Below are 55,703 nucleotides of genomic sequence, written 5' to 3'. Positions count from 1 at the left end.
GTATGCATCCGGCGAGACGCGCCTTGTCGTGAGGTAGGGGCCTGCTCTTAAGAACGCTCTCGAGAGCACGCTTAGGAGCAGTGGATGCGGCAGATCACGGTGATGACCGGGCCGGAACGGCGGCGGCGCTGGAGCGACGAGGAACGGCTCCAGATTTTGGCAGAAGCCTTTGCGCCTGGGGCCAGCGTTTTGGCTGTGGCGCGTCGGCACGATATTTCCACGGCGCGCATTTACACGTGGCGCAACAAGCTGCGGCAGCCGCCCGCCCTGACGGAGTTCGCCGAGGCGGTGGTTGACGATGGCGAACAGCAGAATGCGCACCAGGCCGCAATGCCGGTGATCATCGTGGATCTGGGTGGCAAAGGGCGCGTGAGCATATCTGCGTCGGCACCAGCTGCCTTGGTGTCGGCAGCGCTCAAGGCCCTGCGATGATCCCAGCTGGCGCGCGGGTGTGGATTGCGATGGGCCACACAGATATGCGGCGCGGCATGCAGAGCTTGGCAGCAATGGTGCAGCAGAGCTTCTCGCGAGACCCATTTGCCGGCGATCTTTGGGTCTTTCGCGGGCGCAGCGGGGCGCTTGTGAAGATAATCTGGCACGACGGCCTCGGGATGTCGTTATATTCGAAGCGATTGGAACGAGGGAAGTTCATTTGGCCCGCCGCGAAGGACGGCGTGGTGTCGCTGACGAGCTCACAGCTGGCCTGCCTGCTCGACGGAGTGGACTGGCGGAACCCGCAATATAGCTGGCGCCCACAGAGCGCAGGATAGGCGCAGATTTTCTCGGCGGAGGCTGCATTTTCCGCTTCATCCGGGAGGTTTTCTATGATTCCATCCAAGTTGTGGACGCCGCCGTTTCGCCCCTGCCTGACGATATCGAAGCGCTCAAGGCGTTGGTACGGCTCAGTGCGCAGCGCGCCGATGAAGCCGAACAGCGGGCCACGAGCGCTGAAGCCGAACTGGCCAATGCCCGTGCCCGGGAGAGCGCCACCGAGGCGTTGATCTCGCACTACAAGTTGCAGATCGCCAAGCTCAGGCGCGAGCAGTACGGCCCCAGCGCCGAACGCACCCGCCGGCTTCTTGCGCAGATGGAGTTTGAGCTCGAAGATTTGGAGGCCGACGCCGCCGAAGATGATCTGGCCGCCGAGGCCGCCGCGACAAAGGCGACGAACGTCACCGCCTTTGAGCGCAAGAGGCCAGTTAAAAAACCGTTCCCCGTCCATTTGCCCCGCGACCGCGTCGTCGTTCCGGCGCCCTGTTCCTGTCCGGCCTGTGGCGGCATGCGCCTGTCGAAGCTGGGCGAGGATGTAACCGAGACGCTGGAGGTAATCCCGCGTGCCTGGAAGGTCATCCAGACCGTACGCGAGAAATTCTCCTGCCGTGACTGCGAGAAGATCACGCAGCCGCCCGCGCCATTCCATGTCGTGCCGCGTGGCTGGGCAGGGCCAAGCTTCCTCGCCATGCTGCTGTTCGAGAAGTATGGGCAGCACCAGCCGCTCAACCGCCAGGCGGAGCGCTTCGCTCGCGAAGGCGTGCCGCTGAGCGTCTCCACGCTTGCCGATCAGGTTGGTGCGGCGTCCTTCGCCTTGATGCCCATCTTTCGGCTGATCGAGGCCCATGTCTTTGCCGCCGAGCGCGTGCATGGCGACGATACCACCGTGCCGGTCATGGCCAAGGGCAAGACCGATACCGGTAGATTATGGGATTATGTCCGGGATGACCGCCCGTTCGGCGGCGCCGATCCGCCGGCGGTGGTTTTCTATTATTCGCGCGACCGGCGCGGGGAACATCCCCAGGCGCACCTCGCGTCCTGGTCCGGGATTCTGCAGGCTGATGCCTATGCGGGCTATTTTGAGCTGTACGCTCCCAACCGCCAGCCTGGTCTCATCCTGGAGGCAGGATGCTTTGCTCACGCGCGCAGGAAGTTCTTCGAACTTGCTGACGTCGAGGGCGCTGCGCGCAAGAAGAGCCGCGGCGAGCGGACTGGCCCGATCTATCCGATTGCGCTGGAGGCGGTGCAGAAGCTGGACGCCCTGTTCGACGTTGAGCGCGGTATCAACGGCAAGACACCAGCGGAGCGGCTTGCCGCCCGTCAGGAGTTGAGCGCGCCACTGATCGCCGAACTGCACGACTGGTTGAACGCCCAACTCGCCAAGCTGTCGCGTAACCATGATCTCGCCAAGGCTATCAACTATATGCTTCGGCGCTGGGACTCCTTCACCCGCTTCCTCGTCGATGGCAGGGTATGCCTCACGAACAACGCAGCGGAACGGGCGCTACGCTGTGTGCCACTCGGGCGGAAAGCATGGCTATTTTGCGGCTCCGATCGCGGCGGTCAGCGCGCCGCCATCATGTTTTCACTCATTCAAAGCTGTCGCCTCAACGACCTCGATCCCCAGGCTTGGCTCGCCGACGTCCTTGCCCGCATCGCCGGTCATCCGGCTAATCGGCTTGGCGATCTGCTCCCATGGAATTGGAAACCAACAGCGTTGAAGCTGGAGCCGTGATCTCATAGCATCACGGCATGGAATTTGACCCGCAACCCGAACTGATTGAATCCTCTCTCTGCCGGTCCATCGAACAGGCGGGCGTACGGCTGACCATCAACATCGTGCGGCTCGCCACCGAACGTGGCTGGTCCCTCGAGGTCGTCAACGAGCACGGCACCTCGACGGTCTGGGACAATCTATTCCCCACCGACCGCGATGCCGATGCTGCATTCCGCGATGTGCTCGCTCAAGAAGGCGTCGAGGCCTTCCTCGGCAAGTAAGATGCCAAATCCCCCAGCAAACCGTCAGTAGCCGCGGTCCTCACCGGATGCGTACGCCAGTCGCAGCGCCTTCCAGTTCGACCTTCACGGAAATGCTATAGCTCCGGTCGCCAGCGACATTGGTGAGAGGGGCGGTGTCTTCGGCGCCGCGGCCACGCGCTTGCAACCGCAGGCCGCCATCCCGGAATTCGACTCGCTCTGCCTCACCCCCGCCGGGCGCGTGAAAAGTCCAGCGCGACCCCAGGGAGGAACCGGACCGGAAATCATCCGACCGTTTCATGCAGTGCGGCCCCAAACGCCCGCCCCGGGGTTTGGCGAGGGGGCGACCAAGATCGCCACCCTGTGGCGAAGGCCAGCCATTATAGACTGGGGAAATTTTGAGAGGAACCAGCGGCAGATGGCCATGAACCGCTCTCGGCACACAGGTGTTCCAGACGGCGGCGCAGCCCTGCTTGGCGACCTGTTCTCCTGCGGACTTTGCGGACGGCGGATGTTCACGACCTATACCAACGACGGACGCAAGGCCCGCTATGTCTGCCACCAACTCGCCACCAGCTATGGGGAGGTGCTCTGCCAGTCGATTAGTGCCTGGCCAGTCGACAGGCTGACCTACAGGCTGATCCTTGAAGCCCTTTTGCCCGCTGCGATCGAAGTGAGCCTGCAGGCTGCCGAGGATATTGAGCTGGAGCGCCGACAACTCCATGGCCAATGGAAAATGCGGCTTGAACGTGCCGGATATGAAACCGCACTCGCGCGTCGCCGGTACGAGGCGATAGATCCCGATAACCGCCTGGTCGCCCGGACGCTGGAACGGAACTGGGAAGCGGCACTCGCGGCCGAGCAGTTGCTGGCAGACGAACAGCGGCGCGCTTTGGCGCAAGAGCCCGCCTGACCCCAGACGAATGCGATGTCATATGGCGGCTGGCACAAGATATCCCTGCGTTGTGGAGCAGCGCATCCACGACAGCGCGCGATCGCCAAACCATTGCGCGTACGATGCTCGTACGCGTCGAGGTCGTTGTCGTGGGTGAAATCGAGCGTGCCGGACTCGTTGGCCATTGGGTGGGTGGCACTGTGGCGAAACATGCGTTCTCCCGACCGGTCCGGCGGTTCAAGCAACTGGAGCACTTCGACAAGCTACTTGCCCGGATCATCGACCTAAGAAGCCACGGAGCTACCGCGCAGATTATCGCCGATGCGCTTAATACCGAGGGCTGGACGCCGCCCAAGAAGGATAGCTTCAACGCTCCCATGATTAACAGCCTGCTCCAGCGGCGTGGGCTTGGCACGAAACGCCCTATCTGGTCGAATAATATCCCCCGGCGACACAAGAGCGAGATGACCCTACAGGAATATGCTGATCGAACAGGGGCGCACTGTCTCCGCCGCGGCCGAATCAGAGGACGGTTGGCCAGTGGCGGAACCCAGCGCATCTGGCTCATCGATCTCCAAAACAGCTCAATAGGAATCTACACTGGAGAGTCATCATGAACACACGATCGAGAAGGCGTTCTTCAGGCTGAAAGCAATGCTGCCCAAAGCAGGCGAGCGAACCGTCAGCGGGGCCTGATCGGAAAGCTCGTCGATATCTTCCAGCCCGACGAATGCGCCAATTACTTCAAATCGCGCGGATATGAACCGGAATGAGTGGAAACCGCCCTAGACGACAGAATCGCCGTCAGCACGATAGTGCGCAACCAGAGGGCTCGCGCAGTGGATGTGGTCGCGCAATTCTACTTCCGCGACGTGACGGCCAGTATCGCCCAACCGATACGCAGGCTTGCGCGCTTTCAGAAATTCACACTCGCGCCGGGTGAGAGCAAGCGCGTCACCTTTGCCATCACGGCAAAGGATCTGGGCTTCGTCGGTCAGGACCTGCGCGCCAATAGTGAACCTGCGCTATTCTTCGCGTGGATTTCGCCGTCATCGACATCCGGCGAGAGCGTGGAATTCACTCTGCTCGGCGCTTGATTGGCAGCCGCTTATACGTGCTTAACCATGATATGGCAGGGAGCGCCGAAATACGGCGCTCCCAAACCAGCTTTTCAATCGCGCACCCCACGCCGCGCAGCACCGGCACGACAATCAGCAGTCCGCTTTCGATCCCCATATTACAGGGCGATCCTCTTCTTGTCGTGGTTGAACGAGGGAAATGGCAGATAGGAGATCCGCAGCTTCTGGCTGAGGGCCAGTTCATGAGAACCGCCCGGAAAACCACCCGGCAACGACACAAATATCGTAGCAGCGGCGCCGAAGGGCCAGCGCCGGTCGTAGGCGGTCTCCATCTCGTCCAGCGTCAGCGGACCCTTGCCCTCATCGAAACGCACTGCCTCACGCGGGAGCGCTTCGCCGTCTATAGAGACGACCAGTTCCTCGATCATCGACAGGCCAAGACCTCGATAATAGCCAAGTTTGGAGAGGAAGGAAAAGCCGGTCAGCGCATCCAGTGGACCGATATTCTGCACGGAATCGGCATCGATCAGATATTTGTCGAACATTAGTCATCATCCTTCGAGAAAAGCGAAATCGGCGACCAAACTCTGAGCGCTCGTGCTGAACGCATCAGAATATTTAGTCATGTCAGGCGTCGGCGGCTCCGAATGTCTGCTCGGCTTCTGTAATCAGCCTATCGAACATGACATGCTGGCGGCGAACCTGTTCGCGGCTATCGACTTCGCTGACGTCCTGAATCCACCGATTGCCTTCATATTCGCTGGATAGCGTGCCTTCCCAGCCGCACTTCACCAATTCCGGAATCACTTCGTCATAGGCGATCGCGGGATCTTTATAGTCTTCGGTCATCTCGTAGAATTTGGCCTGGATGTGCCGGAAATAGCGCGCATAGTCCCCGATCCGCTTGGGATTGGCGTAGGGAGCGTGTCGCAGGCTTTCCGCCATCGCGATCTCGGCCTTGTTGCCGCCCATTTTCACAGCAACTTCATAGATCGTATATTCGCACATGATCTTGGCTTCGTGCTGATCGACGATGAACTGCGTGATTTCGGGACGCGCGCCCTGCCGCTCGAACCGCGCGCGGAACACAGGCGGATAATGTTTCATGAAAATGCCCATGTCGGGCAGGATGCCCAGATGCCGGGTGTTCAGCCGATCGGCCTCGTCGATCGTGCGCAGGATCCACGCATGTTCCAGATGCCACGGCGCATGGACCTCGACCCCCATGTGGACGTCCAGCTCTTCGGCATAGGGTACGCATTTACCCAGAATATCCGGGCGCACAAAGACAAGAATACGCATATTCTTGATGCCGAGACGGTTGCACAGACGAAGATCGCGCACGATCGACGCGACCTGCTCATCGTCCGTCATCGGACGGTCCTTGCTAACCTTCGTGTCCAGGAACATGTCGTAGGCCGACAGATGGCAACCATGACGGGCGACCATGTCCTTCCAGCTTTCTACTTCCGCGTCGCTGATGTCCGGGAAGTTCGGCATGTTCTGCTCCGGCAGTATCTCGATGCCCTTGGCCCCGATCGACGAAGCGAAGGCGACACAATCCTCCACATTCATCTGACCCAGAAACATTTCTTCCTGGAAGCTGTAAAGGCTGACGCCCGGTTTGATCTTTGTCGTCATAAGAATTCCCCGATTGCATACGGCGCCGGCAGGATCATATCTATCGGGAAGCAGCCGCCCGGCTTTCATCCTCCCGTCATCATGTCGCGTTGCATGGGCAAGATGGCCAGCCCCTCTCCCCGTGCAATCCTCATTCGCCTCGATCTGTACGGAGTGAGGCCCGAGGCTTTTGACTTGATACAGCCGTTACGACAAAATTCGAACCAACTGTCAATCCGTCGCAGCGTTCTGATGCCGGGAAGATCACCTTCTGCGGCGACCGGAAAATCCTGTGATTTCGACAACAGCAGCCGCAATTCACACGACAGAGATTTTCATAAATAAATATTTATTTCAGTTACTTAACTTTCTACCCATGCAAAAATATGCCTTCGCAATCTGTAAAACGGGGTCGAAAATATGTTATGATTTGACAGGGGGATCGCGCATTTTTATAATGATAATTATAATTCTTTTACACTTGGCAGATGGCGATTATGTCGGGATAAGGAGTGTTGGGCCAAATCCGTTTTGTCCGACACAATAAGACAAACGGGCAATACCCGGATTAGGACTCGCCAGACCCAGCTTTGCGACAGCGGCATTGTTCTGGAATTACGCGGGCGAGCCGCAGGAGAGAATGACCTGGAGATGGTTTCGGCTAGGCCGGCGGAACCGCTTCTCCTTCTTGGACCGGACCCAGTTCCTGCGATCAGGGGCGCCTTGAGGAGAAGATTATGTTTCCGTCCGCCTGTATCGAATGGCTGTTCAAGGATGACGCCCCCGATTTCGCAGACCGCATCCGCGCCGCCAAGGCAGCCGGTCTTGAAGCAGTCGAGTTTCATCTATGGGATGACAAACCGATCGAAGACATCCGGGTTGCGCTGGAAGAAACTGGCGTGACATTGACCAGCTTTTGCGTAGGTCCACGCCGCAGTCTGGTCGATCCCGCGCAGCATGAGGAATTTCTTGCAGCCGTGAAGGCCACGCTGGAAACCGCCAAGCTGCTCGGTCGCCCGCCTCTGGTCATCGCGTCCGGCTTCACCCGGGAGGGCGTCAGCCTGGAGGAACAACGGGCCGAAGCGGTCAAGGCTCTGCGTCAGGCCGCCACGCTGGCGGAGGAAGCCGGGGTCGTGCTGGTTCTCGAACCGCTCAACACCATCGTGTCGCACCCCGGCATGTTCCTGTCGAGCACCACGCTGGCGCTCGACATCATCGAGGAAGTCGGCAGTCCCAATCTTCGCCTGCTCTATGACGTGTTCCATTCCAACGTGATGGACGAAGATATGGAGGCGGTGCTGAAAGGCCGCATCCATCTGGTCCAGCATGTCCAGTTCGCCGACAATCCGGGCCGCAATGAGCCGGGCACCGGCACCATCGACTGGTCACAGACCGTCTCGAAACTGCGCGCGCTCGGCTATGACGGCGCCATTGGCCTCGAATATCAGCCAACCATGCCAACGATCGAGTCTATCGCCAAGGTGCGCGCCGCAACAGGCCTCTAAACCCGAACGAATGAGAGGGCCGGCGGCAGACCGGCCCTCAACCTTATAAGGCCCACATAAACGGGCCAGCACATTGATGGTGAGGAACATGCGATGACGAGTGCCATAGCAAGTCATGCCATTCAGGACGGATCGACCATGATTTCGGCCCACGGCGACGATCTGCGCCCGTGGGAAAAGATCAGCTATGGGTTGGGCGATTTCGCTTGCGGCCTCAGCTGGAACGCGGTCGGCGCTTTCCTGCTTTATTTCTACACCAACGTCGCTCTGCTACCCGCTGCGGCGGTGGGGACATTGTTCCTGCTGTCCCGCCTGTTTGACGCAGGGATCGATCTGGGCGTGGGCCTGCTGGTCGACAGGACACGGACGCGCTGGGGCCGCACCCGCCCCTATTTCCTGTTCACCGCAATCCCCTTCTCCATATTGCTGGTGCTAACCTTCACCACCATCGACGCGTCGGCGGGAGCGAAGCTCGCCTATGCCTATATCACCTTCTCGCTGCTGGGCATTCTCTACAGCTTTCTGGCGGTGCCCTTTTCGGCGCTGATGCCGATGATGACCACCCATCATGGCAACCGGATGCAGTTGGGCAGTGCGCGCGCAATCGGCACGTCCATTTCGGTGATCCTGGCGACCGCCGCCACCATGCCGCTGGTCGGTCTGCTGGGCGGAGGCAGTGAACGACTCGGCTTCGCGCTGGTCGCTATAATCTTTGCGGGACTGACGCTCGCCGCGCTCCTCAACCTCTTCTTCAGCTGCAAAGAACGGCATCATGACGAATCGCCCCGCGGCGGCGCTATCTGGCCGCAGGTGCGCGCCATGCTGCGCAACCGCGCATGGCTCGTCACGTTTCTTTTCTGCACGCTCAATTTCCTGCGCTTCGGCTGCGTGATCTCGGTCACGGCCTTCTTCGCGATCGAAGTGATGCGTGCCCCGTGGATGATCGGCATCCTGCTGCCTGCCGTGTCGGGCACGCTGTTGTTGAGCGCCTTCATCGCGCCGCTCCTGTTCAAGCGGACGGGCATCCGCAAGGGCTGCATGGCCGCGCTGGCGCTCGCTATCGTCCTGCATCTCGTCCTGCCCTGGATCGAAGCACAGCATATGCTGTTCCTGACGGCATTTCTGATCGCGGCGATCCTGGTCAGCCTGACGATGACGGCCATTTTCACCATGGCGGCCGACGCGGTGGATTATCATGAATGGATATTCGGCACACGCAACGAAGGTCTGCTATCGTCCGGCATCAGCCTGTCGACCAAGATCGGCATGGCGGTGGGTACGGCCATCATCGCCTATGTCCTCGCCATTGCAGGCTATGAACCCAAGGCGGTGACGGAGGGAGCGCGCGCTGCCATCCGCTGGGCCTATTATGGTTGGCCGATCGCCATCATGATCGTCCAGATCGTCATCATCGCCTTCTGGCCGATGGACGGCCTGCATGACCGTATCCGCCGGGACATCGCCAACAGAACAACATGATATGAGAAAAGGGCCGCTGCGTCAGCAACGGCCCTTTCTTCCTTCCCGCATCTCACGTTTCAGAACATGGGATGCGCGTTACGCGCGTTTTCCGGCACAGGCTGGAACATGTCCCAATGTTCGACGATCATCCCCTTATCGAAGCGAAAAATCTCCACCACTGCAGCACCACGGTCATCCGCCGACAATTTGCCGCGATAATGGACTGCCGCAAAATTACCATCGACCAGAATATGCTGTACGGTGAAGCTCGCGCCCGGTGCGGATCGTAGACCTTTTATCGCCGATACCGCGCTGTCCCGCCCCTGCCCCATCCGGCTGTTATGCTGGATCAGGTTCGGTGCGACAAACTGGGTATAGGCCCCTTCGACATCGCCCTTGCCGAACAGGCGATCGATGAACTTCGTGAATGCGCGCCGATTGCCGGTCGTATCTTCCTTATCGTCCACAGCCACGGGCGCCATCGCCAGCGGGTCGGTGCCTGCCGCGATCGGTTGTAGCACGTCCCAATGCTCGACAACCTTGCCGTCTTTTAGCCTGTAGAGGTCCGCGACAGCAGCGCCCGGCGTATCGGGATTGCCCTGTCCGAACAGATGGACCAGCGCGAGATCGCCGTCGATCAGCAGATGCTTCACTTCGAACCGCGAGCCGGGCCGCGCGAACATGGGGCCAAGCGCTTCGACGGCGGCCTTCGTTCCATCGGGCAGGCCTGGATTATGTTGAATATAATCCGGCCCGACATGCGCAGCAAAAGCGCCCGCGACGTCGCGCTTCATATAGAAGCGATCGACGAAGTCGGCGACGATCGCCCGGTTGTCCACCGCCTTGGCCATTACGACAGGCGCGATGGCGATCAACGCCACGCTCATGAAGCCTGCGACCCGTTTCACAGCGCGCCCTCCTTCATCAGCGACACGGCATGATCGCACGCCCGCGCGGTCAGCGCCATGTAGGTGAGCGACGGATTCTGACAGGCGGACGAACTCATCTGCGCGCCATCGGTGACGAAGAGGTTGGCAATATCATGCGCCTGGCTCCAGCGATTGAGCACCGACGTCGCGGGATCATGTCCCATGCGCGCGCCACCCATTTCGTGGATCGCCGACCCGCCGACCCCCGGCTCATCGAACCCCATGATGACATGGCCGCCAGCAGCCTCCATCATCTTGGCCGCTTCCGCCTTCGCATCCGCCAGCGCGCGCCGCTCATTGTCGCCATGTTCGAAATGGATGTTGAGCATCGGCAGACCCTGCGGGTCGAGCTTCACCGGATCGAGCGTCAGGCGATTTGTGACCCTCGGCAGGCTTTCGGCGAAACCGACGAACACCATGCGCCAACCGCCAACCTTGCGGTTCTGTTCCTTATAGGCCTTACCGATGCCGGCCGATCGCTTCGCTGCGGTCCAGCCGCTTTGCAGCGCGCCACCCTGAAAGCTGTAGCCGCGCGTGAAATCGCCATCCTTTTTGTCCAGGTTGCGATAGCGCGGAATGACGACTCCGGTCGGACGATTGCCGAACGTCGTGCGATCCTCAAACCCCGGTATGAGCGCCATCGTAGACAAGGTGGAGGCGTGATCCATCACATGGGTGCCCAGCACTCCACTGCTGTTGGCAAGGCCATTGGGGAAGGCCTCCGATCGCGATCTCAGCAGGATATGCACACTGTTGAAGGCGCTGGCGTTCAGGAAGATGATCCGGGCGCCATAGCGGCTGCGCTCGCCAGTCTTCACATTGACGACGCGAACGCCGGTCGCCTTTTTCGTGGCGGGATCATAATCGACCGCCTCCACCAGCGAGTCCGTCACCACTGTCAGCCGACCCGTCGCCTGCGCGGCGGGCAGGGTCGAACTCTGCGTGCTGAAATAGGCGCCGTAGGAACAGCCGCGCGCGCAGATGGAACGATACTGGCAGGGCGCTCGCCCTTCCTTGGGTGCTGTCAGATTGGCGGTCCGCCCGACCGTAAGGCAACGATCCGGCCAACGCTGGGCAATCGCCTTGCGCACATGCTGTTCCACGACATTGAGCGCCATGGGCGGCTGGAACTTCCCGTCCGGCAGTGAGGCCAGACCTTCCGCCGCGCCCGACACGCCGATAAATTCCTCGACATAATCATACCATGGCGCGAGATCGGCATAGCGGATCGGCCAGTCCGTGCCGTAGCCATCGGCCTTGTTCGCGCCGAAATCATAGTCCGACCAGCGATAGCTTTGCCGCCCCCAGGTCAGCGAGCGACCGCCCAGCTGATAGCTGCGCCACCAGTTGAACTTGGTCCCATCCGCCACGGCATAGGGATTATCCTTGTCGTTGACGAAGTGGTTCTGGGTAAATTCGGTGAAATGCCGGTTCAGGCGCTGCACCGGATATTCATCGGCATAGAGCTTCGCATCGCCCTCGCCGCGAAATTCCATTTCCCAGGGGGCCTTGGTCTCCGTCACATAGTCGGTGCCATGCTCGATCATGCGTCCCCGCTCGATCATCAACACCTTAAGGCCTTTTTCCGTGAGTTCCTTCGCGGCCCACCCGCCGGTGATGCCGGAACCCACCACGATCGCGTCAAAATCCATGCTCATCCGAAATCCACCGCTGTCCAATCGCTCGACCAGGACCGGTTGTTAACCGGCAGGGGCAAGTCGGGATCATAACGTCCCGGCACCAATTCATATTGCAGTTCGCGGCTGGCCCCGACTTCCGACGTATAATAGCCGGTGAGGATCAAGCCCTTGATCTTCTTCCAGGGATGATCCTTCTGCTCCGGGGCGAAGGCTTCCGCGTCATAAGATTCCAAAGCGATATGCTGGCGTTCGGGGCTGAGGGTGAGAAAGGGCGCGTCCGCATGCCTGTTCAGCCCCTTCTTCACTTCTTCCAGCAACGGCAACCCGCCGCGATCCCCGCCCATTTTCACCTTGCCCGAATCTTCCGACGCGGTGTCTTCCAGCCCATGCAGCAGCGCCAGTTCCACAAAGGCAGGCACGCCCACAGCGACAGCACCGGGCGTGCCGGTCGCAGGAACCACTAGGTCCGACAACCGCGCGAGCAGGAGCTTTTCCGAATCGGTCGCGCCGGCACCATCGCGGCCTTCCCGTTCGCGATTCCAGGCGTAGAGCGGAATACCGGCCAGCGCGCTCAGCACCACTGCGCCGCCCAGAACCTGCCGCCTATCCGCCCCTTTCACAGCCGGGCGGGGTTCTGTCGCTTTATCCGTCGACATCAACCAATCCTCTCACTTCAAGATGCGCTCTTATTAATACGAACCAATATTATATTTCTATCACAATCAGGGCGACAGTCGCAAGCTGGAGAGTCATGCCTCGACGGCAACGGCTGCCCCTCTTATGCGCAGGTTCCGGGGAATAGCGAAGGCGATCAGCCCTACCGCCAACAGGACTGTTCCAATGACCGCGGACGCCATACTAAACGCCCACACCGCCCTCTCGCCACCCATGTCCGCTTCGGGTTGAATGGCGAAGAACAAAGTACCGATCGCAGCCGCGCCGATCGCCGCGCCGAGTTGCTGGGTCGCTTTGAGCAGACCGGACGCAGAACCGGCATAGCCGACATCGACTTCCGACAAGGTGCAGGGTGGCAGTGGCCCGCCCACCAGCCCCATGCCAAGCCCCATCGCCAGCAACGGCGGCGCCAGCAACCAGGGCTGAGACACAACAAGGCTTTCCTGATTGAGCAACAGAACCAGCAGAAACAGGCCCGTTCCCATCAGCAAAGCGCCCCAGCTGATGATGACCGGACCATAGCGCGGCAAGGCCTTGCGAGACAGCATCCCGATAGCGAAGGACGCGCCAAAGGCGTAAGGAATATGCGCCACGCCTACTTCCGCCGGGGTGAAGCCAAGCCCCCGTTGCAGCGCCAGCGCCAGGGTAAAGAGCAGGCCGCCGGTAGCCAGCTGGAAAATCAGGGTGGTGGCAAGGCCGAAGCTGAAGGCACGGGCGTGGAACAGTTCGGGCACGATCAGCGCCGATCCGTCACGCCGCATCCGCGCCCGGCTATACCGCATGAGCGCAAGACCAATCGGTACGCCGAGCGCCATCAGCGCGAAGCCCCAGATCGGCCAGCCATAATCCCTGCCCTGAATCAGCGGAAATATCAGCGAGAACAACAGCAGCATCACCAGAAGCGTACCGACCATGTCCAGCTTTGCCCGCCGTTCTGATCGGCCGGCAGGAAGCACCTTGAAAGCCATGACGATGGCGAGGATACCGATCGGCAGATTGATCAGGAAAATCGGACGCCATCCAAGGCCGAACAGGTCGGCGCTGATCAGCAGCCCCCCGATCACCGGACCCAGAACAGCCGCTAAACCGCCCAATATGCCGAACAGGCCCAGCGCCGCCATGCGTTCGTGCGGCGCATACATGATCTGGGTCAGCGACATGACCTGTGGCAGCATGATGGCCGCTGCTCCGCCTTGAAACAGGCGCGCAGCCACAAGTTGGCCTGGAGTCTGCGCCAAGCCGCAAAACAGCGATGTGATCGTGAAGCCTGCCACGCCGATCAGGAAAGCGCGCTTATAGCCATAGATGTCGCCCAGCCGCCCGCCAGTAATCAGCAACAGCGAAAAGATGGTGGAATAGCCCGCGACCATCCACTGCACTTCGGTGTCACTCGCCCCAAACTGCGCCTGCAACGTTGGAACGGCGACATTGATAATCGTCATGTCGACAAGATCGAGGACCATCGCAACCGCGACTATGGCAAGGGCTACGCTGCGCTTTTCGGAGCTTAAGAGCGCAGCCGACTTCATCGCGCTGGCCGAACCACGCCCTTCAAGATTTCGGCCCTCACCCTGTCCACTATTATCCATATTTTCACCCCCGGCGCGCTTGTTTCCTGTGACCACTACGAGCGATTTCATGCCGCGCCAGACTCACGCACATGGCAACCCGAACCGTTAAGGACGCCTCGAAAAAAATTCGCCACCGGCTGGCAAAGCGGCCTTACACGATGATCGTGCTGGATCACCCCGGACATGATGCTTCGACGGCAGAAAGTGCGCACCAGTCCCGACATTCCCTCCGCGCGCAGCCACAAAGCCACACATGATTATTAAAATGATTATTCGATTATAGGCCTGATCTGATCGGATCGTCAATATGCACACAGCCTCTGAGCCTCTTCGCGCTATATCCGCCCTGCCCTTATCGCAGAGGAAGCAATTTTCGCCGGCGTGCGGCATGCCTGTTTCGCATCATTGACCACCGTTCGATAATATGCAGAATGAATATTATAATAATAATTGTTATTTGCTCAGGAGAGATGCAGGTGGCGTCAGATATAAGGGCGAGCAGCGAGCCTTCGCTTGCGGGAGTTCGCGCTATCGATCCGGTGGAGCCACGCCTCAGTTGGCTGGTTCGGTTGTCCTGGATGGTGTGCGCCATGCCGGAACTTCTCAAATCCTTCGCTTGGGACACGTTCGTCCTCTTCTTTTATGCGCAGGTGGTAGGTTTGCATGGCGGGCTGATCGGAATGGCCATCGCCATCATTATCGCGTTCGACACCATCGTCGACCCTTGGATCGGCGCGTTGTCGGATCGCCTGCAGAGCGCCCGCTTCGGACGCAGACACAGCCTGATGTTCGCCGCGATCCTGCCCTATATGGTCGGTATAGCATTGGTCTTCTCTCCGCCGCAGGGCATGTCTCAGATGATGATCCTGAGCTGGCTGCTTGGCTTCGGCCTACTGGCGCGATGCGGCATATCTTTCTGGACCGTCCCTTCCTACGCCATGGGCGGGGAGCTTTCCCGCGATGCAGATGAGCGACGGCTGATCGCCGTCCTGCGCAATGTCGGCAATCAGCTGGTGATACTCGTCGTCCCGATCGTCGCGTTCGGCCTATTCTTCGTGCAGAGCGGCGCCTTTCCCAAGCCTCAGCTGGACCCCGCCCCTTATCCCCTGTTCGGCCTCTTTGTGTCCTTCCTGGGCGGTGCGCTGATGCTGGTGGGAGGGATCGGCACATATCGTCGCGCCCGGATTATCGAGCGGACGAATGCGCCGGAAATGGTCGTGGCGGCGGACAATCGCGGAGCATCCTTGTTCGGCGCATTCCTGCACGCAATCCGCATCACGCCCAATATAGGCCGACTGTTGCTGGTGGCCTTCCTCGTCCTGTTCACCAGTTCGCTGGTGAACCAGATGTCGTTGCACCTTGCGACCTATTTCTGGGAACTAGACGCCACATGGACGCCCCGGCTGCTGATCGCCGGGATATTGGGGTCGCTGCTGGCGATGGCGTTGGCGCCCGCATTTACCCGCGCCATTGGCAGCAGAAGGGCGATGATGGCGGGATTGTGCGGCTATTTCCTCGTGCAGGCCTGCGCCATCATATTGCCTTTAGCAGGGCTGTCTCCGGCTGCAGGAACGGCCGCAATCGGCGCATTCATCTTCTGCTGCCGCTTCGCGGGCGGCATTTGCTACGCACTGTACGTCGTCCCGTTCAACATTGTAACTTATGATATCGGCGACGAGCATGAGGCCAATACGGGTCGACCGGCGCAGGGCATCGTCGCCAGTTTCATGTTCATCGGCCTGCAGGTGGGCGGCGGTGTCGTCGCATTGCTGGCCGGATCGTTTCTCGGCCTGATCGACTTCCCGACCCAGCTACCCGTCGACCAGATGCCTGGGGACAAGGTCGCCGCGCTGGCCTGGTTCGTGCTGTCGCTGATTGTCGTAGCGGGCGGCGCGATGGCATGGCTCGTCGGCACGTTTCGGATCGACCACGGGAAGCGTCCGGCCATCGTCGGATAGCGACATTGCTCATTTTGGAAGGTGCAAGCCATGGACAAGACAACACCCACCGCAGTGGAAGGGATGTGCGCAATCACCGTTATTCGCAGCGCCCTTGGCCATGATTGAACGGCGATCATTCACGGGCGCTGTGCGCCGGGCGGCCATAGCGCTGTTGTCCATCGCCTTGGCCGTCTTCTTCGGATTCGTCGGTTATATGAAGGCCTTTGCGCCGCTGGCCGAACTCACCAAACATCATGCATGGACTGTGCATCTGCCCGAAGCATTGGGCCGCGCCATAGGGTGGACCGAAATCGCCTGTGCCCTTTTGCTGATCGTCGGCATCGTCCGCCCGCGCTGGGGACGGTTCAGCGCACTCCTGCTTCTGGTCAACCAGCTTTTGGCGGCAGCCGTTCATTTCAGTCAGGGAGAAATGGCGGCGCTGCCGCAAAATGGCGTCATCATCGCCCTGTGCCTGATCATTTATCGCCTTCACATGCATAAAAGCATGGATGGCCAAATTCCTTCCGCCAAAGATTGGCGGCGCGACAATTTGGGAGAGAGATAATGAAACGCAAGATTATTCTTACCGGCCTGATGGCGCTGGCTGTGACGGGGCTTCCCCTGGCCGCTCAGGTTATCGTGAAGGTCAATTATCGCCCGCCCGAAACTGTCCAGCGTGTCGCCATCCCTGTCGATCCCGCGGAAATTCGCATCAAGTTGCTCATCATCAGCGGCCAGAACAGTTATGAGCATGACTGGACGGGCGTAAACAACATGCTGCGCACGATGATGCAGGACACAGGCCGTTTCGATGTCAGGGTTACGGAGGATTTCGACCATGGCAATCTGGCGACGCTGAAAGACTATGATGCCGTCCTAATCAACTATTCCAGTCGCTGGAATTATTCCGACGCCAGCGAGCATCGATGGTCGAAAGAAGCGGAACAGGCACTGTTCGATTACGTGAAACAGGGCGGTGGTTTGGTCGCCTATCACTCATCCTTCACCTTCGGCGCCAACTGGCCGGAATACCAGCGCCTGGTCGGGGGCGTCATGGACCGTTCCAGCCGACGGTCGCCACCGGGCGCTTTCCCGGTTCATATCGTGGATAGGAACCATCCGATCACGTCCGGGATGCGGGAATATGTGTGGACCTATAATGACGACATGTACACCAACATGCGGATGCACCCGGACGCCAAAATCCATGTCCTGGCGACGGCGCATGATAGTTCGGCCAGTTACAACCCGAAGCTCACCGGTCCCAAATATCCGATCGCTGCCTACACCCCCGAAAAATTGAAGACGATGAAGGGCATGGACGCCGACCATCCGCAGGTTTGGACTGCGGATTACGGCGCGGGCCGGGTCTTTTCGATGACTCTCGGTCATGATGAAATGTCGCTTCACTTCGCGGGATTGCAGGCGCTGATTTTGCGCGGGGCGGAATGGGCGGCGACCGGGAACGTGACACTGCCAGTTCCGACCGACGCCAAGGATTATCCAACCGAATAGTACGCGACACATGGCCCAACTCTGAGCTTTGAAGGCCAGCGGATGATTGACACACCACATCATAACCAATAGAAGAATATTTGTTCTAATTAGAGGCGGCGATGAGTCGCCCGGTGCAGAGGAGCTTGCGGCGCCGTGCGTTCACTAATCGATTTTTTCCGGCGCCTCACGCTGGTTCCCCAAGGCATTACCATTGTCGTGGCCGGCTTTCTGCCAGTTTTCGCGATCGTCTCGATGTTCCCTGCTATCCCGGCAATCATCGATCATTTCGCCACCGATCCTGACGCCCGTTGGAAGGTTCCAATGATGGTGTCGGCCCCGGGCCTCACCATCGCGCTGATCGCGCCATTCGCAGGCTTTTTCGTCGATCGCTTCGGTCGTCGTCCGCTGCTGATCGGTGCAACTCTTCTATATGGCCTCGTCGGAACCGCGCCGTTTTTCCTCGAGAGCTTGAACGCGCTGATTGCCTGCCGCTTGCTGCTTGGCGTTGCAGAAGCTGCGATCCTCACCAGCGTCAATACGTTGATCGCCGATTATTGGGAAGATCGCGGACGTAAGGACTGGCTGTTTCTACAAGGGATTTGCGGCCCCTTTCTGGCTTCAGGCGTAATCCTAATGTCGGGCGCGGCATCCGCTATCCGCTGGAACGGTATTTTCCTGGTCTATGCCGTCGCCTTCCCTGTCTTTGTGGCGATGATCGCTTGGTTGCATGAGCCGCGTCGTGCCGATGGCGCCGCCTTCACCGGCAACGCCCGAAAGGAAAAAGCGCCCCGCACGCCCTTCCCGACGGCATCGATCGCGCTGATCGGCAGCGTAACGTTGATCGCGTCGGCGCTCTATTATGTCTTCATCATCAGCGGCTCGCTGGCATGGCGAGAGGTCGGTGTCATGGACCCGGCGCGCATCGGCCAGTTGACGGCCATCCCCAGCCTGTTCGTGATGCTGGGCGCGCTGATTTTCCGCCTGATGGGCAACATGTCCCACAAGGTCAAACTGGCCACCTTCTTCGGTCTGCTTGGCGTGGGCCTCGCGGGCATTGGTCTCGCGCCCGACTGGCGCTGGCTGACGGCGGCGCTGATCGTTCAGCAGACCGGCGCGGGCATGGCGGTCGCCACCATCATCCTCTGGGCGCAAAGCATGCTGCCCTTCGAGCATCGCGGCCGCGGCATGGGCGTGTGGACCGCCTGCTTTTTCTTCGGTCAATTCTCCAGCCCGTGGCTGGTGCATCAGGCCGAAAACATCGTCGGAACCATGCAGGGCGCGTTCCTTGCAGCGGGTCTGGTAGGCATCATAGCCGCAGTCGTCATTGGCCTTGCGCGGTCCTCGCGCTCGCCACAACCCACCACGCTGTTGCGGAGTAAATCATGACAAGCGACATCAAACGGGGCGTCAGCCTATACAGTTTCCAGCACGAGACCTTTCAGGGCAAGATGAGCCTGGAAGATTGTTTCAAGACCTGCGCCGACATGGGCGCGTTGGGCATCGAGATTATCGGCGAGCAGACCTTCTGGGGTTGGCCCGAAGCCAACGTCGATGAAGCGAAGATCGACGAGTGGCACAGCCTGATCGCGAAGTATAATGCGACCGCCGTCAGCCACGACTTCATGCTCGATTACAAGCGCTACAAGGGCAAGATGATGCCCTTCGAAGAGCAGGTCGCCAGCGTGAAGAAGGACATCGACTTCGGCGCCCGTCTAGGCATGAAGTATATCCGTGCCCTGGTATCGATCGCTCCCGAAGTGCTGGTCGCCGCCGCGCCCTATGCCGAGGAAAAGAACATCAAGATCCTGATCGAAGTGCATGCCCCGCTGCATTTCGACCATCCCTGGATTGTCCGCCATGCCGAAGCCTTTGAAAAGTCGGGTTCGGACGCGCTGGGCTTCCTGCCCGACATGGGCATGTTCCTGTTCAAGTTCCCGCCCGTGTGGAAAGAGCGCTTCATCCGCAACGGCGTACCGCAGAAGATCGCGGATTATATCGAGACCGCCTATGAGGACCGCGTCCTTTCTGAATATGTGATCCTGAACGTGCGGGAAATGGGCGGCGAAGGCCCGGCGCTGGGCATGGCTGAAACGCTGCGTCACAATGCCGCCTTCGAACCCAAGCGGATGCTCGATTACATGCACCGCATCCACAATGTGCACGGCAAATTCTACCAGATGGATGAAGATCTGGTCGAACCCTCCATTCCCTATGATGAGATCGTCAAGGTGCTCAAACAGGGCGGGTATAAGGGCTATATCTGCTCCGAATATGAGGGCAATCGCTGGATCGAGGACGCGCAGGAGGTCGATTCCGTCGAGCAGGTCCGTCGCCAGCAGGAAATGCTGAAGAAGCTGATCGGCGAACCCGCGCCTACCACGATCGCAGCCTGAGGAGACACGGATATGTTCGACAAGATGATGCTGTGCGACGAAGGATTTGAGAATGTCGTCGACAATGGTGAAGTGACCGGCTTCTCGCTGCTCGCCCGCCTGCCCTATTATCGCGGCCTTGGCCTTTCGATGATCGAGGATATTGGCCTCACCATCGATGGCGAAGCGGTCGCGCGCGAGAATGTTCGCTTCTCGGTGCGGGGGCGCAGCTGGACGCTGGACGAGCTGGAGACCGTTTATGACGATCGCTGGAACTTCGGCGAAAAGGCGACGGTCATCGTGAAGCGCCCCGGCGGCCTGACGCCCGGCGCGCACAAGGTGGAGATCGCCGTGCGGATGCGCGTGTCCTACCTGCCCTTCGTTCCCACGACCAAGACTGCCCGCGAACTGCAACTCGCAGCGTGACCTTAAAAGTCGGCATGGCGGCGCATGTCGCCGCCATGCCGATTATCGCTCTTCATGAGTGCGGCCCAGAAAATAATCGGGAGGAGAAGATGATCAGACGTTCCTATTGGCGTTCGGGCGGCGCCGTACTGGCGTTGTTCGCGGCCACGCCGCATATTGCTCTGGCGCAAGCTCCTGCACAAAGCACAGCGCCGACGTTCAGCTTCGCGCCTGCCGCTCCTCCTTCTCAAAACACTGCCATTCCGCTCCGCACCGGCCCGCAAGCGCCCGATGTTCCCGCGGAAAACTGGTTCCTGATGAACGGCGAACTGCAAGTTCGCAACGTATCGGCCGCCACGCTGACCCCTGTCCTGCCAAACCCGGAGAAGGCGACCGGCACGGCCGTCATCGTCGCGCCTGGCGGCGGCTTCCTCGGCCTCGCCATGCAAACTGAAGGCTATGCGGTCGCGCGCTGGCTGGCGGATCATGGGATCGCGGCATTCGTGCTTAAATATCGTTTGGTCCCGACGCCTGCAGACTTCGACGTTTTTGCGCGCGAGATGACCGCAGGCCGCACCGGAAAACCATCAACCGTTCGCCCGCCGCAGGACACGCCCAGCTACAGTCGCGAGGACGGGCTGGCCGCGCTTGCGCTGGTAAGGTCGCGGGCGAAAGAGTGGCGGATCGACCCCAAACGTGTCGGCATGATGGGCTTTTCCGCGGGCGCCTTCACGACCATCGCCACGACGCTTGCCGCAAAAGCGGGGGAGCGCCCGGCCTTCATTGCGCCGATCTATGGCCGCCTGACCCCGCGCGACGTGCCCGTCGACGCCCCGCCCATGTATGCGGTGCTGGCGGAAGACGACCATTTCTTCGCGAGCCAGGGTTTCGGCCTGATCGAAGCCTGGGTGCGCGCTAAACGCCCGGTCGAGTTTCACTTTTACCAGAATGGGGGACATGGCTTCGGCCTTGGCCGACCCGGCACCACCAGCGATGGCTGGATCGAGGGGTTCATGAAGTGGCTCGCCGTCAACGAGTTGCTGGGCAAGCGCTGAAAGCCCGTCGCCTCGCCCCAATCGAAAGGAAAAACATGCTCCGTATGTCACGTATGGAAGGGCTTGGATCACCGGCTCAGCCTTTCGCCCTTCCCGATACCGAAGGGAAAATCACGACGCTGGATGATTTCTCCAGTTCACCGGCCTTACTCGTCGCCTTCATCTGCAATCATTGCCCCTTCGTGCTGCACCTGATCGACCAGTTCGCCGCTTTCGCAAAGGACTATGCGCCGCGCGGGCTGGCGACCGTCGCCATATCGTCCAACGATCCCGGCGAATATGCGGAGGATGATGCCGCGCACATGGCGCGGTTCGTGAAGGATCATGGCCTGACCTTCCCCTATTTGCATGATGGAAATCAGGATGTGGCGCTGGCCTATGGCGCGATCTGCACACCGGACTTTTTCCTGTTCGGACCGGATCGCACGCTGTTCTACGCAGGTCAGTTCGATTCCAGCCGACCCAAGATCGACCGACCGCCCGTTCCTGGCCTGCCGCCGCTGCGTACCGACCTGCCTGTGACGGGAGAAGATATGCGGGCAGCGGTTGACGCTCTGCTCGCCGGGCAACCCGCTCCTCAGCCCCAGCGCGCAAGCGCCGGGTGCAGCATTAAATGGCGCGAAGACAAGGAGCCATCATGGGCGTAAAGCAAGAGATATGGCTGGCCCCTGCGGCGGTTCAGATTCAGGAAAGCGGCCCCGCCTGGCTGGATATCGTTGATGATATGGACTGGTCGAAGGGCCGCGGTTTTCATCGCGGCTTTTCGTCCAGCTTCCGCATCCGTCCCGACAGGAAGGTCTGGTTCCATTTTCCGTTTCAACTGCCCGCAGGCGGCATAGTGGACCGGGCTTCCCTGCTGTGGGAAACGGAGGAAGGCGCGATCGTCAGCTGGGTCTGTGTGCACCACGGCGGCATGCATCGCCAGCATCTGTGCGAACCTAATATCCCGCTGACTGGCACCCCAGAACCGTTCGAGCCGCCGGAGATGTGGCGTCGCTTTTACCCTGCCTCCAACCGATTGCGGACCGACCTGCCGGTCGAACCCGTGATCGAAACGCGCTTTGGCGTTCAGCTGTGTGTGCAGGTGGACGGTCCCGGCATAGTGCGCTTTTACGGCGCTGGCCTGCACTTTACCGCGCCCGACGCGTGATCCCTCACACAGCATGCGGTCCCCTTTGCCGGGCCAGAAATAGAATAGCCCTTCGAATTAATGGTTGACAGCGTATGTATAAAGTACGTATCAGCAATGAGAATTAATGTTCTAATTAAGTGGCGAACTCGCGGCTTCCCAAGCTGATGAGAACGGATTGTCATACTGCGCCCAAAGGGCAGCGATGGAGGGGATAATGCGCTTTTCTGTGTTCCTTAATGCTCGTTCGATGGCCGCTGATGAGGATCGCAAACTGATCCAGGATCTGACAGCGCACGCTACGCAAGCCGAAAAGCTGGGCTTCGATGCGATCTTCATGCCGGATCATCATTTCAACGGCTATATGCCGATCGCTTCGGACAGCTTCATGTTCGCTTCCTATCTGGCTGCGAAGCTGCCGCGCATGCATTTCGGCTTTTCCGTCGTTTCCGTGCCCCTGCACCATCCCGTGCGTTTCGTGGAACGGATCAACATCCTCGATCAGTTGACCGACGGCAAGCTGCTGGTGGGCGTGGGCAGCGGCACCACGCCCGAAGAAATGATCGGCTTTGGCGTCAACTATAAGGAAGCCGGACAGGTTTCGGAGAACAACCTCGCCATCGCGGAGCAGCTGTGGGCGAAGAGCATGGAAGACCCGGCTGTCGATATCGACAATGGACCACATAAGGGCCGCGTTCTCCAGCGCATCGCCCCGGCGCAATATTCGCCGCGCCACGCCCGCCTGATGCCCGTCGCCATGAAGGAAGCGAGCGCCCGCCGCGCCGCCGAAAATGGCTGGCCTGCATTCATCCCTGCCTTCACCCCGCCCCAGATCGGCGGCACGGAACCGATGAAGCATGTCGCCAAATATTTCGGCGTTTACCGCCAGATGCTGGACGAAGCGGGTCATTCGCCGGAAGTCATCGCCGCCGCGCTGGACTGGACGACGCACACCTATCAGGTGGTCCATGTCGCCGAAACGGACGAGCAGGCACGCGAGGAACTGGAAGTGATCCTGCGTTCCTACCAGAACGCGATCGAACGCGAGGCGGAATTCAACGCGCGCGCCGAATCGGACTCGGCAAACAAGAAGACCGATCGCACGCCCAACGCGCTGACCGATGACTGGATCGGCACATGGTGCCTCTATGGCTCGCCGGAAACGGTGATCGAGCATCTCAAACCCTATGAGGAGCTGGGCATCGGCAACATCCTGTGCGGCACCACAACCGGCCCGCTGACCAAGGAACGGCTGCGCCTTGGCGACCAAACGCTGCGCTTGTTGTCGGAAAAGGTGATGCCCGCGTTCAAGGTATCCGAACCCATCTGATGAATTGTCGATGAGCGCGGTCCGCAAGAAGGCCGCGCCATTTTCTGAATGGAGTGCGATATGTCGGATTCTTCCTTGCCGCGTGCCAAGCGGATCGTCGGCCTTGGCGGCACGTTCCGTCAGGCGTCCTCCAGTGAACGGATCGTTCGCGCGGTGCTTTCCGAATGTGCCCGACTAAGCGCGGAAACAATCATGTTCGATGGTCCGGCGCTTGCAGCCCTGCCGCATTTCAACCCTGAAAATCCGCAGCGTACCGAACAGGAGACTGCGCTGGTGGAGGCCATCCGCTCGGCTGACGGCATCGTCATAGGCAGCCCCGGCTATCATGGCGGCTATTCGGGCCTGGTGAAGAATGCGGTCGATCTGCTGGAAGACCTGCGCAGCGACACCCGCGTCTACTTCGACGGTCGCCCCGTCGGGTTGGTCGTCACCGCAGCGGGCTGGCAGGCTTGCGGCACCACCCTTTCCGCGCTCCGCGACGTCGTGCACGCCATGCGTGGCTGGCCGACCCCGGTCGGCATCGCCGTCAATTCGGTGGAGCAGCGCCCCTTCGCCCCCGACGGCAGCCTAGCCGATGAAGGCGTCGCCGGAGCCATTCGCGCGCAGGCGATGCAGATCATGCGCTTTTCCATGCTGGAGCAACCCGCTTGACCGATAACCTTACCCCCAGCCAGCGCCTGGCCATGAGTGCGGGCGCCACCATGTGGACCACCGTGGGCTATGAGGAGGCCGGAATTCCTTCGCTGGCCATGGCGGACGGCCCCATGGGCATCGCGAGCGGTCGTGTCGATGAACGCGACATCGCCCTTCTTAGCCCCTGCCCTACCGCGCTGGGCGCGAGTTGGGACGTAGAATTGAACAAGCGCGTGGGCGCGCTAGTCGGCGGAGAAGCGATCCGCATGGGCGTGGACATGGTCCTTGCGCCCAACGTCAACCTTGCCCGCAGCCCGCTTGCAGGCCGCGCTTTCGAATATTTTTCGGAAGAGCCGCTGCTGGCCGGTATCATAGGCGCCGCATGGGCGACCGGTTTGCAATCCACCGGCACCGCTTCGGTCGCCAAGCATCTCGTCTGCAACGATAGCGAAACCGACCGCGACCACATGAACGCCGTTGTCGATGAACGCACGTTGCGCGAAATCTATCTGCTGCCGTTCGAACTGTGCGCGAACGCTGGGGTCGGCGGGATGCTCGTCGCCTATAATCGCCTCAACGGCGACTGGTGCGCGGAGCAGCACCATGTCATGACCGCCGTCGTCAAGGACGAATGGCGCTTTCCCGGCGTGCTGATGAGCGACTGGTTCGGCACCCATTCCACTGTCGCGACGCTCAACGCCGGGCTGGATCTGGAAATGCCTGGTCCCGCACGCTTCCTTGGTCCCAAAGCTGCCGAAGCGGTCGCGCAGGGTGAGATCAGCGAAGATCGCGTGACCGACGCTGCATCACGCGTCGCGCTCGCTGCACTCCGGTTCAAGGGCGAGAAAAACGCTCCGATCACGGGCAAGGCGGCCGATGACCTGCTGGTGGAAGCAGCCGCCGCAGGGTTCGTGCTGCTGCGCAATGAAGGCAGCTTGCTCCCGCTGGTTCCGGGACGCGACCGGCATGTTGCGATCATCGGGCCGAACGCGGCTGCTCCCTGTTATCAAGGCGGCACCTTCGCCAAGATTTCTGCCACCCCCATCACGGTTCGCCCGCTCGAAGCGATCATGACGCGTTACGCCGGTCATGCGCATGTGGATTACGAACCCGGCGTCGACCCGCAACCCCGCCTGCCATCCATGTCCGTCAGCCCGGTCCGCGACCTGGGCGATGGCTATGTCAGTGGCATGACCGTGGATTATTATGACGGACAGGGCAACGATGCGCGCCTGATCGCAAGCGAAACCCGCGACACCAATTCGCTCGTATGGTTCGCGGGCGTTCACGACGATGTCGCCGCTCTCGGTCGCCCCGCTCGCATCGTGGCACGGGGCCTGTTCCATGCGCAGGATGACGGCGACCATCTTTTCTATGTCGGCGCCACCGGCCCGGTCACGATGCGGATCGACGGGGTTGACCTGATCGCGCAACAGGAAGCCATCCCGTCATCAGATGTGATGGGCAAGCTCAAGAGCGGCGATGCCCGTCATGCCGCGATAAAACTGAACGCCGGTCAGGATTATGCAGTCGAGGTCGAGTTCACCTATGATCCCGCGCGCGTACATGGTTTATGGTATGGCATCCGCCGCCCGGACTCGGCCGAAGCGATGCTGGGTCGCGCGGTCGCGCTGGCGCAAAAGGCCGATGCTGTCATCCTCATCGTCGGCGAAACGTCCGACGCCAGCGTGGAAAGCAAGGACCGCAGCCACACTCACCTGCCCGAAGAACAGGTGGCGCTGATCGAGGCTGTCACCGCCGCCAACCCGCGCACCGCCGTTATCGCCAATGTCGGTCACGCGTTCGATACCAGTTGGGAGGATAAAGCCGCGGCCCTGCTCGTCGCTTGGTATCCGGGCGAAGGGTTCGGCACTGCCATCGCGCAGGTGCTGGCGGGCGATCTGGAACCGGGCGGGCGGATGCCCGTATCCATCGCGCGGCAGGAAGCGGACTATCCCGCCCTGTCGCTGACGCCCGACGCGAACGGCGATCTTGCCTACCGTGAGGGAACCCGGCTGGGGTATCGCGGCATGGCCAATCCCCGGCACACGCTGGGCGCGGGCTTCGGCTATGCGGATATGGCCCTGCTCTCCGCCAGCATTACGACCGTCGAGGATGGCTGCCTCGTCACGGCCACGGTGGAGAACCGGTCCGACCGGCCGGGCAGCGACGTGATACAGATCTATCGCCGGGAGCCGGAACTGGCGCTGGTCGGTTTTGCCAAGCTGCATCTACATCCGGGCGAACGACGCGATCTGACTATCACGATCCCTACGCGCCGCCTGCAATATTGGAACGATGGCTGGCGGGACATTGCATCGCCCCGCCTCTTCGTAGGCCGCTCCGCCGCCGATATCGCCTTCGACCTCTCGATCACAGCGCCGGAGACCATCGCTTGAGCCGCATCACCATGGTTGCCCCGGCCGGTCTAGGAGAATAGCGTTGACGAAGCTTCGCATGGGAATGGTCGGCGGTGGTCCCGGCGCATTTATCGGGCCGGTGCACCGCATCGCCGCAGAACTGGACGGCGCCATTGCCTTGGCCGCGGGCGCGTTCAGCAGCGACGCTGCTCGCTCCCGCGATGCCGGGCAACGGTACCGCATCGATGCCGCGCGGGCCTATGCAGATCTCGACACGATGATTGCCGCCGAAACGGGCCGGGACGATGGCATCGATTTTCTGTCGATCGTCACGCCCAACCATCTGCACCTGCCGGCCGCGAAAGCCGCGCTGGCCGCAGGCCTGCCCGTGTTGAGCGACAAGCCCGCCACGGCGACGCTGGACGAAGCGCTCGAACTGCGCCACTTGGTCCGCGCATCAGGGCAGCCCTACGCCCTCACCTACACCTATTCGGGCTATCCGTTGGTGCGCGAAGCCCGCGCCCGTATCGCTGCGGGGGGGCTGGGCAAGATTCGCAAGGTCGTGGTCGAATATCCGCAGGGATGGCTGGCAGGTGAAGCCAGCGGCAAGCAGGCCGAATGGCGTGTCGATCCCGCGCGCTCAGGGCTTGGCGGCTGCATTGGCGATATCGGGGTCCATGCCTTCCATCTGGCGGAGTTCGTCACGGGCCTGTCTGTCACCGAACTGCTGGCCGATCTGGCCGCCGTGGTGCCGGGCCGGGCGCTGGACGATGACTGCACTGTGCTGTTGCGCTTTGACAATGGCGCGCGCGGAGTATTGATGGCGTCCCAGATTGCGGTCGGTGAACGTAACGGCCTGCATATTCGCGTCTATGGCGAAACGGGCGGACTGGACTGGCGGCAGGAATCGCCCAACGCCCTCATCCTGCATCATGGCAATGGCCGCACCGAGATTATTCAGGCTGGCGACACGGCGCTCGGCCCTGATGCACGCATAGCCAGCCGGACACCCGGCGGCCATCCGGAAGGCTATCTGGAGGCCTTCGCCAACCTCTATGCCGATTTCGCCCGCCTTCTGCGCGGCGAACCCGCGCCTTTGCTGCCCGGCATAGACGACGGAGTCCGCTCGATGGCCTTTATCTCCACCGCTGTGGACGCAAGCGCCCGGCAGGCAGGCTGGGTGCCCCTCCTCGTTCCCGGAGAATGACATGAAAACGATCCTTGGCCCGGCCATTTTCCTGGCGCAGTTCGCGGGCGACACCGCACCGTTCAACAGCCTCGATTCCATCGCCCGCTGGGTTGCCGGACTGGGCTATAAGGGTGTGCAGATTCCAAGCTGGGACGCGCGCCTGTTCGATCTTGCGAAGGCCGCCGAGAGTCAGGATTATTGCGACGAAGTGAAAGGCGCCCTCGCCGCGCATGGGCTGTCGATCACCGAACTGTCGACCCATTTGCAGGGGCAACTTGTAGCCGTCCATCCCGCCTATGATGCGCAGTTCGACGCCTTCGCCGCGCCCGAAGTCCGCGGCAATCCGGCTGCCCGGCAGGCATGGGCCGTCGATCAGGTCAAGAAGGCCGCCCGTGCCAGCCAGCGCTTGGGCCTTACCGCTCATGCCACATTTTCCGGCGCACTGGCCTGGCCCTATGTCTATCCCTGGCCACAACGTCCCGCGGGACTGGTCGAGGATGCGTTCGACGAACTCGCCCGGCGCTGGAAGCCGATCCTAGATGTTTTCGAGGATCATGGCGTCGACGCAGCGTTCGAAATCCATCCCGGTGAGGATCTGCACGATGGCGTGACTTTTGAGATGTTTCTCGATCGGGTCGGCAATCACCCGCGCGCCAACATCCTTTACGATCCCAGCCATTTCGTGTTGCAACAACTGGACTATCTGGCCTTTATCGACATCTACCACGAACGCATCAAATGCTTCCATGCGAAGGACGCCGAGTTCCGCCCATCGGGCCGTTCGGGCGTCTATGGCGGCTATCAGGGATGGGCCGACCGTCCCGGTCGTTTCCGGTCTCTGGGTGACGGTCAAGTCGATTTCCCGGCGATCTTCTCGAAGATGGCGAAGAATGATTTCCCCGGCTGGGCCGTGCTGGAATGGGAATGCGCGCTCAAACATCCCGAGGTCGGCGCAGCGGAAGGTGCTCCCTTCATCCAGCGGCACATCATTCAAGTCACCGAACATGCCTTCGACGATTTCGCGGCTGGCGGTGCAGATCGCACATTGAACCGCCGGGTGATGGGCTTGGCAGAATAACCGACAAAACAGGAGGTGTGAGCATATGAATCGCCGGGAGTTGATCGCCAGTTCCACATGTCTGGCCCTGTCGTCGCTCTTCGCCCTGCCTTCCCACGCGGCCGACGCAGAGAGCGGCTGGCAACCGCTGTTCGACGGCAAATCCCTCGACGGCTGGCGCTTCTACCAGGAGGGGATCGGGGACATCGATAAACTGGGCGCCGTCTCGATCGAGCGGGGCGGCATTCTGCATTTCCTGCCACCTGCCTATAGCGGCGAGAGCGCGCCTCCCGGTCATATCTCGACCGTTGCGGAATGGGAAAATTACCACCTCCGCCTCGATTTTCGCTACGGCGAAACCCGCTGGCCGCCGCGCAAATTGCAACGGCGTAATAGCGGCATCCTCTATCATATGGGACCGGAAACCGATCGCCTGTTCCCCGATTGCGTCGAGTTCCAACTGGAGGAAGGCGATGTCGGCGACGCAATCATGGTCAACACGCTTGGGCTACAGGGACCATCGCTGGGCGGGACGCCGCTATGGCCCAACTGGATCCCGGCTTTCCCTTCCGACTATCAAACGCCTGTCAAGGCGGGCGCTTACAGCCGCCAATGGCACCGCCATTCCGGCGAGTATGAACGGCTCGACGACTGGAACAGGATCGACCTCTATGCCTTTGGCGATCAGGCAGCCCATCTCGTCAATGGTCGTATCGTGAACACTATCTTCCAAATGCTGAAAACCGATCGCGATGGCAACAAAACCCCTCTCACCAAGGGCCGTATCGCACTGGAAATGGAATGGGCCGAAGTGATGTTCCGAAACGTCATGATTCGCCCGCTCGACAAGAACGCTATCGGCAGGATCAAGTCCCAGGGATCGGACTGAATCGTCCTTCTCAGCATTTTTCGCGCTGACGAAATCTCTTGACGAATCCAGAATAACTAAACTAGAACGATCATTGTTATTCATAGGACTGGAACAGCCAGTCAGACACAAAGGGGAGGATAGCATGAAGCTGTTTCTTGGCACGTCGGCGCTTGCGATGATGATGGCGTTCGGCGGCAGTATGGCGGCACAGGCCGCCGAAGACATCCAAGAGGCCGGCACCGCATCGGCAGCCGCCGACACACCGGCAGACATGTCCGCAGACATCATCGTCACGGCGCAGAACCGGCAGCAGTCGGTACAGGATGTGCCTATCGCGATTGCAGTGCTGTCGGGCGAGCAGCTCGCCGCAGCCGGTGTGACGGATGTTGCGTCCGTCGAAAAGGTTTCACCGTCGCTTCAGATCACCAGCGACACCACAGCCACGCGCGTTACCGTTCGCGGCGTCGGCACGCTGAGCAACAGCGAAAGCCAGGATCAGTCGATCGCGGTGAACATTGATGGCGAATATATCAATCGCCCGACTATTTTGAATGCCGCGATCTTCGACCTGGAGCGCGTCGAGGTACTGCGCGGCCCTCAGGGCACTCTTTACGGTCGCAACTCCACTGGCGGCGCAGTGAATTTCATCACGCGCAAGCCCGGCAAGGAGTTTGGCGTCAATGCATCCGCGACCTATGGCAACTATAACCAGGTCATCGCCGAGGGCGGGGTCGATGTTCCGCTGGGCGATATCGGTGCCATCCGCGTCGCCGGTATCTATTCCGACCACAAGGGCTATAACAAGCATAACAACACTTTCCTGTCGCTGCCGCAGTTCACGGCGCGGAAGGGGCAGCGCAGTGGCGACGACCACACCTGGGCTGGCCGCGCTACCCTGCGCCTGACGCCCGTGGATGGCCTGACGGTCGATGCGACCTATGAACATGCCGAACAGGAAATCGTCCCGGCATCGCAGGCCTATGCGAACATGAACCTGCCCGCAAACGCACCGGGCGCCAACTGCCAGTTGAACGGCTATATCGAAGTTGGGCCGAACACGCCGGGTGTGCAATGCATCCCTCAGAACACCAATTTCCTGGCCAAGATCAATCGCAACACTTATGATGCGGCGCTTACAGGAACCGGCATATTCAATCTGGAGTCCGATGCTGTTCGCGGGCGCATCGCTTATGATTTTGGTCTGGCGACCTTGACCTATACGGGTGGCTATCGTTCCACCTCTACTAATGGTGAACTTGGCCTTGGTCCAGCCTATCTCAGCAAGAACTGGGGCGGCACAGTCAAAACACAAAGTCACGAACTTCGCTTGAATGGTGATGCAGGCGGCATTCAATGGCAGACTGGCGCCTTTTTCTTCAAAGAAAAGCTGACCACCGATAGTGGCCTGTATAATCCCTTCGTTGGCGCTAATGGCAGCTACATCAACTACTTCCGTCGCCCAACTACCAGCGAAAGCTGGTCCGTGTTCGGTCAGGTCGAAGTTCCGCTTGCTGAAACACTGACAGCGGTAGGCGGCGCTCGCTATACGAAGGACAAGCGCCGCGCGGTCTATAATAATTACGGCTTCCGCTTCAATTCCGGACTGGTGGAGATTACGGCCCCGGCAACCAACGCGCTGAATCTGCGCTATAACGGCGATCACTTCAATTATCTGGTGGGCCTGAACTACAAGCCGAATGCCGACACGTTGATCTACGGCAAGATGTCCACCGGTTACAAGGCGGGCGGCTTCGATTCGGTCGGCACCTTCAAGCCGGAAACCAACACGGCCTATGAAGGCGGTCTGAAATTCAACTTTGGTGGCGCGGCGCGCAACCAGTTTAACGTCGCGGGCTTCTACTACGACTATAAGGATCTTCAGAACGACGTCCTTCTTGACGCCGCCCTGGGTGCCCAGACCTTCAATTCAGGTAAGGCAACCATCTACGGCATCGAAGTCGAAACGGTCATCAATCTGTCGCCCAATGATCGCTTCAATGCGACGTTCAATTACCTGCATGCGAAATATGATGAATTCATCGCTTCCTATGCTGTTCTGAACCCTGCGGTTCCCAACCAGACGTCGCTTCTTGCAATCGACAACCCGAATCTGGCGGGCAATCGCCTTGCCCAGACGCCGAAGTTCGTTATCGGCGTGGGCTATGAGCATGTGTTCGATCTCGGTTCGTCCGGGACGATCACGGCGAATGCCTTCTCGCGGTTCAAAAGCGATTATTTCCTGACCTTCTTCAACTACAACGACTCCCGTCAGGCAGCTTACACGCAAAGTGACCTCAGCCTGTCGTACAAGCCGGAGAACGGAAAGTTCAACGTTCAGGCGTTCGTCCGCAATCTGGAAAATGTACGTCCGCTGGCTTTCGCCGGTTATATTGCGGCAGGGCCGGACGACATCTTCAACTTCCAGTTCGGTGCGCCACGCACATACGGCGTACGCGTCTCGTTCGACTTCTGATGCATAAGGCAGCCGCCGCACCCCACCGGTGCGGCGGTTTTGCCACGCAGGCCAGATACCAGGCCTGTACTTAAATTCATTCGGCCAAGCGGCCCGCCCCTGTCGGCAACGATCCAAACCTGCCGTTCCAGCCGCGCGCTACGCATATAATCTGATAGCTGGAGTGAGTATCGATGCCCTCGGATGAACCGTTCGACGTGAGCCGTCGCTCCTTATTCGGTGGAGCGCTTGCGACCGCCGCGCTGGTCGCCTCCGAAGCATCGGCACAACGGCATGACGCCAAAGCTTCCCTTGCAGAAACGCCCCAAGTGGCGACCCCAATCGACGCAACCGTAGAAACGCAAAGCGGGCGCGTGCGCGGGTTCACTCGCGGCGGAACCTATATATTCCGCGGCATCCCCTATGGCGGCAAGGTCAGCGGCGATCGCCGTTTCCTTCCCGCTACTTCTCCAGAACCCTGGACAGGTGTCCGCTCGACACTCAGCCTGGGTCCAACCTGCCCCCAGCCCGCCCGCGACTGGTCCAATGACGAAATGGCGTTCATTGCCGATTGGAATGACGGCCACCCAGGCGAAGACTGCCTGACGCTCAACATCTGGACACTCTCGCCCCGACACTCGCCCGCCTTGCCGGTCATGGTGTGGCTGCATGGCGGCGGCTATGTCACCGGATCGGCGCACGAGCAGCCTGCCTATGAGGGCGCACGGCTTGCTGCGCATGGCGCCGTGGTCGTGACCGTGAACCACCGGCTGGGCGCTTTGGGTTTCATGGATCTGTCGGAAGTGGCAGGCGCGAGCTACGCAGGATCCGGCAACGCCGGTATCACCGATCTGGTTCTCGCGCTGCAATGGGTGCGGGCGAATATCGCCCAATTTGGTGGCGACCCGTCACGCGTGACCATCTTCGGCCAGTCCGGTGGCGGGGGCAAGGTATCGACATTGATGGCGATGCCCCACGCGAAAGGCCTGTTCCATCGTGCGATCGTGATGAGCGGCTCCTTCCCACCGACGCAGCCTCAGGCAACGGCGCGCGAAACGACCCGTGCTGTCATGCAACGTCTTGGAGTCAACGATCTGGCCGGTTTACAGGCGGTATCCGCCGACGCGCTCATCGCAGCCGGCCAGGCCGAATTCGCCAGCCGGTCCACCGGCCCTTCCATTCCGGGCCTGACGGCCGGCCCCATACGTCTGCCGCGCACATGGGCCCCGGTGGTAGATGGAAACATCATACCAGAAGCACCGTGGGAAAGGAGCGCTCCAGCGGTTTCCCGCGACGTTCCACTGATTGTCGGCAGCGTCCGCGACGAATTTCGCCTTTCGACAATGGTGGTTGACGAAGCAGGCCTGCGCAAGCGGCTGCAAGGCATATACGGCCCTGAAAAAGCCCCGCTCATGCTCGCCGCGCTCCGCAAGGATTTTCCGAAACTGTCCATGAACGATCTGGGCGGGGTCGTCAGCGGCATCGCCTGGCGAGTGGCTGCACTTCGTCAACTCGATCTGAAAAAGGCGCAAGGTGGCGCTCCGGCTTACGGATACTGGTTCACCTATGCGCCAGACCTTCTCGACGGGCGTGTCGGTGTGCCGCATTGCGCGGACATCGCCTATGCCTTCGACAATTGCGAAAGGACCGATCAGCTTACCGGCAACACGATGACGGCCAATAAAATTGCCGATGTCATGGCCGCCGCCTTCGTGCGCTTCGCGGCCGACGGCAATCCCGCTGGCACCGATTTGGCGTGGCCTCGTCACGGTGAAGCTGTCGAAACGATGATCTTTGATCGTTCGTCGGGCGCTAAAAACAAGCCGGCACCCAATATATATGCAACCCACCTTAACGAGGTATAAAATAAAATATAGAATAATTAGTATAATTATTGCACTTTGAACAGATATTTCGTTGATATATAAGAGAATAAGACACCACTATTACTGCACTGTAACGAATCTCTACATTTATTCATAAAATTATCCGTTCAATTATCTTGCATATAATTAAGGCATTAAGCGCTGTCATCGCCATTCTTTTTGATGCAGGTGCAATTCAGGCAGCTTTCGAACGCGAAGTTTCGTCGAAGTACGGCCGCCAAGGGCGAGCAGAACAAGCGTCTGCTCGCCCTCACCGACATCGAGGCGGACCCGGACGACACTCAGTCGCCATGAAGTCTGACACATCTGAATGCCCTATTGGCGCGGCGATTGCTGCGGACGCAAGAACGACCTACGGGAAAGACCGCCGGACAGACCGGCTCCTGCGGAAACCTGATGTCACCGCAAAAACCGGGCTGTCCGTTTCGGCTATCTATCGGCTGGAAACTGCGGGTCGCTTCCCTCGCCGCCGCCGTATCGGATTGCGCTCTGTTGCCTGGTACGAGAGCGACATCGAGGATTTTATTGCAGATCCTTTAGGCTACCGTTCAGGTATTGGCTGACCACATCTTGCGCCGGGTCTAGGCCGTGGGTTATGAGGTCAGCCCAGATCTGGATGAGCGCCCCTCGCGGCTTGCGGCACCGCGATCGGTTATAGGACCATTCCGACATCGATACTCCCGGCGGCTCATGGCGAGGACCATATCAATCACCATCCGGTCTCCATCCCTTTCAAGCTCGGCCGCCCGCTCATTCATGATGGTTGAGAATGACGATCGCCATCCGTGGGGCACCATGATGTTCTTGTAGCGACCGGCTCCCATCCGTTTATACATAGTGCTCAGAGCGGCATCCGACATGGACTCGCGCCAGGATTTTGCACTCGGAAAGAGCAGGTCAGAGCCGCCAGTCAAAGGCCGCAGCGCGCGGAGCACTTCTACGGCCTGATGCGGTCATGCCCAAAGGCCGGATTGCCTTTATCCTCGACGTCGAGCTTCATTCGGCTCGCAGGAATACGCCAGATGGGTGCGTTCGGAATTGCGTCGGGATTATCCCAGTCGATGCCTTCGAATTCGGTCCAGAGGGCGGTTCGCAGAACCTCAACCCGGACCAGGGTCAGGGCCAGAAGTCGGGAGGCAAGCTTGACGGTCAGGCTCGAGGTAGACCGGTCCACGACCTTTTGAAATTCGAGGACCTCAGGCACTTCTGTAAGCGCTGGCTGTTTCGATCCGCGGCGCGCCGGTTTGAGAGCATCCTTGATTTCGTCGATCTCTAGCAGGATCGCGTGATCGACGAGCCCCTCCCTCTTCGCACGCCGGAAGACACGCCGCGCACGCGCTTAGCCGTTTCGATAGATCCTCAGGCCTCGATTGTTCGGAGCGCGCGCAGGATAGGCGCGCTTTCGATCTGACCAATCGGAAGATTGCCGAACAAGGGATAAAGGTCGCGTTCGAATCGGTTGCGAACCCGCTTGGCGTTCGAGACCGACCAGATCGGCTCCTGGTCGATCAGCCATTCTTCGGCCAGTTTCCTGAACGTCACCTTCGCGTCCTCGATCCTGGCGATCTTAGCCTTCTGTTTCTCCAGCGCCGCATCCTTTCCTTCAGAGACGAGATTGCGCGCCTCGTAATGGGCCTCCCGTGCAGCGACGAGGCCAAGCTCGGGATAGCGGCCAAGGGTGAGCGTCTTTTCCTTGGGCCCGATTCGATATCGGTACCGCCAGAATTTTCCGCCGGCCGTTGTGACGTGGAGAAAGAGTACTTGAGAATCGGCAAGGCGATAATCGCTGGCCTGAGGCTTGGCATTCTTAATTTCGACGATGGTCAGCGACATGAGATTATACCCTCAAATCGGCCCGCCATGCCCGCAATTATGCCCACAGATTCGCTGAAATGTCCTGGTCTGTCCTGGCCTGTCCTCAGCAAAAACGCTGAAAAACCCCTCTTTTTCAGATGGTTATTATAGCATCAGAACTGTCTTGAAAGCAATCGATGGTGGGCCCGGCACCTACTGAACAGGCCCACACCCTTCGCAGATTTGCGTTACTTCCATCTGACATTGAGCGCCAGATGCCCCCACGGATGCCCCCAGAAGAAAATCACTGTTTTCGCGCCGATTGCGACGATGTTCGCGCAGATGTGCACACAAAAAAGGGGCGGTCAATCCGCCCCTCCCCTGCTACCGATGGCTGCCATCAATTGTATCATGCTGCCTCCGCTCGATAGGTCATAGGCGCCGCGACAAAATCCGAAATGTCGCTCTCATACCATGCCACGCTCCGCACGCCGATGGCGACACGCTTCGGGAATGTGCCGGCGGCCTCGCGCCGGTAGATCGTGGCAGCGGAAAGGCCTGTGCGCTCGCGCACCTTGTCCATGCGCAGCAAGCTATCGGTCCGGCGATCCTTCCTATCAGTCATTTCACCTCCCGCAGCAGGTTCTGCACCTGGCGCAGGCTGTCCGCGCCCGACGGGCCAGCGTTTAGGGCAATGCCCTGTCCGCCTTGTCTCGCCGCTGCGAAGCCGGAGAGCCATGCCCGCACCTTGCCCAGCTCGATGTAGAGCCGGTCCGCTTCATCCTTCGTGACGGAGATGGTGCCGGCGGTCTTGCGCTTGGTCATGTCCGGTTTCTCCGAAAGCTTTGGCAGATCTTGGGCAGCTTTTCGACATCCACCCCAACCTTCACGGCCTCAATGCACACCCCACCGGCACCAAGTCGGTCGAGCAGATGGCCGACGAACTGCGCAAGTCGATCGACCAGAAGCAGGACGAGATCAAGAAGGTCGCCGACGATGCGCTGGGCACCAGGTTTGGCCTCCGCGTCACTCTGCCTCCGATGGATACACGCGACCAGGCGCTGATAGTCCAGTCCCGGCTCCTGCGCGCCCGGTCGGATCGTCTGCGCATGCCATGGCCGCAGCCGGGCCTGATTGTCGGTCCGGTCGGCGCGCCGAAGGTTTCAGCAATCGCCACCGCCGGCACGTCGCTGCCGCTCAAGGGCTGCACGCCCAACTTCTACCTGCGCGAGGGACAATTCCTGTCCATCAACCATGCCGGCCGTCGCTATATCCACCTGATGGCCGACAACCTGATCCTGGACGGATCCGGCAATGGTGTCGCCGACGTCTGGCCCATGCTGCGCGTTGGTCTTTCGGTGAATGACGTCGTCGAGATCGCCAAGCCGATGATCGAAGGCCTCGTGTCGCCGGGGGATGAAGTGTCCTGGCAGATCTCGGTCGATCACATGGCCAGCTTTGAGTTTACTCTGGCGGAAAGTGCGTGATGGACCTCAGTGAGATGCCCCTGCTGATCCCGTTTGTAACAGGGCCAGAGCAGAAAATAGTGAGGATAGGCCTTTATCCGCCGAACGGCGCGCCAGCTTCGAATTTAACTTGTCGGAAAGTGCGTGATATGCAGCTCAGTATGGCAACCCTGGAAACCCGCACGCTTGAAGATCTCGGGGCATCGCGCGCAGACGCAGCGGAGCGGGTGCGGCAGCAACATTCGCTTTCCGAGAAGGGCCTCGGGGCGCTGATGGTCGCCAATGGCGGTGCGCTCATCGGCCTGTTCACCTTTGTCGGAAATGCGACCGGCAAGGCCGGCTCCCTGCATTTCAACCTGCCTATGATCTGGGCCGCCTTCTGGCTCTTCTGTGTCGGTATCGGCATGACCCTGGCCTCCTATCTGATGGCGTTTCTTTCGCAGGACCGATTCTATTTTCAGTCGATGCACGAGGTTGAACGGCTGCGCCGCACTCTGGCCGCCGACATCGTCGATCGGGATACGGCGAAAGAAGAATTGGCCAATCAACAGGGCATGAATTTCTACAAGTGCGCGATCATATGCGCCGGCATCGCCATCGTATCTTTCATGATTGGCTGCGGCCTGGCGCTGGGCGGCGTTCTACCCGCCTGAACTGACCGACATCGTTAGTCGACAAGAGCTGCCCTGACCGGCGGCCCCTTTCCGTTGGGGAAAATCCTTGGACGCAACGCTCAAAAATGCGCTGGCGCAGCCGGCGCCATGGCTGTTCGGCGCGATCCGGATAGACTTTCCCGGCTACACGCTGCGCCTGCTCGACGGCTCCGCTGAATTCCCGATCGGGGGCGAGATGTATCGAGGCATGGACCCGACCTTCGGCACGATCGCCAGCCTGTCGGAGATGTCTGAGGATATGGACGACAGCGCGCCCGAAGTCGAGCTGACGCTGTTTCCGCCGGATGTCAGCGCTGCCGCGATCCTCTCGCATCCCGACATGCAGGGCAGCCCGGTGCGGATCATGGTCGGCGCGATCGATCCCTATTCGGGCGCGGTGCTGGGGACGCCGGAAACACTGTTCCTGGGCGAGATCGATGTTCCAACGGTCGCGATCAGCGAGAGCGGCGAGCGTACCGTTTCCTACACCATCGTCAGCGTGTTCGAACGCCTGTTCGAGGTCGAGGAAGGCCAGCGCGCGTCGGACAGCTGGCACCAAAGCATTTGGCCCGGTGAACTGGGCCTTGAGTTCATGACCGGCACCGACGTCAATCTCTACTGGGGCGCGAAGCCGCCAGCTGGAACGACCCAAAAGAGCAGCCTGGGCGCCCTCGCCTCCGCTGCCGCCAAACGGATGCAGACTCTATGACGCCATTGGAGCGGCGGCACGCGGCGCTGGAGGCGACGCTCGCCAGATATCGCGACAAGCCGTTCGCGTGGGGCAAGGTCGACTGCGCGAAGGTCGTCGCGTTCCACCTCAAGCAGCTGGGCTACAAGGTCGCGATCAGCAAGGCCGGCAGTTATTCGTCGGCGCTTAGCGCCACTCGCGCGCTCGAGCGGCTGGGATATGCAACCCTTGCCGACATGGCGGACGGTATCGGCCTGACCGCCATTCCCTATTCGCGCATGCTGCTGGGCGACATTGCCGAGATCGAAGGGGATAGTCCGATCGGATCGGTCGGTCTTTATGCGGGCAACGGCAATATCTTCTGCTTCCATGAGGATCACCCGGGCCTTGTAACGCTGACCCCGAACGCAATCCTCCGCGCCTGGAGTGTCCTGTAATGGCGAAGGCAATCCGCACGATCGGGACGGTGGTGGGTACAGCCGTGCAGATTTACGGCATCGTTACGGGCAACCCAGTCGTTGCGGCGATCGGCTCGGGCATAACAGCAGCCTCCAATATCGCCTATATGGTTCTCGCCAAGCGGCCGGGCGCGAACCTGCAGGGCAGCGCGACCAACTTCAGGACCGACCCGCAGAGCGGCCTGCCCTATGCCATGGGGCGCACGCGCATGTCGGGTCTGCGCATGTTCGCAAAGACCAATTCGCGCCCCGGCTACACCAAGTTCCACGATCTGCTCTGGTTCGGCGCGATGCTCAGCGTTGGCGGCTCAATCGACAGTATCGAGAAATTCTCCGTCGACGGCGAGGTCGTCACCTTCGCTGCCGACGGCAATGCGATCGGGCGGCTGGACGACTATATGGGCCAGAAGGTCCATAGTGGCGGTCCGCAGGCCAGTGCGCTCGCCCTCTCACTCATGGGCGGCACCGCGCCGGGCTGGACCAGCGCACATTGTCTGTCCGGCATCACGCATGCGATGTGGTGCCTGCGTTTCAACAAGGAGGGCGAACTCTACGGCGTCGGCGTACCGGAACCGGCGTGGATCGGGAAATGGGTACGCGTCTACGATCCCCGGCTCGACAGCACCTATCCCGGCGGTTCCGGGCCGTGTCGTGCGCTCGACGAGACGACCTATGTCTGGTCGGACAATCCGGGCCTGCACGCCCTGACCTGGGTGCTGGGCCGCTGGCAGAATGGCAAGCGGACCTGCGGGATCGGCGCGCCGCTGGACACGATCCGCATCGCCGAGTTCGTCGAATGCGCCAATGTGTGCGAAGCGAACCAGTGGGCGGTTGGCGGCGTCGAGTGGACGACCGAAAGCAAGTGGGACACTTTCAAGCGGATACTTCAGGCTGGCGGCGCCCGGCCGACAAAGACCGGGGCGATGATCGGGTGCATGGTTTCGACGCCCCGCACCGCCATTGCGACGATCGAGAGCCACCATCTGCTGGGCGGCCTGTCCTTCCCGTCGACCAAAACCCGGCGCGACCGCTTCAACACGGTGATCCCGCGCTATGTTGATGAGGATAGCGACTGGGAGACCGTTGCCGGCAAGGCGATCACGGTGCCGGTCTATGTGACGCAGGATCGCGGCCAGCGGACCAAGGAAATCGAATATCCGCTGGTGCAGGTGTTCTCTGGCGAGGAAGCGACGCAGCCGGGGCAGCTGGCCGCCTATGACATCGTCAACAGCCGAGAGGCGGGGCCGTTCACCTGGACAACCGGGCCGGAATGGATCGGCCTCAAGACGGGCGACGTCATCTATCTCAATGTCCCCGAAGAGGGGCTGGTCAATCAGCCGATTCTGATAACACGTCGCGCACCCGATCCATCGACCGGCAAGGTGTCGTTCGCGGGCGAGACGGAAACCTATGCCAAGCACGCCTTTGCGCTGGGCCAGACGACAACGCCGCCGCCGCCCTTCAGCCTGACGCCGCCCGATCTCAAGCCGCCGGCACCGGTGGAAACGGAATGGGCGATCGCCAACACGTCGACCAGCCAGGGGCAGCCCGCCATCATCGTGTCGGGCACCAGCGGCGCGACGTCGGCCGACACGGTGCTGATCGACTATCGCGTGCAGGGCGCCACCGACTGGATCAGCTCGGCGGTGCTGAAGGCGACGGATACGGTGCTGCATGTCATCGCACCGCTCCAGCCCGAGACCTTCTATGAGGTCCGGGTGGGCTATCGCGTCGGTGCGATCGACAGCGATTTCACGGTGCTGGGGCCGATCTACACCAACAAGATCGGCCTGCCGGTCGATGTCACCACCATCACCGGCCCGGATGGCACGCCGCTCGCGACCTTCGGGATGGAGGGCGGCTATGCCTATATCCCCGATCTGCTGGTCGACCGGATCAAGGCGGGCACCGGCAACAGCGCCCAGTTCGCCAGCGTTGCAGCTTCGTCCGATGTCCCGGGCACCGGCTTCGGCAATGACATCACCGTCCTGACCCGGACGGTGACGCTGCTGTCCGCAGGTTCGATCCAGGCCATTGCCGCGCTGGCGCTGGGCTATTCGGGGCCCGTGGCGAACTTCAACCTGTGGCTGAGAATCGGCGGTGTGGATGTGTTTTCCGTCGGCGGCGGGACGACCGAGATCAGCGCTGTGTTAGCCGGATCGAACACTCTGCCGGCGGGCACCTATGATGTCGAGGTCATCTTTACGGGGCCTTCGAACATGTGGGTCAGCGGCCGCAACCTCGCAACCACGATCGTTTACGCATGATCATCGTCGTCTTCTACGAGCCGGCCACCGGCATCATCACCGAATGCGCGGCCGGGCCGAAGGCGTGGATGGACGCCGACGGCCGCCCCTATCTCGAAGTCCCTCATTTCCGCCCCGACTGGGACATCACGCACCGCGTCGTCGGTGGCGAACTGGTCGAGCGCGACGCCTAAGCGCCCGCTTTCTCAACATAGGAACAGACATGGACGTATCGACGGTGCCGCTTCAGGCGGCGCGCAACATGCCCCTGCGCGAGGAATATGGGTTCCTGGGCGAAGATGACGCGCCGTTCGACCTGACGGACGCGACGCTGAAGATGGAGATCCGGCTCTATGGCGCCCAGCCCGGCGACGCTCTGGTCACGCTGAACGTCGTCACCACCGACGCGCAGGGCATCCGCATCCTTGATGTCACCGGGGGCCTGATCCGCATCAGCATCGATCAGACCACGCTCGCCGCCATGCCCGGCGGCCCGACGGGTGGCGCGCTGCCCAATCAGCCTGATCCCTTTTTCTACGACCTCATCATCACCCGTCTCGCTCCCGCCGAAGCGCTTGCGATGGCCGGCCCCTTCACGCTGTTCCCCGGAGTGACGCGCCCATGATCTATGTCCGGCTCTATCCCTACAGCCAGCAGCTCGCCGCGCTGAAAGCCAACGTCACCTCAATCGAGTCGTCGGTCGATCAGCCTTTCACGGCCGCAGAAAAGGCAAAGCTGGCGGGCATTGCAGGCGGCGCGCAGCCCAATGCGGTGACGAGCGTAGCCGGCAAGAGCGGGGCCGTCGCGCTCGCGAAGGGCGATGTCGGTCTGTCGGACGTCGACAACACGCCCGACGCGGAAAAGCCCGTCAGCACAGCGATGGCGACGGCGCTGGCTGGCAAGGCCACCACGGCGCAGGGCGCGAAGGCGGACACCGCCGTACAGCCCGACGCGCCGGTGTCGACGCTGTCTGAAACCGCGACGGCGAAGATCATGACCGGCGCTGAACGGACGAAGCTTGCCGGGATTTCGCCCGGCGCACAGCCCAATGCGGTCACGTCGGTCGCCGGCAAGAGCGGTGCTGTTGCGCTCGCGAAGGGCGACGTCGGCCTTCCGAATGTCGATAACACGTCCGACGCGAACAAGCCTGTCAGCACGGCGGTGGCGACGGCGCTCGCGGGAAAGGCGTCCAGCGCGCAGGGCGCGAAGGCCGACACCGCCGTGCAGCCCGGCGCAGCGGTGTCGGAGCTGGCCGAAACGGCAACGGCCAAGATCATGACCGCAGCGGAGCGGGCCAAGCTGGCGGGCCTTGACGCTGCGCTGGCCGGCAAGGCCACCACGGCGCAGGGCGCGAAGGCCGACACCGCCGTGCAGCCCGGCGCAGCGGTGTCGGAGCTGGCCGAAACGGCAACGGCCAAGATCATGACCGCAGCGGAGCGGGCCAAGCTGGCGGGCCTTGACGCTGCGCTGGCCGGCAAGGCCACCACGGCGCAGGGCGCGAAGGCGGACACCGCGGTCCAGCCCGCAGCATTGCAGGCGGTCGATACTCGGCTGGCGGTGGTCGAGCCGCTGGCGGCGCTGGTGCCCCGCTATGACGATCGTGCGGGCGATGCGCGCGCCCTTTTCTCGACGGCGATCACCGGCGACCCGGTCGCGCGCCCGCCGCTGGCGATCGGCACCATCGTTGCCAGCGCCGCCGCGGGCGCCGTGCTCCGCCTGACGGGCGCGGACGTCGATCCGCTGCTGGGCTATGTCGACATCGCGCCGCGCATTGCCGTCCCGATCTATGAGGGCAAAACCTATCGCGTCACCTTCCGCATCGCGCGCGCGGTCGATCCCGTCGACCCGGCGAACAATGCGGTGGAGCTGCGCTGGCAGAATCTGAACCACAACAAGAACAGCGTCAGCAATGTGCGCCTGGGTGCGGTGCTGACGCCCGTCGTGGCGGACGGCGTGCTGACATACAGCTTCGTCATCGGCAAGGCCGGCGCGCCCGGCGCGCTCGACTATGTCGTGCCGCCGACGGCGCTCTATGGCCTGCCCGAGGTCCGGATCTACGGCAATGGTCAGGAAACCTATCTCATTTCGATCAGTCCGCCGGAGGATATCACCGATAATGGCGGCGTCGATGTTCCGGGCCTGAGCGGGCAGGTCGGTGATCTCGCGGAAGCGCTCACGGACCTTGGCGTATCCGTGACGGAAGGCTTCGAAAATGAGGCGGACGCGCGCGCGGGCGATATCGGCACGGAAAATCTTGGCCGCCGGCAACAGGATGTGCGGTCCGCCGGTACGCCGCGAGTCGCCCCTGCCCATGTCGTGGGCGGCATGATGATCCTGGTCGAGGATGATCAGGGCGGGCTGTTCTATGTCGATCCGCTCAAGGGCAAGGTCTACCTGCACAATCTGGTGCTGGATGGCGGCGAAGGGATGGTGTCGGGCGGCATGATGCCGCTGGTCCGCGCGCTGGGCGGGCAATCCATGCTGTCGTTCGATATGTTCGATCGGCGCATCATCGCCGAATATGGCGAGATGCTGGGCCGCCCCGGTACCGTGGATTTCGATTTCCTGCGCGTCACCGAATGGGATGAGGCGGGGCAGCCGCTCGCCGGCTATGAACCGGGCCAGCGCATCCGTCTGCATCCGCGTGTGCTGGACGGCCTGACCATCCAGGGGGACCATAACAAGGTGCCCCAGCTCTGGGCGGTGATCGACAGCCCCAATGGCCCGACGCGCATGAAGCGCCAGCTTACCTTCAGCCAATATGGCGTGACCGGCTATCAGGTGATCCAGCGCCCCAACGGCTCCGCGCCGGGGCTGGTGCGCATCAGCTGCAACGACGGCGACCTGATCCGCGACCGGCACAAGGTCCGCCACGCGATCTGGCCGGTAAGCGAGCCGGCGACGGCCGCGCCGACCAAGATCGTTTATGTCGTGGTGATCGGCCAGTCGAACAGCGTCGGCGCCGGCTCCTATGGTACCAACCCGACCGGTGTCACCGGTCCGCAGACGCGCAACACCGCCATGATGCTGCGCGGTGCGCCGTTCGCGTCGCGCCTTCTGACGTGGAACGGCGGCACCATGCCGCACCAGGGCAATCTCGACGGCGACGTCGATATCGGCGGCGGCGTGCTGGCCCGCACCGTCCCGATCGACGCCGCGCGCATCGCCAGTCTGGTTCCCATGCGCGAGGGGCTGGGCGCGACGGGCCAGCATGTGCAGGGCGGCGCGACTCGGGAAAGCTTCGTCACGGCGCTCGCCACGCACCTCAATGGCCCCAACGGCTATGACGGCTCGGTCTATGTTGCCGGCGCCTCCTTCGGGTTCGGCTCCAGCAGCTTTGCCCAGCTGATCTATGACGGCACCGATCGCAAGCAGGCCTGGCTCAATGCCCTCGCCTCGATCGACAGCGCCAAGACGATCGCGACGGCGAACGGGCTGGCGCTGGAGGTTCATGTCCTGATCGACCAGGGCGAAGCCGACTGGAGCAATGCCAGCTATCGCAGCCAGGTCGAGGCGGCATGGGCGATCATGAAGACGGACATCACGTCCCGCACGGCGCAGGCCGCCGCGCCGCAGCTTTTCTATCATCAGACGATCGTCGCGCGCGGCAATCTTCAGGAGCCTGCCTATTCCGCGTTGGCGCAGGTCGAGCTGGCCCGAAACAATGCCGACATCCATATCCTGCCGCCGGGATATTTCACCGACTTCGACACCGACACGATCCACTACAAGGCGCCGGAAGAGGCCTGGCGTGGCGCGCTGTCGGGCGAGGCGATGGCCGATTGGCTGATCCGCGGCGAAACGGCGGCGTTGCTGATGCAGTCGGCCAGCTGGGCGGGATCGAAGCTGACCGCGACCTTCAACCATCCGCTGACGCGCGATGGTGAGACGATCGTCCTGACGGCCGGGAACGGCGGTTTCTCGCATAGCAACAGCGCCGGCGCCACCGCGACGATCAGCACCGTCCTGATCGACCAGGCAGATCCGTCGAAGCTGGTCGCCAACATGTCCAGCGCCATTCCCGCCGGTGCCGTGGAAACGGCGCGGGTGGCCTATGGCAACCAGGCTGTCACCAATCCGCCCTCGCAGGGCTTCGCCGGGGGGCAGCGGTCCGTGTTCAAGCGGGCCGACTGGCGGCGCTACAGCCTGATCGACGGTCGCCCGCTCGACATCTTCGCCACCATCCAAACCCTTGCCGCTACCCAGGAGGTATAATCATGGCCGTTTCCGCCATCACCCGCGTTCCCTTCGCCATGCCGAACATGCCGGCGCGGCCCATCTACACGCTGTCGGACCGCGATCGGCGGTTGCTGGCCTATGATGCGCTCAAAGTCTGGATCAAGCCCGACAATGACAATGTGCGCCGCTCGGGCAAGCTGCTGCGCGTGGCAGGGCGCAAGGGCTATATGGGCCTGACCAGTGATGACGCGATCGTCGTCGGCACCGGCATGGCCGGCAACGCCAAGCCGGTGATCAAATTCCCCGGCGGCGTGACCGGCTCGGGCGAGCTGCCGTTCCATGTGCCGAACTTCATCCTCAACAACAGCGGTTATTTCGCGGCGATCGTCATCAAATGGGATGCCGCGATGGCGACCAGCGGCGTTGCCTATCAGTTCTTCGCGGCCGGGGTGGATGGATCGCCGACGGACATCGCCTTCTACATGCTCAACAATGCGCTCAACCTCCAGCATGGCGACCTGACCTGTTCGACCAGTTCGGTGGGGTTCGTCGCGGGCAACTGCTATCTCGTCTGGGCCAGCTATGACCCGGTGACGAAGACGCCGATGGTCGGGGTCAACTCGGTCGCCCCGCGCAACTGGACCGGCACGCCGCCCACGCTGGAAGCGGCCGGCATCAATCGTGAGGTGGTGCTGGGCGGCAAGTTCAATCCGGGCAAGACGGCGGGAACCCAGATGTTCCTGGGCGATATCGCCGAAGCCTTCATCTGCGATGAGCAGATGGTGACGGCGGATCGCGACATCCTGCGCGCCGAGCTGCTGGGCGACATTGCCAGCCTCTACGGCGCCGACTTCACGCTGGCCTGACGGCCGGGAGGCGAACATGCTGACCACGATCATGGGCGCAGCGGCAAGCGTCGCGGCCAACTATATCGAGCAGGGGCCGAATTCTTCGGTCCCTCCGAGCTTCGACAATGGGGCCTCGCTCTACCTGTTCAATCTGTTCGTGATGACCGCCACGACATTCCTCGGCACGATGCTGGTCGGCAAGCAGGGCAGCCGGATCTGGAGCCAACGCTATTGGGACCATCCTCTGCACCCGGTGACGCTATACCGGGCGATTACCTTTTGCGCGGGCGTTGGCATCACCCTGCGATGTGGCGCGGAGGCCATGTTCCTGTGGGGCTGGAACCCCGACGATGTCGTCACCTCCGCGCGCGTCAGCATGGCCAAGCGGTGGATCGATCCGATTGCGGTGGGCTTTGGCCTCATGTGGATGACGATCGTGATCCTGGGGGAGCCGGGGATCGAATATCAGCTGCGCAAGGCTCCGCTTCCCGTCGACATGTGGTCACGCTGGCCCGTTCTGGTCCGCGCCGTCGCCGTCATCATTCTCAGCTTTGTCGCCGCGCTCGCCGCCGTATGTCTGCGGTGAGGATCTTCGCGGCCATGGGGGCAGCCGCAATGGGCTCTGTTATGTCGCGCGAGCCGGTCGTCTGGTGGATTTTCGGCGAGCCGTTCCACGCCGGGCCGACTGTCGTCTGTATCTGCGCGGTCATCATCACCCGCGTCATCATCGGCCTTCAGGCCAAGGGCAAGGCCCAATGGACGCTCGACGTGGCAGTCACGCTGCTCTGTCTTCTGGTGTCCATCCTCTGGGTCCAGGCGCAGGGGCTTGAGCTTCTGGCGGCCGGGATCACCGGTATCGGCATTGGGAGCCTCGGGGCCGGTATCATCGGCATTGCCAAGGGGGCAATCGGCGGCAAGCTGCGCGCCGGCTTTGGGGCGTTCATGGACGCCTTCACCAGCACGAAGCCCTGACCAGGCAACTCTCTTCAACATCGTGAGGTAACATGACCATCATTTCTGATGACGCATTCGTGCGACTTGTTCAGCAGCGCTTCGGCCTGAAGGTCAACGGCGTCGCTGATCTGGCTACGATCGCAGTGCTGGGACTTGCAGCCCCCGCCAAGCTGCCGGTGAGCGATGACACGTTTGTCCGCATGTTTCAGGGCAAACATGACCTGAAGATCGACGGCTGGGCCGGTCGCGACACGATTGCCACGCTGGACAGCCTGCGGCCACCGGCGGTGGTGAAGTCGGACGCCGCGGCGATTCCTGACAGATACTGGCCGATGCTGTCGAAGATCGAGAGCGGCGACCGGCCCTATATTCAGGCATCCACGTCGAGCGCGTCCGGCCTTTATCAGTTCATCCGCTCGACCTGGCGCGGCGAAGGCGGCACATGGGGCCCGACATTGCGCCCCGCCTTTGGCGGCCTGAAGCCGAGTGCGGGCGAGCAGCTGGCGCGCGCGAAGACTTTCACGGCGAAGAACGCGGCCTATCTGCGGACGCGGGGCGTGCCTATCAACCGCGCGTCGCTTTACGCCGCCCATTTCCTCGGAGCGGTGACGGCCGGGTCTATTCTGGCAGCCGACAAAACGGTCCGGGCCGATCTTATTGCTGGCGCAGCCGCAACAGACGCGAACCCCTCCATACTGCGTGATAAGACCGTGGCCGATTTCATCGAATGGTTGCGCCGCAAGACGGGCGAGGTGGCTCGCTGATGCGCTGGCTGGTGCCCCTCCTCCTTCTCAACGGCTGCGCCACCGTGCGGGACCACGCAACCTGCGCCAACGCGCGCGCCGCGATCGACCTGGCGCTCGCTGCGACTGCCCGCCTTTGCCCTTCTGCCACCCTGCTACCCGGAGACTGATCCATGGCGACTGTTCATGTAACCCTTTCGCGTGTCGATGATCGCGGCGATACCGGCGGCTCGCTGCCGGTGGTAACGTCAGTTCCCGAGTTGGCGCAGACATTGATCAGTTCGTCCGCGTCGCAGGCATCGACCATCGCAGCGCCAAAAGCCGATGGCCTGGTGTGGACAGTGGTCCCGACCGGTAATGTCTTTGTGAAATTCGGCGCCGCCCCGGTGGCGAACAGCGGCGAAGGTCATCTGGTCCTGGCTGGGCAGGCGCGGGACTTCTCTGTCACCAGCCTTGGCGAGAAGATCGCGGTGAAGGACGCCTGATGTTCGGATCGCTCTCCCTCGGCCTGGGGATGGCTCTGGCGCAGCCGGTATGGCCGCTGCCGGATGCGCCGATCATCCTGAAGCACCTGACCAGCACAACCGGCATCACGGCCAACAGCGGCGCGACGCTCGCCAACGAAGCCTTTCCCGAGCCGCATCCATCTGGCGCGACGAACGGCGTTGCCGTCACCTGTATCCAGTCGGACACCTTCTGCGGCGCTCGCGTACCCGTATCGGGCTTTCGCCTCGCCGACGCCTATCTGGTGGGCATGTGGATTTATTGGGGGGCAGATCAGGGTTCGGTCGCGCTGCGCTTCACATCCGACGCGTTCGCCAGCAAGACCAAGACCTTTTCCTGGCCATGGTCGGGCCAGCTTCACAAAGGGTGGAACCTGCTGACGGTCAACCCGGCCGGCGCCGCGGCGGCCAATCCGGGCGGGGCAGCATGGACCGTCGCGGGCGCATTCGCCGACACCGAGGCAGTCAACTGGATCGAAATCCAGATCGCGACCAACGGCGCGGCGGCAACAAAGATCTATCTCGGCGGAATTTTCTACCATACAGCCCGACCATATCAGGGGGCCGTTTGCCTTGGCTTCGACCAATATGGCAGCGCCGGTGCGGGGATCGTGGACTATGGTTTGCCGATATTCGAGACGCATCGCATCAAGGGATACTGGGCAGGCGACGCGAACCTGATCCAGAACCCCGGCACGGCGCGGACGCTGCTGCGCACGGTATGCGATCTGGGATGGGATCCGATCAATCAGGGCTTGCTCCATCCCAACTATGCGAACAACCCGACACAGCTCACCAGCGACATCGGCCCGTCGCGGCAGATATTTCTCGACGCGGGCTTCCCCGGCACGGATCGGCTGTTCAGCTATCCGCTGTCAGCCAACAACGCCGCGACCGACCTGATCCTTGCCAATGCCGGCATCATCATGGCGCGCTCCGGCTGGGCCTGGGCTATCCATCCGAACAATTATGGCCTCGGTCCCAAGCTGATCGGGCATGGCGGCACCAACATCGGCGGCATGACGCTGACGCAGGTCAAGGCGCTGTTCGACTATTGGCGCTACTACGGCTTGGTTGGGTTCCCCTTTGCGCATAACGTGGTGCCAGGCGGCGACGGTACCGCGCCACCTGCCAATGCGCTCAACTGGTATGCGAACGACCTCGACGCGCTGATAGCCTATGGCAAATCGATCGGGCTGGCTTTCGAAACACCAACGTCGCTGCTGCGGAAATTCCGCCGATAGCGATCCGGCTGCCGAACAATGGCGGCGTGATCGAAATCACACTGCGACTCGGGCGAGGAGGAGTAATTCAGCATTGCGACCCGGAGGCTTTGCAAATTGCCCTCCCACTAGCCCGGCCCCCGAAAGGAGGTCGGGCTATTTTTGTCCGGGCTCCACTCATCTTATACACCGCTCATCGTCACGACGAGTGGGCCGGCTCATCTTTCACCATTCACGCGCAGTCACAATTGCCGTGAAATTTCAAGATCATGAGAGCATCCATGTCCCCGGTTGAAGACTGACCAGGAGACGGAACATGATAGACCAAGAGGAAGTGCGTGCGCTCTATGAGCAGGGATTAAATGACGTCGAAATTGGCCGCCGGGCGGGGTGTCCTCGTCACACTATCGCGAACTGGCGTCGGAAGAATGGTCTTGCGACTCGTCATCCTCCACGCCCTGGCCCACCGCTTGAGATGCGGCGCCTCCTTCATGATCTGGGCTGGGGGGCTAAGAGCATCGCGAAGTATGAAGGAACGTCAGAAGCGTCAGTGCGAGAGTGGAAAAAGACACACGGGTTAAAAGCGAATGACCCTTCCATTCGTGCGACGAGCAAAGATCGCGACCGCCAATTGCGCGACCTTCAGCGCAGGGTAGTGCGAGCTGTGGGAACACGGCTACCACTCGATATAGCGGCCGACGCCGCTGCAGAGCTGATGCTTGCCGTCATCGAAGGGGCGGTTCCGATGAATGAAATAGAGCGGCAGGCCAGGAAATTTGGCAACAAGGCATTGGATCAATACGCCAATGCGTTCAAACAACGTTCGTTAGACGAGAATATCCGCGGCACCGACGGCCTGCGAGAGATCGACCTCCTTGTGGATCAGTCGGCCAGTGATTGGCTTGAGGATGTGGGTGCCACGATGCATTAATGCCTCTACCCCGCGCCGTGATGATAGGCGGGGCAGTGCCCGCCCGCCCCGCCGCGAGCTGGTCGGGCGGGGCTAATTTATAGTCCGGCGACGATAGGCTATGCTTCAATCGCCAAACGAGGCGACATTGATCGTTACCCTGTCACCTAGCACTTTATAGACGAGCTTGATCCTGGGCAGATCCCGACCTTGATCCTTCGCGCCCACCCAGAGACGGCACCCCTTTGCAAAGCGCGGATCTGAAACGCCTTCCAAGTGAGCAACAAATCTCAGGCGTTCCAGTATATCGGCCCAATGCTGTCCGAAGCTTGGGTTTCTTTCGCACTCCTGATTTACCAGAAGCTGCACATTCTGCGCGATAGTGAATTTGAAGCCGCCCGGCGGTCTGGCAATTCGCATGTCAGCAGCGGGACATTTCCCCGAGCGCCCAGGCTATGTCATCGCCATCAATATCATCAGGCGCGATTACAGCGGCTCCAATTGGGATTTGCTCGCCCAGTTCGGCGGCATCCCACAACGCGTCGTGCGATAGTTCGCTGATCGATCGCGCAGTATGCTCGTTGCACACCCAGTCAATGGCCTCATTCAGGATATCGACCTCATCTGGCGAAAAGACCGTCACGTCAGGCTTTTTTAGCCAAACATGTTCGCGGCGCGTGATCCCCCCAAACGTGGGAACCTCACGCGTAACGATAGCATCATTTTGCTCTAATCGCCGAATGCTGCGAACGATGTTGTTGGGGACAGGACCATGCTGCCGCTTTTCGTAAGACGCTTGCCCGGTGATTGTCGCGCCAAAGCGGCGGTAGGCCTCAAGGTCGGCGAACCACATCACCTTATTCAGCTTGACCGCACCAAGCTTGTTCGGATCCGACCGAGCAATCACATAGTGCGCGACTGCCTCAGTTCTATCTTGCAGAGCCACGCTCACTTTCCGTCCCATTTCGTGCCGGCCCCCTTCGACAAATCGAACGAATACCGACTCACTTACACACCAATGCACTTATCCACAATCGTATCCGCGCGCATTGAACAGCTGGTTAACATTTTCAACTTCAAAATGACGGATAACTCGCAATACGCGATAGAATACCGTCCCTATGGGCATGGAACATAACCACCATGGCGCATAAATTGGGCGCGAATTGATTTCCATGCCGACGTTATCACTCGGGCGGCATGCCGGTAGGCACCCACTTATCCACAGCTACGATAGGAAATTTTTCGACCCGCGTCATGTCGCATCGTTGCAGGGCGCAGGCCCATGCCTCCCAATCGGATAGGTCATCGCGCAAGGCGGTGCTGCGCGATCGGGCTATCGGCCGAGAGCTTCACCTCTTCCTCGAACGCTCGCCGCGCTTCAACCTCTGACGCATAGGCGGGACATTCCGGGGTCCGAAGCGATTTCAGCACGAAGGCGCTGTTAACGACCGATCCATCTGCGATCAAATTCGTCTGCCACAACTCAACGCCTTCTTGAGCAGCTATCAATGTCCTTTCAGATGCCATGAACTTTTCTCCAGGATTTCTTCCACTGCAATAAGGCTTGGACAGTTGCCACCGGGCGCTCTCCTTGGCGATGACCTATCCGCCCAGCCATTCCGCGAAGGCTTAGCCTGCTCCGTTGGTTTTCATTGCGAATCTCCGATCGCCACGCGCTGGACCATCCTGCCATCAGCGCCGGGGGCCGTCGAGAAGCGCCGACGCAGGGCGCATGCTCTCCATCAACAGGTCCGCCCACTCCTGCCCCAGCTCGCGGCGAGGCTCCAGATATCGCGCCCGGTTGTAGGCCCATTCTGATGCTGACATGCCTTTCGGGACGTGCGCCAGCATCATGTCGATAATCATTCGGTCGCCATCTTGCCGCAGAGTGGCCGCGCGCTCGTTCATGATGGTGGAGAAAGCCGAGCGCCAGCCGTGCGGCACCATCACGCCTTTGTAGCGCCCTCCCGCCATTCGCTTGTAGAGCGTCGACAGCGCGGCGTCGCTCATTGGCTCGCGCCACGACTTCCCGCCGGGAAATAGGAGATGATACTTCCCCGTCACGATCCGCAGTGTGCGTAGAATCTCGACCGCCTGGGCCGGCAGCGGCACCTCGTGCCCGAAAGCCTCATTGCCCTTGTCCTCCACCTCCAACTTCATGCGGCTGGCTGAAATTCGCCAGAGTGCCCCCGGCGCGGGGGCATCGGGCTTGTCCCAATCTATCCCCTCAAACTCCTCCCATGTCGCTTGGCGCAAGACGCCGACGCGAACGACAGTTAGGGCGAGCAACCGGGATGCCAGCTTCGTCACCACGTCCGAGGTAGAGCGATCAACCGCCATCTGAAGTTCGAGCAGGTCAGGCAGCTTCGTTAGCGCGGGCTGCTTCGATCCTGTTGGCGTCGGCTTCAGTGCCTTGCCCAGCCGCGATATCGCAAGGACAGACTCCCCGCCTATGAAATGCTCGCCCTCGGCCCGGTTGAAGATGGCCATGACATAGCCCTTCACACGCTTTGCCGTCTCGATCGAGCCGCGCTTTTCGATCTTACGCAGTTCCCGCAGGACCATAGGACCCGTGATGTCTGCGATCGGCATGCGACCGAGGCTGGGATAGAGGTCCTTCTCAAGTCGGAACCGCACACGGCTGGCATGGGCCTCCGACCAGCCCGGCAGTTCGTCCGTTATCCATTCTTCCGCAATTGCTTTGAAGGTCGCGCCGGCCGCGGCAATCGCAGCCTGCTTCGCCTTCTCCGCCTCGATCACCGGATCTTTACCGGCGCGCACGAGCGCGCGCGCGACGTCGCGCTGGTCGCGTGCTTCAGACAGGCTGACCTCAGGGAACAACCCGAAGACGAGCCTCTTTTCCTTCCCCCCTATTCGATACTTAAACCGCCATGATTTGGCGCCCTTCGTGGTCACGAACAAGTGAAGCCCAGCAGAATCAGCGAGCTTGTAGTCTCGCTCCTTCGGCTTGGCGTTCTTCACTTCAACGACGGTCAGAGCCACGATGCCCCCACTTTCAAATCTGATGCCCCCTCACATGCCCCCGCGATGGGTGGGGTATGGTGAGATGGCTTGAGACAAAGTGTAATTCGGATGCCCGCAAATACAAGGGAACACGGGCTGCCGTGAGACAGTATGGTCAGCATGATTGATGTTCGTGGTGGGCCCGGCAGGACTCGAACCCGCAACCTAGCCGTTATGAGCGGCCAGCTCTAACCATTGAGCTACAGGCCCCGCCTTCGAACATCGGCGGGATTAGGCAGCATCACGCCGCTTTGCAAGCCTTCGCTCGCACGGGAACAGACAACAGCAATTCGTCTAGGCTGGCTGCCTCCACACCACGCTTTGCCAGATGCTCCAATATTCTAGTCCACCAACTGTAGAAACCTGTCCGGTCGGCCTCGATCCGGACATAAGGCGTATGGCCAGGTGCCAATGTCGGCGAGTGAAAACTGAAGTTCAGTACCCGCACATCTTCCTCGATCAGCGCATCGATCGCGGCAATGGCCTCCTGCACAGGAACCCCCTCCGGAGTCAGCGGCACCCGGCTGAGCATTGCCGTGCGTGACAGGACGCCGGCGAGCGGCCCCATCTTCTGGGCCGCACGATAAAGCCGTTCACCGCCATTCCGCATAAGCCCGACAAAAGCCGTCGACAGGGGCAATTCGACAAGTGTTCGCTCCTGTCCGGCCCAGTAGGGATTTTGCGGAAGGCCCCGGAAATCCGGACCATGCTGCGCGCTATAGTCGAAGCGGCTGCGAACGGAGCTGTCGAGGCGAAACCCCGCCTCTTCCAGCAGGCGCGCACTATTGGGTCCGACCCCGTAGCGCCCGGCACGATAGGCGATGGGGCGCGCTCCGAAACGCACTTCGATCCGCTGGCAAAGCGCTTCGAGCTTGGCGCGTTCGACGGCTTCGGGCAGGAAGCCGACATAGCTGTTGGTCGCATTCACCTCCTCTACATGAGGAGGGTTGACCCATGGATGAAGATGCGCGCCGATATCAGCGGTGCCATCGCTCAACCATTGCCCCATCATCGCGGCGACGACATCGGATTCGACTACGGGATAATCCGTTACATAGATGGGCTTTACCCCTGCCGCAGCGAAAAAGGCCTGCCCCTTTGCCATGCCGTCAACGACAGAAACGCTATGGCCGGTGCGACTGAAGGGGGCGTTCCAGTCAAACTCTTCCTCCGTATCGACGAAGAGCATGAACCGTCGGCCGAAAGCGGGATCAAGGGCGATCATGTCCTCGGCACGCGGCTGCCTCAGCAGATTGCCGTCATGAGCGAAAGCGGTCATGACGCCTTCCCTAACGCCCAATGGTTGCCAGAGGGTTTCCCTTCAACCGATATCCACTGCGTCATTCGCCACCGTCGCGGCGGGAAGAGCGAGAAGAACGCGACCGGCTTCGATTTCCAGGCTGCCGCCGCAGCTGCCCGCCAGGCTTCTTATCAGGCGCAACGAAAAGCCGAGGCCCAGCAGGGGGCCATCGACCCAGTCCCCATCCACGCCATGCCCCGGATCGAGCAATTGCGCTTCGTCCAGGCCGGCCAGGCTGGACGGCCGATCGACTGCGAGCACGACGGAGCCCTGCCCCATGTCGGGCCGCAACCAGCAGGCGCCCGTCACCGCCTCCCCCGTAGGTGTGACGGAGATCAGCGTGCGAAACAGATGCTGCACCATGCGTTCGCCCTGGACCGGATCGATCAGCACCGGCGGCAGGTCCGGCGCC

The 55,703-nt window shown here is 61.2% G+C and carries 59 protein-coding genes, 1 tRNA gene and 1 pseudogene (1 of these 61 running past the window's edge); 43 read left to right on the top strand and 18 right to left on the bottom strand.

The window, feature by feature from the left end; all coding sequences use genetic code 11:
- Positions 1–84: 84 nt before the first annotated feature.
- From tnpA to DM806_RS24345, 4 genes are all read left to right on the top strand, one after another.
- Positions 85–432, top strand: coding sequence for an IS66-like element accessory protein TnpA (tnpA, locus tag DM806_RS24360; protein ID WP_062788688.1), 348 nt, complete (start codon positions 85–87; stop codon positions 430–432).
- Positions 429–770, top strand: a complete 342-nt coding sequence (tnpB, locus tag DM806_RS24355; protein ID WP_019052498.1) for an IS66 family insertion sequence element accessory protein TnpB — start codon at positions 429–431, stop codon at positions 768–770. Before tnpA ends, tnpB begins: the two co-directional genes overlap by 4 nt.
- A 71-nt stretch (positions 771–841) precedes the next feature.
- Entirely contained in the window at positions 842–2,506 is a 1,665-nt protein-coding gene (tnpC, locus tag DM806_RS24350) for an IS66 family transposase (protein WP_179041790.1), read from the top strand.
- Positions 2,507–2,523: 17 nt separating this feature from the next.
- Entirely contained in the window at positions 2,524–2,769 is a 246-nt protein-coding gene (locus DM806_RS24345; RefSeq protein WP_019052496.1) for a hypothetical protein, read from the top strand.
- A 40-nt stretch (positions 2,770–2,809) separates the two neighbouring features.
- Here DM806_RS24345 and DM806_RS24340 read toward each other — a convergent pair whose 3' ends face one another.
- The gene (locus DM806_RS24340) at positions 2,810–3,049 is read right to left on the bottom strand and encodes a hypothetical protein (RefSeq protein WP_179045728.1); all 240 of its coding nucleotides are present in this window, start codon (positions 3,047–3,049) and stop codon (positions 2,810–2,812) included.
- A gap of 117 nt (positions 3,050–3,166) precedes the next feature.
- On the opposite strand from DM806_RS24340, the gene DM806_RS27470 reads away from it, so the two are divergent.
- The 4 genes and pseudogenes from DM806_RS27470 (at position 3,167) to DM806_RS24325 (ending at position 4,740) form a co-directional block, all read left to right on the top strand.
- Positions 3,167–3,661 carry a zinc ribbon domain-containing protein gene (locus tag DM806_RS27470; RefSeq protein ID WP_256869472.1) on the top strand — a complete coding sequence of 165 codons (495 nt, stop codon included), beginning with the start codon at positions 3,167–3,169 and terminating at the stop codon, positions 3,659–3,661.
- 104 nt (positions 3,662–3,765) lie between these two features.
- The gene (locus tag DM806_RS27465; protein WP_256869471.1) at positions 3,766–4,260 is read left to right on the top strand and encodes a hypothetical protein; all 495 of its coding nucleotides are present in this window, start codon (positions 3,766–3,768) and stop codon (positions 4,258–4,260) included.
- 7 nt (positions 4,261–4,267) lie between these two features.
- A pseudogene (locus DM806_RS24330) lies at positions 4,268–4,416 on the top strand (IS630 family transposase); the annotation flags it as partial.
- Positions 4,417–4,740 (top strand): fibronectin type III-like domain-contianing protein, encoded by a 324-nt coding sequence (locus DM806_RS24325; RefSeq protein ID WP_179045727.1) that lies wholly within the window; start codon positions 4,417–4,419, stop codon positions 4,738–4,740.
- Here DM806_RS24325 and DM806_RS24320 read toward each other — a convergent pair.
- From DM806_RS24320 to DM806_RS24310, 3 genes are all read right to left on the bottom strand, one after another.
- Positions 4,721–4,879, bottom strand: a complete 159-nt coding sequence (locus DM806_RS24320; protein ID WP_179045726.1) for a hypothetical protein — start codon at positions 4,877–4,879, stop codon at positions 4,721–4,723. The two genes, DM806_RS24325 and DM806_RS24320, sit on opposite strands and share 20 nt — an antisense overlap.
- A gap of 1 nt (position 4,880) precedes the next feature.
- Positions 4,881–5,267: a C-glycoside deglycosidase beta subunit domain-containing protein gene (locus DM806_RS24315; protein ID WP_179045725.1), complete on the bottom strand. Its 387-nt coding sequence runs from the start codon at positions 5,265–5,267 to the stop codon at positions 4,881–4,883.
- A gap of 82 nt (positions 5,268–5,349) precedes the next feature.
- Positions 5,350–6,363, bottom strand: coding sequence for a sugar phosphate isomerase/epimerase family protein (locus DM806_RS24310; protein ID WP_256869470.1), 1,014 nt, complete (start codon positions 6,361–6,363; stop codon positions 5,350–5,352).
- Between the two features lie 716 nt (positions 6,364–7,079).
- On the opposite strand from DM806_RS24310, the gene DM806_RS24305 reads away from it, so the two are divergent.
- Both DM806_RS24305 and DM806_RS24300 read left to right on the top strand, forming a co-directional pair.
- On the top strand, positions 7,080–7,847 hold the full coding sequence (locus DM806_RS24305) for a hydroxypyruvate isomerase family protein (RefSeq protein ID WP_179045724.1): 768 nt from the start codon (positions 7,080–7,082) through the stop codon (positions 7,845–7,847).
- 93 nt (positions 7,848–7,940) lie between these two features.
- Positions 7,941–9,326 (top strand): MFS transporter, encoded by a 1,386-nt coding sequence (locus DM806_RS24300; protein ID WP_179045723.1) that lies wholly within the window; start codon positions 7,941–7,943, stop codon positions 9,324–9,326.
- A 59-nt stretch (positions 9,327–9,385) separates the two neighbouring features.
- On the opposite strand, the gene DM806_RS24295 is transcribed toward DM806_RS24300, so the two are convergent.
- From DM806_RS24295 to DM806_RS24280, 4 genes are all read right to left on the bottom strand, one after another.
- Positions 9,386–10,216 carry a nuclear transport factor 2 family protein gene (locus DM806_RS24295; protein ID WP_179045722.1) on the bottom strand — a complete coding sequence of 277 codons (831 nt, stop codon included), beginning with the start codon at positions 10,214–10,216 and terminating at the stop codon, positions 9,386–9,388.
- A complete protein-coding gene (locus tag DM806_RS24290) occupies positions 10,213–11,895 on the bottom strand; it encodes a GMC oxidoreductase (protein WP_179045721.1) in 1,683 nt (560 codons plus the stop codon). The genes DM806_RS24295 and DM806_RS24290 overlap by 4 nt, the downstream gene beginning before the upstream one ends.
- Entirely contained in the window at positions 11,892–12,533 is a 642-nt protein-coding gene (locus DM806_RS24285) for a gluconate 2-dehydrogenase subunit 3 family protein (RefSeq protein WP_179045720.1), read from the bottom strand. The genes DM806_RS24290 and DM806_RS24285 overlap by 4 nt, the downstream gene beginning before the upstream one ends.
- Before the next feature lie 93 nt (positions 12,534–12,626).
- Complete coding sequence (locus DM806_RS24280; RefSeq protein WP_179045719.1) at positions 12,627–14,141, bottom strand: MFS transporter; 1,515 nt, start codon at positions 14,139–14,141, stop codon at positions 12,627–12,629.
- A gap of 572 nt (positions 14,142–14,713) precedes the next feature.
- On the opposite strand from DM806_RS24280, the gene DM806_RS24275 reads away from it, so the two are divergent.
- The 18 genes from DM806_RS24275 to DM806_RS24190 all read left to right on the top strand — a co-directional run bounded on the left by DM806_RS24275 (position 14,714) and on the right by DM806_RS24190 (position 34,862).
- Positions 14,714–16,081 carry an MFS transporter gene (locus DM806_RS24275; RefSeq protein ID WP_179045739.1) on the top strand — a complete coding sequence of 456 codons (1,368 nt, stop codon included), beginning with the start codon at positions 14,714–14,716 and terminating at the stop codon, positions 16,079–16,081.
- 100 nt (positions 16,082–16,181) lie between these two features.
- On the top strand, positions 16,182–16,628 hold the full coding sequence (locus tag DM806_RS24270) for a DoxX family protein (protein WP_256869475.1): 447 nt from the start codon (positions 16,182–16,184) through the stop codon (positions 16,626–16,628).
- Positions 16,628–17,578, top strand: a complete 951-nt coding sequence (locus DM806_RS24265) for a ThuA domain-containing protein (protein ID WP_179045717.1) — start codon at positions 16,628–16,630, stop codon at positions 17,576–17,578. The genes DM806_RS24270 and DM806_RS24265 overlap by 1 nt, the downstream gene beginning before the upstream one ends.
- A 135-nt stretch (positions 17,579–17,713) precedes the next feature.
- Positions 17,714–18,946, top strand: coding sequence for an MFS transporter (locus tag DM806_RS24260; protein WP_179045716.1), 1,233 nt, complete (start codon positions 17,714–17,716; stop codon positions 18,944–18,946).
- Positions 18,943–19,953: a sugar phosphate isomerase/epimerase family protein gene (locus tag DM806_RS24255; RefSeq protein WP_179045715.1), complete on the top strand. Its 1,011-nt coding sequence runs from the start codon at positions 18,943–18,945 to the stop codon at positions 19,951–19,953. The genes DM806_RS24260 and DM806_RS24255 overlap by 4 nt, the downstream gene beginning before the upstream one ends.
- 12 nt (positions 19,954–19,965) lie before the next feature.
- On the top strand, positions 19,966–20,358 hold the full coding sequence (locus tag DM806_RS24250; protein WP_179045714.1) for a C-glycoside deglycosidase beta subunit domain-containing protein: 393 nt from the start codon (positions 19,966–19,968) through the stop codon (positions 20,356–20,358).
- Between the two features lie 89 nt (positions 20,359–20,447).
- Positions 20,448–21,392, top strand: a complete 945-nt coding sequence (locus tag DM806_RS24245; protein WP_179045713.1) for an alpha/beta hydrolase — start codon at positions 20,448–20,450, stop codon at positions 21,390–21,392.
- A gap of 35 nt (positions 21,393–21,427) precedes the next feature.
- Positions 21,428–22,039: a thioredoxin family protein gene (locus tag DM806_RS24240; RefSeq protein WP_179045712.1), complete on the top strand. Its 612-nt coding sequence runs from the start codon at positions 21,428–21,430 to the stop codon at positions 22,037–22,039.
- Positions 22,030–22,542: a hypothetical protein gene (locus DM806_RS24235; protein WP_179045711.1), complete on the top strand. Its 513-nt coding sequence runs from the start codon at positions 22,030–22,032 to the stop codon at positions 22,540–22,542. Before DM806_RS24240 ends, DM806_RS24235 begins: the two co-directional genes overlap by 10 nt.
- 184 nt (positions 22,543–22,726) lie before the next feature.
- Entirely contained in the window at positions 22,727–23,851 is a 1,125-nt protein-coding gene (locus DM806_RS24230) for an LLM class flavin-dependent oxidoreductase (protein ID WP_306294798.1), read from the top strand.
- 60 nt (positions 23,852–23,911) lie between these two features.
- Positions 23,912–24,502 carry an NADPH-dependent FMN reductase gene (locus tag DM806_RS24225; protein ID WP_179045709.1) on the top strand — a complete coding sequence of 197 codons (591 nt, stop codon included), beginning with the start codon at positions 23,912–23,914 and terminating at the stop codon, positions 24,500–24,502.
- Complete coding sequence (locus DM806_RS24220; RefSeq protein ID WP_256869469.1) at positions 24,499–26,883, top strand: beta-glucosidase; 2,385 nt, start codon at positions 24,499–24,501, stop codon at positions 26,881–26,883. Before DM806_RS24225 ends, DM806_RS24220 begins: the two co-directional genes overlap by 4 nt.
- Before the next feature lie 58 nt (positions 26,884–26,941).
- Positions 26,942–28,051, top strand: a complete 1,110-nt coding sequence (locus DM806_RS24215) for a Gfo/Idh/MocA family protein (protein ID WP_179045737.1) — start codon at positions 26,942–26,944, stop codon at positions 28,049–28,051.
- A gap of 1 nt (position 28,052) precedes the next feature.
- Positions 28,053–29,111, top strand: a complete 1,059-nt coding sequence (locus DM806_RS24210) for a sugar phosphate isomerase/epimerase family protein (RefSeq protein WP_179045708.1) — start codon at positions 28,053–28,055, stop codon at positions 29,109–29,111.
- 25 nt (positions 29,112–29,136) lie between these two features.
- On the top strand, positions 29,137–29,979 hold the full coding sequence (locus DM806_RS24205) for a 3-keto-disaccharide hydrolase (protein ID WP_179045707.1): 843 nt from the start codon (positions 29,137–29,139) through the stop codon (positions 29,977–29,979).
- 124 nt (positions 29,980–30,103) lie between these two features.
- Positions 30,104–32,434, top strand: a complete 2,331-nt coding sequence (locus DM806_RS24200) for a TonB-dependent receptor (protein WP_179045706.1) — start codon at positions 30,104–30,106, stop codon at positions 32,432–32,434.
- A gap of 173 nt (positions 32,435–32,607) precedes the next feature.
- Complete coding sequence (locus DM806_RS24195; RefSeq protein ID WP_179045705.1) at positions 32,608–34,278, top strand: carboxylesterase/lipase family protein; 1,671 nt, start codon at positions 32,608–32,610, stop codon at positions 34,276–34,278.
- Between the two features lie 311 nt (positions 34,279–34,589).
- Positions 34,590–34,862, top strand: a complete 273-nt coding sequence (locus tag DM806_RS24190; RefSeq protein WP_179045704.1) for a helix-turn-helix transcriptional regulator — start codon at positions 34,590–34,592, stop codon at positions 34,860–34,862.
- A 374-nt stretch (positions 34,863–35,236) separates the two neighbouring features.
- On the opposite strand, the gene DM806_RS27460 is transcribed toward DM806_RS24190, so the two are convergent.
- From DM806_RS27460 to DM806_RS24175, 4 genes are all read right to left on the bottom strand, one after another.
- The gene (locus tag DM806_RS27460; RefSeq protein WP_256869468.1) at positions 35,237–35,503 is read right to left on the bottom strand and encodes a hypothetical protein; all 267 of its coding nucleotides are present in this window, start codon (positions 35,501–35,503) and stop codon (positions 35,237–35,239) included.
- Positions 35,504–35,658: 155 nt separating this feature from the next.
- Positions 35,659–36,132, bottom strand: a complete 474-nt coding sequence (locus DM806_RS27455; RefSeq protein ID WP_256869467.1) for a tyrosine-type recombinase/integrase — start codon at positions 36,130–36,132, stop codon at positions 35,659–35,661.
- A gap of 370 nt (positions 36,133–36,502) precedes the next feature.
- Complete coding sequence (locus DM806_RS24180; RefSeq protein ID WP_179045703.1) at positions 36,503–36,718, bottom strand: helix-turn-helix transcriptional regulator; 216 nt, start codon at positions 36,716–36,718, stop codon at positions 36,503–36,505.
- Positions 36,715–36,918, bottom strand: coding sequence for a hypothetical protein (locus DM806_RS24175; RefSeq protein WP_179045702.1), 204 nt, complete (start codon positions 36,916–36,918; stop codon positions 36,715–36,717). Before DM806_RS24175 ends, DM806_RS24180 begins: the two co-directional genes overlap by 4 nt.
- Before the next feature lie 20 nt (positions 36,919–36,938).
- Between DM806_RS24175 and DM806_RS24170 the strand changes: the two genes are divergently transcribed.
- The 15 genes from DM806_RS24170 to DM806_RS24100 all read left to right on the top strand — a co-directional run bounded on the left by DM806_RS24170 (position 36,939) and on the right by DM806_RS24100 (position 50,985).
- Complete coding sequence (locus DM806_RS24170) at positions 36,939–37,580, top strand: hypothetical protein (RefSeq protein ID WP_179045701.1); 642 nt, start codon at positions 36,939–36,941, stop codon at positions 37,578–37,580.
- A 14-nt stretch (positions 37,581–37,594) separates the two neighbouring features.
- Positions 37,595–38,212 (top strand): hypothetical protein, encoded by a 618-nt coding sequence (locus tag DM806_RS24165; protein WP_179045700.1) that lies wholly within the window; start codon positions 37,595–37,597, stop codon positions 38,210–38,212.
- Positions 38,213–38,279: 67 nt separating this feature from the next.
- Positions 38,280–38,921, top strand: a complete 642-nt coding sequence (locus DM806_RS24160) for a hypothetical protein (RefSeq protein WP_179045699.1) — start codon at positions 38,280–38,282, stop codon at positions 38,919–38,921.
- On the top strand, positions 38,918–39,337 hold the full coding sequence (locus tag DM806_RS24155) for a DUF6950 family protein (protein ID WP_179045698.1): 420 nt from the start codon (positions 38,918–38,920) through the stop codon (positions 39,335–39,337). The genes DM806_RS24160 and DM806_RS24155 overlap by 4 nt, the downstream gene beginning before the upstream one ends.
- Positions 39,337–41,625 carry a hypothetical protein gene (locus DM806_RS24150; protein WP_179045697.1) on the top strand — a complete coding sequence of 763 codons (2,289 nt, stop codon included), beginning with the start codon at positions 39,337–39,339 and terminating at the stop codon, positions 41,623–41,625. The genes DM806_RS24155 and DM806_RS24150 overlap by 1 nt, the downstream gene beginning before the upstream one ends.
- A complete protein-coding gene (locus DM806_RS24145) occupies positions 41,622–41,798 on the top strand; it encodes a hypothetical protein (protein WP_179045696.1) in 177 nt (58 codons plus the stop codon). Before DM806_RS24150 ends, DM806_RS24145 begins: the two co-directional genes overlap by 4 nt.
- A 29-nt stretch (positions 41,799–41,827) precedes the next feature.
- A complete protein-coding gene (locus DM806_RS24140; protein ID WP_179045695.1) occupies positions 41,828–42,229 on the top strand; it encodes a hypothetical protein in 402 nt (133 codons plus the stop codon).
- A complete protein-coding gene (locus tag DM806_RS24135) occupies positions 42,226–45,819 on the top strand; it encodes a hypothetical protein (RefSeq protein ID WP_179045640.1) in 3,594 nt (1,197 codons plus the stop codon). Before DM806_RS24140 ends, DM806_RS24135 begins: the two co-directional genes overlap by 4 nt.
- 2 nt (positions 45,820–45,821) lie before the next feature.
- The gene (locus DM806_RS24130; protein WP_179045694.1) at positions 45,822–46,649 is read left to right on the top strand and encodes a hypothetical protein; all 828 of its coding nucleotides are present in this window, start codon (positions 45,822–45,824) and stop codon (positions 46,647–46,649) included.
- A 16-nt stretch (positions 46,650–46,665) separates the two neighbouring features.
- A complete protein-coding gene (locus tag DM806_RS24125) occupies positions 46,666–47,217 on the top strand; it encodes a hypothetical protein (protein WP_179045693.1) in 552 nt (183 codons plus the stop codon).
- A gap of 41 nt (positions 47,218–47,258) precedes the next feature.
- On the top strand, positions 47,259–47,603 hold the full coding sequence (locus DM806_RS24120) for a hypothetical protein (RefSeq protein WP_256869466.1): 345 nt from the start codon (positions 47,259–47,261) through the stop codon (positions 47,601–47,603).
- Between the two features lie 32 nt (positions 47,604–47,635).
- The gene (locus tag DM806_RS24115) at positions 47,636–48,349 is read left to right on the top strand and encodes a hypothetical protein (protein WP_179045691.1); all 714 of its coding nucleotides are present in this window, start codon (positions 47,636–47,638) and stop codon (positions 48,347–48,349) included.
- A 152-nt stretch (positions 48,350–48,501) separates the two neighbouring features.
- Positions 48,502–48,813: a hypothetical protein gene (locus tag DM806_RS24110; RefSeq protein ID WP_179045690.1), complete on the top strand. Its 312-nt coding sequence runs from the start codon at positions 48,502–48,504 to the stop codon at positions 48,811–48,813.
- Positions 48,813–50,075, top strand: a complete 1,263-nt coding sequence (locus DM806_RS24105) for a hypothetical protein (protein ID WP_179045689.1) — start codon at positions 48,813–48,815, stop codon at positions 50,073–50,075. Before DM806_RS24110 ends, DM806_RS24105 begins: the two co-directional genes overlap by 1 nt.
- A 295-nt stretch (positions 50,076–50,370) precedes the next feature.
- Positions 50,371–50,985, top strand: a complete 615-nt coding sequence (locus DM806_RS24100) for a hypothetical protein (protein WP_179045688.1) — start codon at positions 50,371–50,373, stop codon at positions 50,983–50,985.
- 400 nt (positions 50,986–51,385) lie between these two features.
- On the opposite strand, the gene DM806_RS24095 is transcribed toward DM806_RS24100, so the two are convergent.
- The 6 genes from DM806_RS24095 to DM806_RS24070 form a co-directional block, all read right to left on the bottom strand.
- Complete coding sequence (locus DM806_RS24095) at positions 51,386–51,910, bottom strand: Panacea domain-containing protein (RefSeq protein WP_179045687.1); 525 nt, start codon at positions 51,908–51,910, stop codon at positions 51,386–51,388.
- A 359-nt stretch (positions 51,911–52,269) separates the two neighbouring features.
- Positions 52,270–52,494, bottom strand: coding sequence for a hypothetical protein (locus tag DM806_RS24090; RefSeq protein ID WP_179045686.1), 225 nt, complete (start codon positions 52,492–52,494; stop codon positions 52,270–52,272).
- Between the two features lie 165 nt (positions 52,495–52,659).
- Positions 52,660–53,970, bottom strand: coding sequence for a tyrosine-type recombinase/integrase (locus DM806_RS24085; RefSeq protein ID WP_179045685.1), 1,311 nt, complete (start codon positions 53,968–53,970; stop codon positions 52,660–52,662).
- A gap of 155 nt (positions 53,971–54,125) precedes the next feature.
- Positions 54,126–54,201, bottom strand: a tRNA-Ile gene (locus DM806_RS24080).
- 31 nt (positions 54,202–54,232) lie between these two features.
- Positions 54,233–55,270: a polysaccharide deacetylase family protein gene (locus tag DM806_RS24075; RefSeq protein ID WP_179045684.1), complete on the bottom strand. Its 1,038-nt coding sequence runs from the start codon at positions 55,268–55,270 to the stop codon at positions 54,233–54,235.
- 42 nt (positions 55,271–55,312) lie between these two features.
- Positions 55,313–55,703, bottom strand: the 3' portion of a protein-coding gene (locus DM806_RS24070) for a sensor histidine kinase (RefSeq protein WP_372859745.1). The gene runs 1,325 nt beyond the window's last position; 391 of the gene's 1,716 nt are visible here — the last part of the coding sequence; its start codon lies beyond the right edge, outside the window; it ends in the stop codon at positions 55,313–55,315.

The organism is Sphingobium lactosutens, assembly GCF_013393185.1.
Taxonomy (GTDB): domain Bacteria; phylum Pseudomonadota; class Alphaproteobacteria; order Sphingomonadales; family Sphingomonadaceae; genus Sphingobium; species Sphingobium lactosutens_A.
This window is presented reverse-complemented; position numbering and strand designations above follow the sequence as displayed.

What these genes read in the sequence shown, in the direction of transcription:
- tnpA (WP_062788688.1), top strand. Translation starts at nt 85, where the DNA reads ATGCGGCAGATCACGGTGATGACCGGGCCGGAACGGCGGCGGCGCTGG.
- tnpB (WP_019052498.1), top strand. Translation starts at nt 429, where the DNA reads ATGATCCCAGCTGGCGCGCGGGTGTGGATTGCGATGGGCCACACAGAT.
- DM806_RS24345 (WP_019052496.1), top strand. Translation starts at nt 2,524, where the DNA reads ATGGAATTTGACCCGCAACCCGAACTGATTGAATCCTCTCTCTGCCGG.
- DM806_RS24340 (WP_179045728.1), bottom strand. Translation starts at nt 3,049, where the DNA reads ATGAAACGGTCGGATGATTTCCGGTCCGGTTCCTCCCTGGGGTCGCGC.
- DM806_RS27470 (WP_256869472.1), top strand. Translation starts at nt 3,167, where the DNA reads ATGGCCATGAACCGCTCTCGGCACACAGGTGTTCCAGACGGCGGCGCA.
- DM806_RS27465 (WP_256869471.1), top strand. Translation starts at nt 3,766, where the DNA reads ATGCTCGTACGCGTCGAGGTCGTTGTCGTGGGTGAAATCGAGCGTGCC.
- DM806_RS24320 (WP_179045726.1), bottom strand. Translation starts at nt 4,879, where the DNA reads ATGGGGATCGAAAGCGGACTGCTGATTGTCGTGCCGGTGCTGCGCGGC.
- DM806_RS24315 (WP_179045725.1), bottom strand. Translation starts at nt 5,267, where the DNA reads ATGTTCGACAAATATCTGATCGATGCCGATTCCGTGCAGAATATCGGT.
- DM806_RS24310 (WP_256869470.1), bottom strand. Translation starts at nt 6,363, where the DNA reads ATGACGACAAAGATCAAACCGGGCGTCAGCCTTTACAGCTTCCAGGAA.
- DM806_RS24305 (WP_179045724.1), top strand. Translation starts at nt 7,080, where the DNA reads ATGTTTCCGTCCGCCTGTATCGAATGGCTGTTCAAGGATGACGCCCCC.
- DM806_RS24300 (WP_179045723.1), top strand. Translation starts at nt 7,941, where the DNA reads ATGACGAGTGCCATAGCAAGTCATGCCATTCAGGACGGATCGACCATG.
- DM806_RS24290 (WP_179045721.1), bottom strand. Translation starts at nt 11,895, where the DNA reads ATGAGCATGGATTTTGACGCGATCGTGGTGGGTTCCGGCATCACCGGC.
- DM806_RS24285 (WP_179045720.1), bottom strand. Translation starts at nt 12,533, where the DNA reads ATGTCGACGGATAAAGCGACAGAACCCCGCCCGGCTGTGAAAGGGGCG.
- DM806_RS24280 (WP_179045719.1), bottom strand. Translation starts at nt 14,141, where the DNA reads ATGGATAATAGTGGACAGGGTGAGGGCCGAAATCTTGAAGGGCGTGGT.
- DM806_RS24275 (WP_179045739.1), top strand. Translation starts at nt 14,714, where the DNA reads ATGCCGGAACTTCTCAAATCCTTCGCTTGGGACACGTTCGTCCTCTTC.
- DM806_RS24270 (WP_256869475.1), top strand. Translation starts at nt 16,182, where the DNA reads ATGATTGAACGGCGATCATTCACGGGCGCTGTGCGCCGGGCGGCCATA.
- DM806_RS24265 (WP_179045717.1), top strand. Translation starts at nt 16,628, where the DNA reads ATGAAACGCAAGATTATTCTTACCGGCCTGATGGCGCTGGCTGTGACG.
- DM806_RS24255 (WP_179045715.1), top strand. Translation starts at nt 18,943, where the DNA reads ATGACAAGCGACATCAAACGGGGCGTCAGCCTATACAGTTTCCAGCAC.
- DM806_RS24250 (WP_179045714.1), top strand. Translation starts at nt 19,966, where the DNA reads ATGTTCGACAAGATGATGCTGTGCGACGAAGGATTTGAGAATGTCGTC.
- DM806_RS24245 (WP_179045713.1), top strand. Translation starts at nt 20,448, where the DNA reads ATGATCAGACGTTCCTATTGGCGTTCGGGCGGCGCCGTACTGGCGTTG.
- DM806_RS24240 (WP_179045712.1), top strand. Translation starts at nt 21,428, where the DNA reads ATGCTCCGTATGTCACGTATGGAAGGGCTTGGATCACCGGCTCAGCCT.
- DM806_RS24235 (WP_179045711.1), top strand. Translation starts at nt 22,030, where the DNA reads ATGGGCGTAAAGCAAGAGATATGGCTGGCCCCTGCGGCGGTTCAGATT.
- DM806_RS24230 (WP_306294798.1), top strand. Translation starts at nt 22,727, where the DNA reads ATGGAGGGGATAATGCGCTTTTCTGTGTTCCTTAATGCTCGTTCGATG.
- DM806_RS24225 (WP_179045709.1), top strand. Translation starts at nt 23,912, where the DNA reads ATGTCGGATTCTTCCTTGCCGCGTGCCAAGCGGATCGTCGGCCTTGGC.
- DM806_RS24215 (WP_179045737.1), top strand. Translation starts at nt 26,942, where the DNA reads ATGGGAATGGTCGGCGGTGGTCCCGGCGCATTTATCGGGCCGGTGCAC.
- DM806_RS24210 (WP_179045708.1), top strand. Translation starts at nt 28,053, where the DNA reads ATGAAAACGATCCTTGGCCCGGCCATTTTCCTGGCGCAGTTCGCGGGC.
- DM806_RS24205 (WP_179045707.1), top strand. Translation starts at nt 29,137, where the DNA reads ATGAATCGCCGGGAGTTGATCGCCAGTTCCACATGTCTGGCCCTGTCG.
- DM806_RS24200 (WP_179045706.1), top strand. Translation starts at nt 30,104, where the DNA reads ATGAAGCTGTTTCTTGGCACGTCGGCGCTTGCGATGATGATGGCGTTC.
- DM806_RS24195 (WP_179045705.1), top strand. Translation starts at nt 32,608, where the DNA reads ATGCCCTCGGATGAACCGTTCGACGTGAGCCGTCGCTCCTTATTCGGT.
- DM806_RS24190 (WP_179045704.1), top strand. Translation starts at nt 34,590, where the DNA reads ATGAAGTCTGACACATCTGAATGCCCTATTGGCGCGGCGATTGCTGCG.
- DM806_RS27455 (WP_256869467.1), bottom strand. Translation starts at nt 36,132, where the DNA reads ATGTCGCTGACCATCGTCGAAATTAAGAATGCCAAGCCTCAGGCCAGC.
- DM806_RS24180 (WP_179045703.1), bottom strand. Translation starts at nt 36,718, where the DNA reads ATGACTGATAGGAAGGATCGCCGGACCGATAGCTTGCTGCGCATGGAC.
- DM806_RS24175 (WP_179045702.1), bottom strand. Translation starts at nt 36,918, where the DNA reads ATGACCAAGCGCAAGACCGCCGGCACCATCTCCGTCACGAAGGATGAA.
- DM806_RS24165 (WP_179045700.1), top strand. Translation starts at nt 37,595, where the DNA reads ATGCCCCTGCTGATCCCGTTTGTAACAGGGCCAGAGCAGAAAATAGTG.
- DM806_RS24155 (WP_179045698.1), top strand. Translation starts at nt 38,918, where the DNA reads ATGACGCCATTGGAGCGGCGGCACGCGGCGCTGGAGGCGACGCTCGCC.
- DM806_RS24150 (WP_179045697.1), top strand. Translation starts at nt 39,337, where the DNA reads ATGGCGAAGGCAATCCGCACGATCGGGACGGTGGTGGGTACAGCCGTG.
- DM806_RS24145 (WP_179045696.1), top strand. Translation starts at nt 41,622, where the DNA reads ATGATCATCGTCGTCTTCTACGAGCCGGCCACCGGCATCATCACCGAA.
- DM806_RS24140 (WP_179045695.1), top strand. Translation starts at nt 41,828, where the DNA reads ATGGACGTATCGACGGTGCCGCTTCAGGCGGCGCGCAACATGCCCCTG.
- DM806_RS24135 (WP_179045640.1), top strand. Translation starts at nt 42,226, where the DNA reads ATGATCTATGTCCGGCTCTATCCCTACAGCCAGCAGCTCGCCGCGCTG.
- DM806_RS24130 (WP_179045694.1), top strand. Translation starts at nt 45,822, where the DNA reads ATGGCCGTTTCCGCCATCACCCGCGTTCCCTTCGCCATGCCGAACATG.
- DM806_RS24125 (WP_179045693.1), top strand. Translation starts at nt 46,666, where the DNA reads ATGCTGACCACGATCATGGGCGCAGCGGCAAGCGTCGCGGCCAACTAT.
- DM806_RS24120 (WP_256869466.1), top strand. Translation starts at nt 47,259, where the DNA reads ATGTCGCGCGAGCCGGTCGTCTGGTGGATTTTCGGCGAGCCGTTCCAC.
- DM806_RS24115 (WP_179045691.1), top strand. Translation starts at nt 47,636, where the DNA reads ATGACCATCATTTCTGATGACGCATTCGTGCGACTTGTTCAGCAGCGC.
- DM806_RS24110 (WP_179045690.1), top strand. Translation starts at nt 48,502, where the DNA reads ATGGCGACTGTTCATGTAACCCTTTCGCGTGTCGATGATCGCGGCGAT.
- DM806_RS24105 (WP_179045689.1), top strand. Translation starts at nt 48,813, where the DNA reads ATGTTCGGATCGCTCTCCCTCGGCCTGGGGATGGCTCTGGCGCAGCCG.
- DM806_RS24100 (WP_179045688.1), top strand. Translation starts at nt 50,371, where the DNA reads ATGATAGACCAAGAGGAAGTGCGTGCGCTCTATGAGCAGGGATTAAAT.
- DM806_RS24090 (WP_179045686.1), bottom strand. Translation starts at nt 52,494, where the DNA reads ATGGCATCTGAAAGGACATTGATAGCTGCTCAAGAAGGCGTTGAGTTG.
- DM806_RS24075 (WP_179045684.1), bottom strand. Translation starts at nt 55,270, where the DNA reads ATGACCGCTTTCGCTCATGACGGCAATCTGCTGAGGCAGCCGCGTGCC.